The organism is Gilliamella sp. wkB308, from assembly GCF_001690185.1.
GTDB classification, from domain to species: domain Bacteria; phylum Pseudomonadota; class Gammaproteobacteria; order Enterobacterales; family Orbaceae; genus Gilliamella; species Gilliamella apicola_I.
The window spans coordinates 1-57,260 of the sequence record NZ_LZGN01000025.1 but is presented as its reverse complement, the minus strand read 5'-3'; the positions used below and the strand labels follow the sequence as shown (position 1 = coordinate 57,260).

At 35.0% G+C, this 57,260-nt stretch carries 49 protein-coding genes and 1 tRNA gene; 30 read left to right on the top strand and 20 right to left on the bottom strand.

Going from position 1 to position 57,260, the window contains the following annotated elements:
- From A9G10_RS04155 to A9G10_RS04145, 3 genes are all read left to right on the top strand, one after another.
- On the top strand, window positions 1-567 hold a 567-nt coding region (locus A9G10_RS04155; RefSeq protein ID WP_257006711.1), incomplete at its 5' end, for an EF-Tu/IF-2/RF-3 family GTPase.
- 383 nt (window positions 568-950) lie between these two features.
- Complete coding sequence (locus A9G10_RS04150; protein WP_065558004.1) at window positions 951-2,993, top strand: ATP-binding protein; 2,043 nt, start codon at window positions 951-953, stop codon at window positions 2,991-2,993.
- A gap of 1 nt (window position 2,994) precedes the next feature.
- The gene (locus tag A9G10_RS04145) at window positions 2,995-4,203 is read left to right on the top strand and encodes a modification methylase (RefSeq protein ID WP_065558005.1); all 1,209 of its coding nucleotides are present in this window, start codon (window positions 2,995-2,997) and stop codon (window positions 4,201-4,203) included.
- 5 nt (window positions 4,204-4,208) lie between these two features.
- Here A9G10_RS04145 and A9G10_RS04140 read toward each other — a convergent pair whose 3' ends face one another.
- Complete coding sequence (locus tag A9G10_RS04140; RefSeq protein ID WP_065558006.1) at window positions 4,209-4,886, bottom strand: JAB domain-containing protein; 678 nt, start codon at window positions 4,884-4,886, stop codon at window positions 4,209-4,211.
- 634 nt (window positions 4,887-5,520) lie between these two features.
- Between A9G10_RS04140 and hsdR the strand changes: the two genes are divergently transcribed.
- The 4 genes from hsdR to A9G10_RS04120 all read left to right on the top strand — a co-directional run bounded on the left by hsdR (window position 5,521) and on the right by A9G10_RS04120 (window position 12,947).
- Window positions 5,521-9,042: a type I restriction-modification system endonuclease gene (gene hsdR / locus A9G10_RS04135; protein ID WP_065558007.1), complete on the top strand. Its 3,522-nt coding sequence runs from the start codon at window positions 5,521-5,523 to the stop codon at window positions 9,040-9,042.
- A gap of 111 nt (window positions 9,043-9,153) precedes the next feature.
- Window positions 9,154-10,755, top strand: coding sequence for a class I SAM-dependent DNA methyltransferase (locus A9G10_RS04130; RefSeq protein ID WP_065558008.1), 1,602 nt, complete (start codon window positions 9,154-9,156; stop codon window positions 10,753-10,755).
- Window positions 10,755-12,086 (top strand): restriction endonuclease subunit S, encoded by a 1,332-nt coding sequence (locus A9G10_RS04125; RefSeq protein WP_065558009.1) that lies wholly within the window; start codon window positions 10,755-10,757, stop codon window positions 12,084-12,086. Before A9G10_RS04130 ends, A9G10_RS04125 begins: the two co-directional genes overlap by 1 nt.
- Before the next feature lie 3 nt (window positions 12,087-12,089).
- On the top strand, window positions 12,090-12,947 hold the full coding sequence (locus A9G10_RS04120) for a hypothetical protein (protein ID WP_065558010.1): 858 nt from the start codon (window positions 12,090-12,092) through the stop codon (window positions 12,945-12,947).
- On the opposite strand, the gene rtcR is transcribed toward A9G10_RS04120, so the two are convergent.
- Entirely contained in the window at window positions 12,934-14,547 is a 1,614-nt protein-coding gene (gene rtcR / locus A9G10_RS04115; RefSeq protein ID WP_065558011.1) for an RNA repair transcriptional activator RtcR, read from the bottom strand. The genes A9G10_RS04120 and rtcR overlap by 14 nt on opposite strands.
- 318 nt (window positions 14,548-14,865) lie before the next feature.
- Between rtcR and A9G10_RS04110 the strand changes: the two genes are divergently transcribed.
- The 5 genes from A9G10_RS04110 (at window position 14,866) to A9G10_RS04090 (ending at window position 19,733) form a co-directional block, all read left to right on the top strand.
- Window positions 14,866-14,938 (top strand) — tRNA-Pro (locus tag A9G10_RS04110).
- Between the two features lie 720 nt (window positions 14,939-15,658).
- The gene (locus tag A9G10_RS04105; protein WP_442903214.1) at window positions 15,659-16,801 is read left to right on the top strand and encodes a slipin family protein; all 1,143 of its coding nucleotides are present in this window, start codon (window positions 15,659-15,661) and stop codon (window positions 16,799-16,801) included.
- 58 nt (window positions 16,802-16,859) lie between these two features.
- Window positions 16,860-18,080 (top strand): RtcB family protein, encoded by a 1,221-nt coding sequence (locus A9G10_RS04100; protein WP_065558012.1) that lies wholly within the window; start codon window positions 16,860-16,862, stop codon window positions 18,078-18,080.
- 44 nt (window positions 18,081-18,124) lie between these two features.
- Window positions 18,125-18,583, top strand: a complete 459-nt coding sequence (locus A9G10_RS04095) for a hypothetical protein (RefSeq protein WP_065558013.1) — start codon at window positions 18,125-18,127, stop codon at window positions 18,581-18,583.
- Window positions 18,584-18,725: 142 nt separating this feature from the next.
- Window positions 18,726-19,733 carry a hypothetical protein gene (locus A9G10_RS04090; RefSeq protein ID WP_065558014.1) on the top strand — a complete coding sequence of 336 codons (1,008 nt, stop codon included), beginning with the start codon at window positions 18,726-18,728 and terminating at the stop codon, window positions 19,731-19,733.
- Between the two features lie 148 nt (window positions 19,734-19,881).
- On the opposite strand, the gene A9G10_RS04085 is transcribed toward A9G10_RS04090, so the two are convergent.
- The 6 genes from A9G10_RS04085 to A9G10_RS04060 all read right to left on the bottom strand — a co-directional run bounded on the left by A9G10_RS04085 (window position 19,882) and on the right by A9G10_RS04060 (window position 24,759).
- Window positions 19,882-21,663 (bottom strand): DUF2326 domain-containing protein, encoded by a 1,782-nt coding sequence (locus A9G10_RS04085; protein ID WP_065558015.1) that lies wholly within the window; start codon window positions 21,661-21,663, stop codon window positions 19,882-19,884.
- Window positions 21,650-21,898 (bottom strand): ABC-three component system middle component 8, encoded by a 249-nt coding sequence (locus A9G10_RS04080; RefSeq protein ID WP_065558016.1) that lies wholly within the window; start codon window positions 21,896-21,898, stop codon window positions 21,650-21,652. The genes A9G10_RS04085 and A9G10_RS04080 overlap by 14 nt, the downstream gene beginning before the upstream one ends.
- Window positions 21,882-22,856 (bottom strand): ABC-three component system protein, encoded by a 975-nt coding sequence (locus A9G10_RS04075; protein ID WP_065558017.1) that lies wholly within the window; start codon window positions 22,854-22,856, stop codon window positions 21,882-21,884. Before A9G10_RS04075 ends, A9G10_RS04080 begins: the two co-directional genes overlap by 17 nt.
- Before the next feature lie 109 nt (window positions 22,857-22,965).
- The gene (locus tag A9G10_RS04070; RefSeq protein ID WP_065558018.1) at window positions 22,966-23,685 is read right to left on the bottom strand and encodes a JAB domain-containing protein; all 720 of its coding nucleotides are present in this window, start codon (window positions 23,683-23,685) and stop codon (window positions 22,966-22,968) included.
- Window positions 23,686-23,975: 290 nt separating this feature from the next.
- On the bottom strand, window positions 23,976-24,419 hold the full coding sequence (locus A9G10_RS04065; RefSeq protein ID WP_065558019.1) for a hypothetical protein: 444 nt from the start codon (window positions 24,417-24,419) through the stop codon (window positions 23,976-23,978).
- Window positions 24,406-24,759, bottom strand: coding sequence for a hypothetical protein (locus A9G10_RS04060; RefSeq protein ID WP_065558020.1), 354 nt, complete (start codon window positions 24,757-24,759; stop codon window positions 24,406-24,408). Before A9G10_RS04060 ends, A9G10_RS04065 begins: the two co-directional genes overlap by 14 nt.
- 186 nt (window positions 24,760-24,945) lie before the next feature.
- Here A9G10_RS04060 and A9G10_RS04055 point away from each other — a divergent pair, with 186 nt between their 5' ends.
- Window positions 24,946-25,701, top strand: coding sequence for a nucleotidyltransferase domain-containing protein (locus tag A9G10_RS04055; RefSeq protein WP_065558021.1), 756 nt, complete (start codon window positions 24,946-24,948; stop codon window positions 25,699-25,701).
- Window positions 25,702-25,716: 15 nt separating this feature from the next.
- Window positions 25,717-26,778, top strand: a complete 1,062-nt coding sequence (locus tag A9G10_RS04050) for a nucleotidyltransferase domain-containing protein (RefSeq protein WP_065558022.1) — start codon at window positions 25,717-25,719, stop codon at window positions 26,776-26,778.
- Window positions 26,779-27,100: 322 nt separating this feature from the next.
- On the opposite strand, the gene A9G10_RS04045 is transcribed toward A9G10_RS04050, so the two are convergent.
- The 4 genes from A9G10_RS04045 to treR form a co-directional block, all read right to left on the bottom strand.
- Window positions 27,101-27,652, bottom strand: a complete 552-nt coding sequence (locus A9G10_RS04045; RefSeq protein ID WP_065558023.1) for a hypothetical protein — start codon at window positions 27,650-27,652, stop codon at window positions 27,101-27,103.
- Window positions 27,653-28,219: 567 nt separating this feature from the next.
- Entirely contained in the window at window positions 28,220-29,893 is a 1,674-nt protein-coding gene (gene treC, locus A9G10_RS04040; RefSeq protein WP_065558024.1) for an alpha,alpha-phosphotrehalase, read from the bottom strand.
- 75 nt (window positions 29,894-29,968) lie between these two features.
- A complete protein-coding gene (gene treB / locus A9G10_RS04035; protein ID WP_065558025.1) occupies window positions 29,969-31,396 on the bottom strand; it encodes a PTS trehalose transporter subunit IIBC in 1,428 nt (475 codons plus the stop codon).
- Between the two features lie 173 nt (window positions 31,397-31,569).
- Window positions 31,570-32,538 carry a trehalose operon repressor TreR gene (gene treR / locus A9G10_RS04030; RefSeq protein WP_065558026.1) on the bottom strand — a complete coding sequence of 323 codons (969 nt, stop codon included), beginning with the start codon at window positions 32,536-32,538 and terminating at the stop codon, window positions 31,570-31,572.
- Window positions 32,539-32,744: 206 nt separating this feature from the next.
- On the opposite strand from treR, the gene A9G10_RS04025 reads away from it, so the two are divergent.
- A complete protein-coding gene (locus tag A9G10_RS04025) occupies window positions 32,745-33,293 on the top strand; it encodes a hypothetical protein (protein ID WP_065558027.1) in 549 nt (182 codons plus the stop codon).
- Window positions 33,294-33,469: 176 nt separating this feature from the next.
- On the opposite strand, the gene A9G10_RS04020 is transcribed toward A9G10_RS04025, so the two are convergent.
- From A9G10_RS04020 to A9G10_RS04010, 3 genes are all read right to left on the bottom strand, one after another.
- Entirely contained in the window at window positions 33,470-34,561 is a 1,092-nt protein-coding gene (locus tag A9G10_RS04020; protein WP_081298967.1) for a 5-methylcytosine restriction system specificity protein McrC, read from the bottom strand.
- A gap of 5 nt (window positions 34,562-34,566) precedes the next feature.
- Entirely contained in the window at window positions 34,567-36,987 is a 2,421-nt protein-coding gene (locus tag A9G10_RS04015) for an McrB family protein (protein ID WP_143425950.1), read from the bottom strand.
- Window positions 36,988-37,185: 198 nt separating this feature from the next.
- Window positions 37,186-37,521 carry a winged helix-turn-helix transcriptional regulator gene (locus tag A9G10_RS04010; RefSeq protein WP_065558029.1) on the bottom strand — a complete coding sequence of 112 codons (336 nt, stop codon included), beginning with the start codon at window positions 37,519-37,521 and terminating at the stop codon, window positions 37,186-37,188.
- 187 nt (window positions 37,522-37,708) lie between these two features.
- On the opposite strand from A9G10_RS04010, the gene A9G10_RS04005 reads away from it, so the two are divergent.
- Complete coding sequence (locus A9G10_RS04005; protein WP_065558030.1) at window positions 37,709-38,344, top strand: NAD(P)-dependent oxidoreductase; 636 nt, start codon at window positions 37,709-37,711, stop codon at window positions 38,342-38,344.
- A gap of 107 nt (window positions 38,345-38,451) precedes the next feature.
- Here A9G10_RS04005 and flhA read toward each other — a convergent pair whose 3' ends face one another.
- The 5 genes from flhA to flgA all read right to left on the bottom strand — a co-directional run bounded on the left by flhA (window position 38,452) and on the right by flgA (window position 43,319).
- Window positions 38,452-40,539, bottom strand: a complete 2,088-nt coding sequence (flhA, locus tag A9G10_RS04000) for a flagellar biosynthesis protein FlhA (RefSeq protein WP_065558031.1) — start codon at window positions 40,537-40,539, stop codon at window positions 38,452-38,454.
- Window positions 40,540-40,547: 8 nt separating this feature from the next.
- Complete coding sequence (flhB, locus tag A9G10_RS03995; protein ID WP_065558032.1) at window positions 40,548-41,687, bottom strand: flagellar biosynthesis protein FlhB; 1,140 nt, start codon at window positions 41,685-41,687, stop codon at window positions 40,548-40,550.
- Between the two features lie 142 nt (window positions 41,688-41,829).
- Window positions 41,830-42,264: a flagella synthesis protein FlgN gene (locus tag A9G10_RS03990; RefSeq protein ID WP_065558033.1), complete on the bottom strand. Its 435-nt coding sequence runs from the start codon at window positions 42,262-42,264 to the stop codon at window positions 41,830-41,832.
- A 26-nt stretch (window positions 42,265-42,290) separates the two neighbouring features.
- Window positions 42,291-42,587 carry a flagellar biosynthesis anti-sigma factor FlgM gene (gene flgM / locus A9G10_RS03985; RefSeq protein WP_065558034.1) on the bottom strand — a complete coding sequence of 99 codons (297 nt, stop codon included), beginning with the start codon at window positions 42,585-42,587 and terminating at the stop codon, window positions 42,291-42,293.
- Window positions 42,588-42,659: 72 nt separating this feature from the next.
- Window positions 42,660-43,319: a flagellar basal body P-ring formation chaperone FlgA gene (gene flgA, locus A9G10_RS03980; RefSeq protein WP_081298968.1), complete on the bottom strand. Its 660-nt coding sequence runs from the start codon at window positions 43,317-43,319 to the stop codon at window positions 42,660-42,662.
- Window positions 43,320-43,472: 153 nt separating this feature from the next.
- Here flgA and flgB point away from each other — a divergent pair, with 153 nt between their 5' ends.
- The 14 genes from flgB to A9G10_RS03905 form a co-directional block, all read left to right on the top strand.
- Window positions 43,473-43,883 (top strand): flagellar basal body rod protein FlgB, encoded by a 411-nt coding sequence (gene flgB / locus A9G10_RS03975; RefSeq protein WP_065558036.1) that lies wholly within the window; start codon window positions 43,473-43,475, stop codon window positions 43,881-43,883.
- 5 nt (window positions 43,884-43,888) lie between these two features.
- On the top strand, window positions 43,889-44,293 hold the full coding sequence (gene flgC, locus A9G10_RS03970; RefSeq protein ID WP_065558037.1) for a flagellar basal body rod protein FlgC: 405 nt from the start codon (window positions 43,889-43,891) through the stop codon (window positions 44,291-44,293).
- Window positions 44,294-44,306: 13 nt separating this feature from the next.
- On the top strand, window positions 44,307-45,026 hold the full coding sequence (locus A9G10_RS03965) for a flagellar hook assembly protein FlgD (protein ID WP_065558038.1): 720 nt from the start codon (window positions 44,307-44,309) through the stop codon (window positions 45,024-45,026).
- 17 nt (window positions 45,027-45,043) lie between these two features.
- The gene (flgE, locus tag A9G10_RS03960; RefSeq protein ID WP_065558039.1) at window positions 45,044-46,255 is read left to right on the top strand and encodes a flagellar hook protein FlgE; all 1,212 of its coding nucleotides are present in this window, start codon (window positions 45,044-45,046) and stop codon (window positions 46,253-46,255) included.
- Window positions 46,256-46,269: 14 nt separating this feature from the next.
- A complete protein-coding gene (locus tag A9G10_RS03955; protein ID WP_065558040.1) occupies window positions 46,270-47,025 on the top strand; it encodes a flagellar basal body rod protein FlgF in 756 nt (251 codons plus the stop codon).
- Window positions 47,026-47,040: 15 nt separating this feature from the next.
- Window positions 47,041-47,823: a flagellar basal-body rod protein FlgG gene (gene flgG, locus A9G10_RS03950; protein ID WP_065558041.1), complete on the top strand. Its 783-nt coding sequence runs from the start codon at window positions 47,041-47,043 to the stop codon at window positions 47,821-47,823.
- Window positions 47,824-47,832: 9 nt separating this feature from the next.
- Window positions 47,833-48,525: a flagellar basal body L-ring protein FlgH gene (locus A9G10_RS03945; RefSeq protein WP_065558042.1), complete on the top strand. Its 693-nt coding sequence runs from the start codon at window positions 47,833-47,835 to the stop codon at window positions 48,523-48,525.
- An 11-nt stretch (window positions 48,526-48,536) separates the two neighbouring features.
- Entirely contained in the window at window positions 48,537-49,646 is a 1,110-nt protein-coding gene (locus A9G10_RS03940) for a flagellar basal body P-ring protein FlgI (RefSeq protein WP_065558043.1), read from the top strand.
- Between the two features lie 16 nt (window positions 49,647-49,662).
- Complete coding sequence (gene flgJ, locus A9G10_RS03935; RefSeq protein ID WP_065558044.1) at window positions 49,663-50,706, top strand: flagellar assembly peptidoglycan hydrolase FlgJ; 1,044 nt, start codon at window positions 49,663-49,665, stop codon at window positions 50,704-50,706.
- Window positions 50,707-51,384: 678 nt separating this feature from the next.
- Entirely contained in the window at window positions 51,385-53,955 is a 2,571-nt protein-coding gene (locus tag A9G10_RS03925; RefSeq protein ID WP_065558046.1) for a T6SS effector phospholipase Tle3 domain-containing protein, read from the top strand.
- Window positions 53,952-54,707 (top strand): T6SS immunity protein Tli3 family protein, encoded by a 756-nt coding sequence (locus A9G10_RS03920; protein WP_065558047.1) that lies wholly within the window; start codon window positions 53,952-53,954, stop codon window positions 54,705-54,707. The genes A9G10_RS03925 and A9G10_RS03920 overlap by 4 nt, the downstream gene beginning before the upstream one ends.
- A complete protein-coding gene (locus A9G10_RS03915; protein ID WP_065558373.1) occupies window positions 54,704-55,573 on the top strand; it encodes a T6SS immunity protein Tli3 family protein in 870 nt (289 codons plus the stop codon). Before A9G10_RS03920 ends, A9G10_RS03915 begins: the two co-directional genes overlap by 4 nt.
- Window positions 55,574-55,824: 251 nt before the next feature.
- Entirely contained in the window at window positions 55,825-56,694 is an 870-nt protein-coding gene (locus tag A9G10_RS03910; protein ID WP_065558048.1) for a T6SS immunity protein Tli3 family protein, read from the top strand.
- A 251-nt stretch (window positions 56,695-56,945) separates the two neighbouring features.
- Window positions 56,946-57,260: T6SS immunity protein Tli3 family protein (locus tag A9G10_RS03905; RefSeq protein WP_218837328.1), on the top strand; the 315-nt coding region annotated here is incomplete at its 3' end.

Below are 57,260 nucleotides of genomic sequence, written 5' to 3'. Positions count from 1 at the left end.
ATCGACAAACCATTCCTATTACCAATTGAAGACGTGTTCTCAATTTCAGGTCGTGGTACAGTGGTAACAGGTCGTGTAGAAAGCGGTATTATCAAAGTTGGTGAAGATGTTGAAATCGTTGGTATCAAACCAACAGCAAAAACAACTTGTACTGGTGTTGAAATGTTCCGTAAATTACTAGACGAAGGTCGTGCTGGTGAAAACGTAGGTGTATTACTTCGTGGTACTAAACGTGAAGAAATCGAACGCGGTCAAGTATTAGCAAAACCAGGTTCAATCACGCCACATACAGATTTCGAATCAGAAGTGTATATCTTAAGTAAAGATGAAGGTGGTCGTCACACTCCATTCTTCAAAGGTTACCGTCCACAGTTCTACTTCCGTACAACTGACGTGACTGGTACAATCGAATTACCGGAAGGCGTAGAAATGGTAATGCCAGGCGATAACATCAAAATGTCAGTATCATTAATTCACCCAATCGCGATGGCAGAAGGTTTACGTTTTGCGATTCGTGAAGGTGGTCGTACTGTTGGTGCAGGTGTTGTTGCTAAGGTTATTAAATAATTTAAAACCTTCTATCGCATCACCGATGCAAACAAGTAAGAAAGGCGTACATTGTGCGCCTTTTTTATTGTGCTTTTTAAGCAACGTTAAAACAAATCTTGGTTTTAAATCAATTATATTCTTTTTATCCTTTCAATTAACCTAAAAACACATAGATTGATAGTTTACTTAAAAATTCATATATTCCCTCCAAATTCTTCGATTAACCATAATCAGTGCCGTATTTACTCATTTATATATTGATTGACATTAACAAATTATATTTAAAATAAAGATAAAAAAACATATTAAATACAGACTATTACTTTATTTTCAGAAAGATTTTATATATCATTTAAATTATCTTTACTAGATCTTTTCGCATAAAATAATGAGGAAAATGTATGAAACCAATTGGAATGAAAGTAGATGGTAATATAATTAGTGAACTTTCAGATAAAATACCTACCCATATAGTTGCTTTAAATGAACTTATCAAAAATGCCTATGATGCCTTTGCAACTGAAGTTATTATCACCCTTGATACAATTAATAAAAAACTGGTTATTAAAGATAATGGCTTAGGAATGGATGATAGAGGTATTAAGAAGCTTTTCCATATTTCCAATAGCGACAAAAAGTTTGGAAAACTTATCCGTAATAAGGAAAGCAAATTAAAAAGATATACACAGGGTTCCAAAGGATTAGGTTTTTTATCTGTTTTTAAATTTGGCGCTAATGTTATATGGGTAACAAATAAAAATAAAAAAAAGATAACATTTTCAGTCAATAAAGATGAATTAATTTCACTAAAAAATCTAGCTACCTATCGTGTAGAAACAAAGGAAGAAATATCTACTGAAATAGGTACGACTATTACAATTGATCTCTATCAAGACGATAATGATGATTTAGAGAAATATTTTTCACAAGACAAAAATATTAAAAAATTAGTTAATGCCTTTTATGATGATCAATTTAAAATAGTTTTAAAGACAAATCATGGTCAATATGAAAATGAAAGTCATGCTAATTTTGTAGATATAGATAAAGAAGATCAGCTTTTTTATATTACATATTCATCCGAAAAATCAAAAATTGAGTTTTTTTATAAAGGTGGAAAATATGATGAAATAAAGTATGACATTAATACTAATGATTACAAATTAGATATAGAGTTAATTGCATATTCTTTCAAATCAGGCGGTACGAAAAAAGTTTCACAATTATATTATCGAGAACATGATGATGCACTAATTCCATTAATTTATGTCAATAATAATTTATTTCATAATTATACTTTATTCGACCCAAGTATATTCAGAAAAAAGAGATCTGGGAATGTATTACCACAACTAATTGGTCATATTAAAATCATAAGTTCTCATCCTTTAATGGAGTTTAATTCTGATAGAACTAATTTTGTACAAAACAAATTAACATCTAACATCAAGGAAAAGTTAAAGGAATTAAACCAAAAGATTCAGGAGGATGGCTCTTTTTTTAGGAATAAAATTAAAGAAAAATTTGGAAATGTCGAAACTGGAGCTGCATATCCTTATGATATAAACAAATCTACATCAACAAATGGTAAAGAAAGAAATCTTTTACCTCAACCTGCTCAAATAACTTTACGACAAAAACTAAAAAGAATAACTATCCCTTCAGGACAAATAAATCTTTTAAAAGAAATTACGTTTGCTTGTAATAGTAGCGGGGAGCAGATAGATCTTGTTCAAGATATACAAATAGAAATTGATGGAGAAAAAGCTACCAAATTTATTTTACAAAGTCAGGATTCACCATGTGAAAAATCAATTAAATATATTTACAATGATTCAATAACTGGAAAGGTAGTTGAAAACTTAAAACTAATATTTGAATTACCGGAAGCTATGATCACAGCTAACAGTAAAAAAAGCTTATTTAATCTTCCTTTAACTAAAGACTATTCAATCAAGATTCCATATGTTTCGAAATTAATAGTTCAACTTGAAAAAATTTATAAACAAAAAGGAGAATATAATGAAACCATTGCTTGCGCATTGAGAAGTATCTTTGAGTTATGTAGTGATTATTTAAAAAATAAAGATCCTAATATTTTCCCAATTTCCTTAACTATAAATGAATTAGAATCTAGAGTTAAATATATTATTGAATTCATAGCATTAAATAATAAACTGAAGACTGAATTGAGTAAAACTATAGCTATAGATTATAAGTCTTTCAATAAGTTATTAGATAAAGAAGAATTTTTAAATATGGTGAAAAAAGCTCATTTAGGAGCTCATAAATCAATGCTTTATTTATCAGATTCAGAAATAAATGATATAGCAAAAAAAGCTGGGTTATTTGCTGTTCTTTCTGATGCCTTGTTATATAATGTTTCTGATAATATTATTTCTGAATGTAAAAAACCAGAACCACTAAACAGTAAAGGGAAATAAAATGTTAGGTGATATATCATTCCGTAATTATAAAAAAAATGATATACATGGTTTAGCGCTTTATCCTGCAACTATGATAGCGCCAGTTCAAAATCTTATTCTTCAAGAACTTTTAAAATCGGAAAATATTGAATCTGTTTTTGATCCTTTTTTTGGCTCAGGTACAGCACTTTACGAAGCATTGGAATTATGTCCTGATATTGAACTAGTTGGTTGTGATATCAATCCTCTAGCCCATTTAATAACAAAAGTGAAATTACAAGGAATAACAAAAAGTATAAAAATTGATATAGAAAAATTAAAAAATTATTTAAATAATGTTGAAATAGATGATTTTTCATTTCCGAATATGAATAAATGGTTTCGTTCAGATATTATTATTAGTCTAAAAAAAATTCGCCAATCTATTATTTTGATAAAAAGTAAAAGGAATAGACTCTATTTTTGGTCAATTTTAAGTACATTTATTCGCAAATATAGTAATACACGTAGTTCAACATATAAATTACACGTTAAAGACATTGAATGTATTCAACGTATGAAGAATAATTTAATAGATGATTTTCTTACTAGCGTTGAACAAAATATTTCAAAATTCACTATTTCATCGTCTAATTTGAAGTTATATAAAAACGATTCTTTAAAACAATTGGCTAAATTCAAAAAAAATTCAATAGATTTATCTATATCATCACCACCCTATGGGGATAATGCAACAACAGTACCCTATGGACAGTTTTCATCATTAGCACTCCATTGGATTGATAAAAAAGATTTGGCTTTTGATGGTTGGGAATTAGATAATTATTCAGCAATAGATCGAAAGAGTTTAGGTGGATTTTATAAAGGTCCAATTGAAAACGAGACAGGGAATTTATTATTACAACCGTATTTAGACGATATATCACTTTCAAAACAAAAAAAAGTAATTAGCTTTTTTAAAGATTATTTCTTATTTCTTGATGAACTATGCAGAGTTACCAAAAAATATATTGTGTTGACTTTGGGAAATCGTACTGTTGATGGAGTTAATATCAACCTAACATCAATCACTCAAGAATACTTAGAACATAAAAATTTCAGAAATATCTATGAATGCAACCGAGAGATTCCTAATAAACGAATACCAAAATTAACATCGAAAGTGAACAATAATTCTGTTTTTTCGATGAGTAAAGAGTTTGTTATTATTCATAGAAAAACTATCTAAGAGGGTTATTTTTTCACAACCCTCTCCACCGCCTTCACCGTTATCCCCAGAATTTTAGCAATATCCTCAACCGAAACACCTTTTTTCAACAATGCATTAATCAGTATTTTCTTTTCAGACTCTGCTTTTTCTCGACGTGCTTTTTCTATTTTTGTTTTATCCCTTTCAACCGCCAACTTCTCTTTAGCAATCAACTTTTCTTCCTTACGAATACGTTCAACCACTTGATAAGTTGGGACGTATTTTAGGCTTTGTTCTAACTCGTCCATAAGTTTAGTACTGCGGAAGCTGATATAGGATTTTGGGGTGATGATTAGGTGGTCGATTAGGTCGATATTTAAAATTCGTCCGACTTGGATTAGGCGATCGGTGATATCTTTATCTGCTTCGGACGGCGTCAGTGATCCTGACGGGTGGTTATGTACTAATATCACGCGTGAGGCGTTTTTCATTACCGCAACACGAAATACATTCATCGGTTCAACGTCGACCGATTTATAACTGCCAAGTGCAATCAGTTCGATATACAGGATATAACCAGCTTGATTCATCCCAATCATCCAAAGATGCTCTTTTTCTTGGTCGATTTGGTTATCACGCAATAACACACGTTGCATAATGCTGTAGACATCGTCTGTGCCTTCAATATAGCGTTTGTCATGCTTGGTTAGTTTTATATCCATTTTATCACCTTGTAAAATCAATTAAAAAATAATATAGCATATTTTTCTTAGACTTAGCAGTAGTTAATTAATCTTGGTCATACCTGTGATGATTATTTTATGCTTGCCTGATAGGTTCATCGTAAACTGCAATAAAAATCATTTAGCATTTTAGTTTGGATTCTAATTTTACTAATTTTTATTAGGAAACACCTAAAATAACAGCAGATAATTCAATATCAACAATCCAATCTAATGAGTTCAACAGTTTAAAATAGTTGGGCGTTTTTTTGACTAGTTCGGACAAATGATTATTGCTTCAAAGCAAGCTTACTTGATATTTTTTGTATCCCACCAATAAAATAATGACAGCATAATAATATTGCCGGGTAGATTATAAAATTGAGGGTTATCATTGATGTGATACCTAACATCCCCATAATAAAATCTAGATTAAAAATCGATTTATAATCATCTCCCATAATTAATATGAAGAAAATTGGTGACATTAAGGTAATGATAAAACCAATTGGCACTCCGCTTAAATAGCCTACCGAAGAAATGCTTTGAAAATAAAAAAATAGCTATAAAATTATACAAAATTTGAGATAATAAAAAAGGATAAAGGATATAACTTTAATGGAGATAGTGCTTAATGATAATAATTAAAGAGCAATCAAATTTTGGTTTTCTAGTTGAACACGATCCACTGTTTGTCGAATTAGCATGTACAGCCGAGCGAGCATTTAGCAGTGATCCTAATACCACATTAATAAAATTACGGCAATTAGCTGAAGCAATGGCACAACATATTGCTGCCAAGGCTGGTATTGAATTTAATGAACGCACTTCTCAGTCTGATTTGTTGTATAAGATTAGTAATGAACTCAAATTAGAACCCATTATCCGAAATCTTTTTCATACATTACGTATTGAAGGAAATAAAGCTACTCATCAATTTAAAACCAAGCACAAAGAAGCAAAAGATGGACTTTTAGTTGCTTACAAATTAGCAATATGGTTTCACCAATCTTTTAGTCAAGCTGGTGTGCTATTTAAACCAGGACCTTTTAAACCACTTGTTGACCCCAGCGAGCATTTGCGCAGTTTACAGTCAGAAATCAGTAAACTTAAAATAGAACTAGAACAAGCCAATATTGAACTCAATTCAAGTCAACAATTTAATGAATTACTCGCTAAAGAAAAGACTGAATTTGAAACCTTAGCTTTAAAAATGGATGAAGAGGCGCGATCCCTATCTCAACAGGCCCAAGAAAATGAGGCAATGTTACTCAAACAACAGAAAGAATATGAAATAAAGATTAAGGATTTACAACAAGCACTTGCTCTACAAGACGTAAAAGCTCAAAAAGTATCTCGTAATACAATAAGTAAGAAAGCTAAGAAAGCAAGTCAACAAATAGAATTAAGCGAAGAACTCACACGAATTTTAATTGATATGCAGCTTATTGAAGCGGGTTGGCAAGCTGACACCGAACAGTTAAATTATAAAAAGGGTACTCGCCCAGAAAAAAATAAATATTTAGCCATTGCCGAATGGCCGACAGAACATAAAGGCGAAAAAGGATGGGCTGATTATGTTTTATTTGCGGGATTAACACCAATTGCAGTTGTTGAAGCTAAGAAAAAGAATAAAAATGTTTCCGGAAAAATCGGTCAAGCTGAACGTTATAGTAAAGGCTTCCAAGTATTACCACCATTGATTGGTGCATGGGAACTTGAAAAAAGAACGATTGCTTGGCCTGATGAATCAGATTGCCACTACAAAATTCCTTTTGTTTATTCTTGTAATGGTCGTCCATACATTAAGCAATTAGCTGAACAGTCAGGAACATGGTTTCGTGATGTTCGTGATGGCGCCAATTTAAAGCGTCCTTTATTATCCTTTCATTCACCACAAGGACTCTTAGATCTACTTAATCGTAGTCGAGAAAACGCTGAACAACAACTAAAACAAGAACCATTTGCCTATTTGCAATTAAGGGATTATCAAGAGAAAGCAATTGTTGCGACAGAAAATACCCTTTCCAAAGGGATACGAACAGTTTTAATTGCGATGGCAACAGGAACAGGTAAAACTCGAACAATTATAGGTTTGATGTACCGCTTTTTAAAAACTGAACGATTTAAACGAATTCTATTTTTAGTTGATCGTACCGCTTTAGGAGAACAGGCAATAGATTCTTTTAATGAAGCCACGTTAGAACAAAATCTCACTTTATCTAAAATCTATAACTTAGCCGAGCTTGGTTCTATGGTGACTGAAGCTGAAACACGAATACAAGTGGCAACCGTGCAAGCAATGGTCAAACGCATTTTTAAGAGCGATAATCCACCCTTAATCGATCAGTTTGATTGCATCATAATTGACGAGGCGCATCGTGGTTATACATTAGATCAAGAAATGACAGAAGGTGAGATGGCAATACGTGACGCCACGCAATATTTATCAAGTTATCGTCGAGTATTAGATTATTTTGATGCGGTAAAAATTGCGCTAACGGCAACACCCGCAAAACATACTAGCGATATTTTTGGTAAGCCTGTTTATATTTATTCATATCGAGAAGCTGTTGCCGATGACTGGTTAATTGATCATGAACCGCCAATACGTTATCAAACTTTATTAACACAAAATGGTATTACGTTTACCAAAGGTGAAAAAGTAAGCTCCATCAATACGCAAACCGGTGAAATTGAAACTGCTGAATTAGAAGATGAGCTTAATTTTGAAGTAGATGCATTTAATCGTCGGGTAATAAATGAAAACTTTAACCGAGTAATTTGCGAACAATTGGTAAATGAACTCGATCCGTTTGGTGAAGAAAAAACATTAATTTTCTGTGCTACCGATCTGCATGCAGATATGGTTAAACGCTTATTAGATGATGCATTTAAGAATCTCTATAATGGTGAATATAATCAAGCTGCTGTCGCTAAGATTACCGGGCAGAGTGATAAAGTTGATCAATTAATCAAACAATATAAAAATGAACGCTATCCAAATATAGCTATCACTGTTGATTTATTAACAACCGGTATTGATGTGCCAAAAATTTGTAATTTAGTCTTTATGCGCCGAGTCAAATCCCGTATCTTATATGAACAAATGATTGGTCGTGCAACAAGACGATGTGATAACATAGGTAAAACGGTATTTCGAATATATGATCCGGTTGATATTTATGTCGCATTAAAAGACGTCAACACTATGCAACCGTTAGTTAAAGATCCTAATATCACCCTTGAGCAATTAATTGATGAACTAAGTGATCCTAAATTATTAACTAAAGCATTACAAACATCAGGTGATATGGCAGGTGAAACTTATGCTGATGTAATTTTAAATCAATTAAATCAAAAATTAATGCGAATCTTGCGTAAGGCTGAGCAAAAAGCGGAAAATAAGCCTGAATTAAGACAAAAGTTAGATGAATTACAAACTTTATGGGATGTTGAACCGAAAAAACTACATAATTATTTACATAAAATTGGTCCTGAATCTGCTGCGAATTTTATCAAACAACATCATGGGTTAATTAATCAATTAAATGAAGTCAATCGATTGCTAGGTAGTGAACGTTTACCACTCATTTCTCAACATGAAGATCATCTTCGTGAACGCTCGCAAAGTTATGGTTCTCACCAAAGACCCGAGGATTATTTAGACAGTTTTAATCATTTCATTCATAATCAATTAAATGAAAGTGCTGCGTTGTCTGTGGTTGTTAACCGCCCACGTGATTTAACCCGTGCGCAATTGAAAGAAGTTAAACTGTTATTGGATGGTGCAGGTTATTCCGAAGCTAATTTACGCACTGCCTTACGCAATCAAACTAATCAAGATATTGCAGCGAGTATTATTGGTTATATCCGACGTGCTGCTTTGGGCGAACCATTAATTCCTTTTGAACAACGCGTTAATCAAGCCATGCAACGAATCTACCAAAATCATAATTGGACACCGGCTCAACGCAATTGGTTAGATCGTTTAGCCAAACAAATTATCTTTGAGATCGTTATTGATAAAGAATTTATTAATCATCGCTTTACTGATAGTGGTGGCGCTAAGCAGCTTGATAAAATATTGGGCAATCAACTTGATACGGTATTAGATGAATTAAGCGAGGCTATTTGGCCAGCACTTACCGCATAATATAGCAAAGTCACTTGAAGTTACTAAAATATACATTTACTCTAATTCATAATGGCGATGAAAATACTAGTCTCGCCTATTAAGTATACGAGTATAAACTTGGGATAAAAAATGACTAATAACAATATAGTACAAAAACTATGGAATTTATGTGATGTATTGCGTGATGATGGTATTAACTATTCAGATTATGTAACTGAATTAGTACTTTTATTATTTATTAAAATGGTACACGAAAATACCGAAGCAGGGATTTTGCAAAAACATCCTTTACCTGTTGGTTGTCGTTGGACTAATCTCAATGATAAATCAGGTATTACCCTATTAAATGATTATAAAGCCATGTTATTAGCCTTATCAACAGGTAAGCGTCAAGAAATCGATCCTAAAAATCCAGAACAATACATTGAAGTGACAGTACATAATGACCCATTAATAAGCGCCATTTATGCCGATGCACAAACTCGATTACGAGAACCGCGCCACTTAGCAAAACTGATCAAAACATTAGATCAAATTGATTGGTTTAGTATTCAAAAGGATGGGTTGGGCGATCTTTATGAAGGATTATTAGAAAAAAATGCCAATGAAACAAAATCCGGTGCCGGTCAGTATTTTACGCCAAGACCACTAATTAATTGCATGGTGCGATGTATTAAACCACAAATAAAAAACATCATCCAAGATCCTGCTGCCGGAACGGCAGGATTTCTTGTCGCAGCAGATCAGTATTTACGGCAACAAACCAACGATTATTATGATCTTGATGCTAAAGAAGCTGATTTTCAAAAAAACGAAGCGTTTATTGGTGTTGAATTAGTGCCAAATACTCGTCGACTTGCCTTAATGAATTGTCTATTACACGGTATAGAGGGCGGTAATGACGGTGCAATTTTATTAGGTAATTCACTTGGTCAAGTTGGGCAAGACCTAAAACCTGCGGATATTATTCTCGCTAATCCACCATTTGGTACCAGTAAAGGTGGCGATGCCAGTATTACTCGTAAAGACTTAACTTATGAAACCACCAACAAGCAATTAGCTTTTTTACAACATATTTACCGTAATTTAAAACCCGGTGGTCGAGCTGCCGTGGTATTGCCTGATAATGTATTGTTTGAAGCGGGTAAAGGGACTGATATTCGTCGCGATTTAATGAATAAATGTAATTTACATACAATACTACGCTTACCGACCGGGATATTTTATGCCCAAGGTGTAAAAACCAATGTGCTATTTTTCACTAAGGGCTCAGTAACAGACAAACTGCAACAAGAAAACTGTACACAAAATGTTTGGGTTTATGATTTGCGTACTAATATGCCAAACTTTGGTAAACGTACACCATTTACTGAGCAATATTTGCAACCATTTGAAACTGTTTATGGTATCAATCCGGACGGCACCAGTCCAAGACAGGAAGGTGAATGGTCATTCAATCCAGATGATATCGAAGCAGACTCGTCAGCCAGTCAAGAAAACTTAGACGTTAATGTTCAACTAGCGCAATCAAGATGGCGCTGTTTTAGCCGCGATTGGATTGCTGACACAAAACAGGATTCACTCGATATCAGTTGGTTAAAAGATAAAAATAGTGTGGATGCAACCAAACTTCCAGAACCCGCCATACTTGCCAAGCAAGCTAAAGATGAGTTAATAGTTGCTTTGGATAAGTTGGAGAGTTTGTTGAGTGCTTTGGGAGAAACTGAATAATGAGCGATATTCTTCTTGTACCTGAAGGTTGGATTGTTACTAAATTTACTGATGTCTTGGATATACAAGGTGGTACTCAACCACCCAAATCTAATTTTCTAGATCAAGTAAAAGAAGGCTATATACGCCTTCTTCAAATTCGAGATTTTGGCGACAAACCTGTCCCAACATTTATACCAATAACATCTAAATTAAAATTATGTGATAAAGATGATGTATTAATAGGACGTTACGGGGCATCTTTAGGACGTATCTGTACTGGAATGAAAGGTGCTTATAATGTTGCTTTAGCTAAAGTATTATTTGGTAAATATTTAGATAGAAGATTTTTGAAAGCATACTTAGAATCAGAACTATTTCAAGGATCCTTAAGATTATTATCTCGTTCAGCTCAAAATGGATTTAATAAAGATGATCTAAATTCATTTGTATTTTTACTACCACCGTTCAATGAACAAAAAATCATAGCTGAAAAACTTGACTTATTACTAGCCCAAGTACAAGAAACAAAATCACGCCTTGAACAAATTCCCGAACTTCTAAAACAGTTTCGGCAGTCAGTGTTATCGGATGCCGTGAGTGGTAAGTTAACGGGAGAATGGCGAGAAAGTAAAAATCTAAATGATTGGAAAAATGGAAAACTTAAAGATTTTATTAAAAAACCTTCATATGGAACATCTACAAAATCTAAAAAAGTTGGTTCTGTTCCTGTTTTGAGAATGGGAAATCTTAAAAATGGGAATTTAGACTGGACTGATTTAGTTTATACATCTGATCAAACAGAGATAGATAAGTATGAATTAATAGCCGGAGATGTATTATTTAATAGAACAAATAGTCCAGAGTTAGTAGGTAAAACTTCTATTTATAGAGGTGAAAGAAAAGCTATTTATGCAGGTTATTTAATTAAAATTCAATGCTTAGATGATTTAATCCCTGAATATCTTAATTACAATTTGAATAGTCCAGAAGCAAAGCAATATTGTTATGAAGTCAAATCAGATGGAGTGAGTCAATCTAATATTAATGCTCAAAAACTTGGCGAATATCCAATTCAAATTCCTTCACTAGAAGAACAAAACGAAATCGTCCGTCGTGTAGAACAATTATTTGCCTATGCTGATAAAATTGAACAACAGGTTAATATAGCTTTAGAAAAAGTGAATCATTTACCGCAATCAATTTTAGCCAAAGCGTTTCGTGGTGAATTAACCGCCCAATGGCGCACTAAAAATCCTGATTTAATTACGGGTGAAAATTCAGCTGCATCCTTACTTGAAAAAATTCAAGTTGAACGCGAACAAAACAATAAAAACAAAAAGAAAAAATAATCAATGCGTCAAGAACAAATTGATTTGCTAGAAATAATCACCAATAAGCAAAATAGTAACCCTGAAATCAACGCATTGTTTAAAGGGTTATTATATTCACCTTGGCAATGCTCGAATAAATTAATCGATAAATATGTTAGTAAATCATTAGCTAAAATAGTAAAACGATATAAACAGTCTGTGTTACATTTTGTTTTTAATACAACTAAATTTAATTACTACCAAACTTATATTTGTGGAATTTATTTAGTGCTTAATGATAGCAACACAGGTGAAGAAGCAAATTTCTTAGCGCAATTAAATTTGTACAAAGAAATAATTTCGGAAGATCTCGAAAAAGCTAACCTTAACTTTGATGAATTATCATCACAAGGGCAAGATACATTAGTCGGTTTGTATATTTATGCGACCATCGCAGTATATGAGGTGGCGGGAATTATACAACCTATCGATAATTCAAAACATTTTCATCTCAAAATTAAAGAATGTTATTTAGATGCTTATTTAATAAAACAGTTTAGAACTTTTTGCAATCAACTTAGTCGTATATCAGATTATTCAACTCTCTATCATTTAACCACGAATTTCGGACTACCTCAATTACAGAAAAATAGTGAACCACTGAAAAATATTACTAACCATTTAATCGATAAAACCTTATCCATTCATATCAAATATCTTGATACGCCGCTTTCTTATTCATTCCAACAACTTTTTAATCGAGCCCAACTGTTAACTTTTTTATATTGCTATTTAGTTCATCATTGTTCAACACCAAATAAAATCGTATTAAAACAAGTCAAAATTCATAATATAGAAAAAAAGTTCTCTGATGCTATTCATTCAGTTATACCTGTTTAATCTCATCCCAACTCAGCCCAAACTTCGCCAAATATTTTTTCAGCCTGTCGGCATCATTACTCTTCTGTTTTTTGGTTCTCGAAACAGCAAAAAGCTTTCGACCAGCTTCTGATAGACTGGCACTTTTTTGACATATCTCGATAACTTTTTCTAATTGGTGGCGATCAAATTCATCTATTTCTTGTGGAATTAATGAATTATTTGGCTGATCGCCTTGCCAGTTTTGTTTTAAACGTTTAATCTCTTGTTCGACTTGCTCAATTGTAATATTACCTTGTGGTGCCAGCGTTGCCATACGCGTAATAGATGCGGTGAGTTCACGAAAGTTTCCTTTCCATAATGCTTCATTCGAAATTGCAAACTGTAAATAGGCACTGCGCGACTCACGATTAAAACGTGGCATCAAGCCATATTCTTTGGCGTAACGCGCCAGTTCATAATCAATATTCGGTTCGATATCCTCTTTACGCTCGGCTAGCCTTGGCAATGTATAAGTCCACAGATTAATACGGGCATACAGATCTTCGCGAAACTCACCTTGACTGATTGCCTGTTTAAGGTCTTTATTGGTGCCGGCAATCAGCTGAAAATCACTCTTAATTGGTTTATCACTACCAAATGGATAAAATTGCTTTTCTTCAATCGCTTTTAATAGCATTGCTTGCTCGTCTAACCCAAGCTCCCCGATCTCATCTAAAAACAGCAATCCTCCATCGGCACTTTTTAACAATCCAGTCCGCGCCAGATTTGCCCCCGTAAACGCGCCTTTGACATGACCAAATAAGGTAGATATAGCACTATCGCCACGTAAGGTGGCGCAGTTAATCTCAACAAATTGACCACTGATTTGATGGTTACTTTGTTTAAGTAAATAGATCTGTTTCGCTAAAAATGATTTTCCTGCACCAGTTGGCCCACATAATAACATAGGGGCATAAGAACGGCTGGCCACTTGTTCGATTTCAGCAATTAACTGGTTAAACAGTTGATTGCGTGTGGGGATTCCCGATTTTAAAAGCTCGGTAGCTTCACTGGCATATTGCTGAAAGCGGTTAAGAATTTGATCATAACGATTAAGATTCAAATCAATGGTGTTAGCTTTTCCTTTAGGACTATTGGCAATCAGTTCCGCCTCATTATTATAAATTCTTTCTTCAACTTTATTTGATTTTACTGGTGGTGACGTTTGCAATAACTTAGCTGGGTAGTAACGTGATTCAGCTAATAAGAACCAACAAATTTGCGCTACATGGGTTCCGGTTGTGATATGCAAATAGTAATCTTCTTTATCTGGATCAAAAGAATATCGTTTAGCAATATCAAATAAACAAGTATAAACCTGCTCAAAATCCCATGGATCAGCAATATTAATGACAATAGGTTTAATTTCGGTATTAGGGGATAGAATTTTTATATCATTAACAATATCACAAAGTAGCTGCTCATCATTGGCAAAATAAAGCAGTTCCAAACGAGAAATAGCTAAATCAGCTTGTCTGCACAAATCAATCGTTGGCCGCCAACGCGCCCAGCGTTTTTTACCTCTACCTCGGTTATCCAGCACATTACCCAAAAAACCAAATATCACATTCTTTTTCATGATTAAATTTATAATATTATATAAATAGCTAGATTAAATTATAAGACTTATAATCATTAAAATCTATTTGAATATCATATATATTATATGATATTTATTTTTTATGTTTATAAATCAAATAGTTAAAAAATATTTTTATTACTTTTTATTTTTTGGCACGCTTTTCGCAATATTAAATATACCTAAGCAAGCAAATGCTGTTTTTATCACAGCAAGGTACATCGCGAATCCTTTACGGGTTTATCTACGGGATAAAAGGACGGAAGATTATCAACATGTATTCCTTATTGTGTGATTAGGTGACTGTAGAAAAGTCAATTTTGAATAGTTCATCTGGTAGAACAATCGACTAGGGATCGATATGTAGTGGGTTCGAATCCCACTTCAAAAACCGTAAAACAAAAGTAGAAAAACAAACACAGTCAGTGATCGGCGTTAGATAAGCTAAGTGACAAAGCACCGTAACAAGCTTATCCGCAAAAAAAACCGGTTAACTTGTCAGGTCACCACGACTTTCAAGGTAAACAAACTGGATAATAGGCATAATGTTAAATACCAATAAGTGGCGCACTATTTTTCTTATTGCTTTTAACCTTCACCCTACTATTTCGTTACTTAGCCCGTTTCAATTGTGCAAACTCGGTTGCTGATTGTGCTAAAAAGGAAATGTAAAATGATAAAAACTATTAAAGTCAAAAAATATGAAATTGCAATTTTATTCAAAAACAATGAGATTGAAAAAGTATTAACTGCGGGGGTACACCGAATTTTTGATCCATTTAATATCTCCAGTTATCAATTGATTAATTTAGCTGAGACAAAAATTGCAGCCAACATAGCAGAACAGTTAATCAACTTCTATCCAAATATTATTAACCAACACAGTTATTTAGTGGATGTGGCTGAAAACGAAATTGCCTTACGTTATGAAGAGCAAAAATTGGTAGAAGTCATTTTACCAGCAAACAAAGCATTATATTGGAAAAGCTACAAAGCACATGCGATTAAAAAAGTGGCATTACAAGACGGTTATGCACTGCCAACCGATATCGCACAAGAATTGATTGAAGCTAAAAATAGCAATAACGCCATTGTGAATATCGAAAAACTAGTGCTACATCACTTTATTCATGAACAAATTGGGACTTTATTTGTTGATAACCAGCTAATACAGATTATTGCGCCAGAATCGATCGTCGGTTATTGCCAATTTAAACATACGATTGTACTGGGTAAATTTAACTTAAGGGACAACCGCATTGATGATCGTATCGCTGATGCCATAGAACAACGTACACCACAACAACTATCACAATACTGTATCGCAATGGAAGTCGGTGCAAATCAGGCTGGTTTGCGTTATGAAAACGATCTATTGGTTGAAATTTTATCCCCGGGTACTAAACGCCTATATTGGCAAAATAGCCATAAACAGCATATGGTGACAGTGGATTTAAACCAAAGGTATACCTTAAGTGATGAAATGGTACAGCAATTACTACAACCAAAGTTACGCCAAAAAGAAGTACTCGGTGATAACAGCGTATTAATTGCACAAGTGCCGGCTTATCATGTCGGGGTATTAAAAGTGAACGGTAAAATTGAGCAGTTATTAAAAGCTAGCATTACCGCTTATTGGCTTTTTAACCGGGAAATCTCGGTTGATATGGTGGATACTCGCCTGCAAGCCTTAGAAGTGGCAGGACAAGAGATTTTAACCAAAGATAAAGTCAATTTGCGGGTAAACTTAGTGGCTAACTGGCACTATACTGACGTATTAACCGCGTTTGAAAAAACTGCGCAGCCGGTTGATTTATTGTATCGTGAATTACAATTTGGATTACGCGAAGCGATTGGTATGCGTACGTTGGATGAGTTACTTGAGAACAAAAATATTATTGATGAAGTGGTAACCCAACATATCAAAATGCGTTTAGATGGCTATGGTTTACAAACTGTTTCACTAGGGGTAAAAGACATTATTTTACCAGGCGATATGAAAGCGATTCTATCACAAGTGGTCGAGGCGGAAAAAGTGGCGCAAGCCAATGTGATTCGTCGCCGCGAGGAAACATCAGCAACCCGTTCATTATTGAACACCGCCAAAGTAATGGAAAATAACCCAGTAGCCTTGCGGTTAAAAGAGATGGAAACTTTAGAACGCATTGCTGAACGTATCGATAAAATCTCGGTAGTAGGCGGACTTGACCAAGTGTTACATGGCTTGGTAAATATCCAACCTAAAAGTGCGTGATAAAAAGAAAATATTAAGCCGCCATGTACAATCGCAGGGCGGTGTAAGGAATAAAAAAATGACACAATATAATCTATTACAGACAGAAAACGCCAAGCCAATCAAAATGTGGACTAAAGGGGTACCGGTAGAACCCGAGGCTAAAGAACAACTAACTAAAACGGCAAAACTACCATTTATTTTTAAACATATCGCCGTGATGCCCGATGTGCATGTAGGCAAAGGCTCAACCATTGGCAGTGTAATTCCAACATTCGGCGCGATTATTCCTGCCGCAGTTGGGGTAGATATTGGCTGCGGTATGATTGCGGTACAAACCTCGTTGATGGCGGCTGATTTGCCAGATAATTTATTACCATTACGTACTGAAATTGAAAAAGCGGTGCCGCATGGAATTACCCCAAAACACCGAGGACGGGATTATGGTAGCTGGCATGACGCCCCTGCTATTGTCGAACAGTACTGGCAACAGCTAGCGCCAGGTTTTAATAAGCTGACGGAAAAATACCCGCGCTTTTTAAAAACCAATAACTACCGTCATTTAGGCACATTAGGTACCGGCAACCACTTTATCGAAATCTGTTTAGATGAGGCCGATCGTGTTTGGATTATGTTGCACAGTGGTTCACGTGGCGTGGGTAATGCCATTGGCAGTTTTTTTATTGAAATGGCTAAAAAAGACATGGAAGTGCATATCCAAAACTTACCGGATAAAGATTTAGCCTATTTGGAAGAAGGTACAGAGCACTTTCACGATTATGTCGAGGCTGTGCATTGGGCGCAAGAGTTTGCAAGGCTAAATCGAGAGGCAATGATGCATAATGTGATTTTGGCAATGCGGAAAATTATCACTAAACCATTTACTACCCATATGTCGGCAGTAAATTGTCACCATAACTATGTTCAAAAAGAACAACATTTTGGTGAAGAAATTTTTATCACACGTAAAGGCGCAGTATCCGCACGTAAAGGAGAATTAGGCATTATTCCCGGCTCAATGGGGGCTAAAAGCTATATTGTGCGAGGACTGGGAAATAAAGAAAGTTTTTGCTCGTGTTCGCATGGTGCCGGCCGCGTGATGAGCCGAACAGCGGCCAAAAAGCAATTTACCATTGAGGATCAAATCAAGGCCACGGCCCATGTCGAATGTCGTAAAGATGCCAACGTGATTGATGAAATCCCAATGGCATACAAAGATATTGATGCAGTGATGACCGCGCAAAATGAATTGGTTGAGATAGTGCATCAATTAAGGCAAGTGGTGTGTGTGAAGGGGTAAAAATTATCGAGGAGCGCTCTTCGATGTTAACGGAGATATAAAATATGGTGAATCTTGATTATATTAATGGTTATCTAAAAGCAATGGCTTGTTTAAATGCGGAACCTAATCACTATTGTGATTATACAGTTAAGTTACTTGATCATAAAGGCCATTTTACGGATACATTGGCCCATCATTTTCAATCAATTGCCGATGAGCACGGAAAATTTTTAGATGCTCAGTTATGGCATATAAAACCAAAACAGATCACCGTTGATGAATTTATACAGCAAATTAATAAATGGTTTTTTAAGCAAAGCTATTCACCAACCTTGCATAGAGAAAACGGAATGAGGGGAGTTTCAGGTTTTATCGATATATTGTCCCACCTAGAATTAAATAAATGTTATCTATATGAAATTGAAACAATGCCACCAATGTGGTATGCGATACAATGGTGTGATTTACTGTTGGTTTATCAAAATAACTATTATTTAATATATTTTTGTTTAGATGATTAATTTTTGGTGATTGAAATGTGTAATTTATTATGGAAAAAATCTATGCTTTTCACTTTCATTAAAAATTATTTTTAGTGTTTATCAAGATAATTTCATTATTCAGTTTTGCATATAGATAAAAGATAACAAAAAAGGAGTGGTAATGAAAAAACCATTATATAAATTAAAGAATTATATTTTAAAATATCCCGTTCTATTTTGGGTAGTAGCTCTAACTTACATTGTGAGCGTAATTATTCTTACTATGAATAAAAGAGAAGCAGTTACTTTCTATTTTATTATTTCTTATGTTGTTTTGGGGGTGGGGTATACAATTTATTATAAATTTTATACCAGTAAAGAGCAGAAGAAATTTACAAAGGATTGGCTTAAAATTGTATTTACATTACCAAAAAAGAAAATCAACAAAAAAAAACAAAAAAAACACTCCGAAAAAGTATTACATCTAATATTATTTTTATCTGGCTGGGGAGCTATATTTGGTTGTTTAGCTTTTCTTACATTCTTGTTTAAATGTTACTGGTTAATTAGTTTTCTTCTTTTTATATTACAATTTCTTTCAGCTATAACGATAATGATAACTTATATAATTAAAAGAGAATTTAATGAGTTAGAAAAAATTATAGGTGCTGCTTTATTAGCTCTTATCTATATAGTGCTTGATTTCATGGGGGAAAATCAAGGGAGAACATTTGTCACTGATATGATATCTGTTTATCCAGAACAACTATCAACTATAACAAAAGGATTATATTGGCTTAACTTTATTTTAATCGGAAGTAGTTTATTACAGATTTTTGCTATAATTGGGTTTGAGTTAGCAAAGAACCAAAAGCTTTCAAATAGATTACCAAGTATAACTTACTTTGTTGTTTTAATAAGCGCTGTATTACCCTGCTTATTAATTATTTTCAATATAAATAATATTACTAATACCTTAATTTCTGAAACATATAAAGCAGATACAATAAATTATTTTAAATGCAATAATAAGATTATAAAAAACGTGCCTAATGATACTGCTCGTTATTTGAAGGTTGATGAACTAGAATTTCGGGCGTTTTATTTTGAAAAAGATAAAAGTGATATTCGAATGACAACTTATCTTTGTAATGGCTCAGATTATACTAACGTAGACATTCATAAATAATATATTGATCATAAATACTGAAATATTAATAATTAATTTTCAGTATTTATGATTGTAATTTATCGGCAGTATCCCCTATGTGTAAAAAATAGTTTTATCTTTTAAATGATAGTCACATATCCATGATTTTATTTTTTTATTAATTTAATTACCAAGATGGTAATTTAAATAATCGTCCTTTTATCCCTTCATCATGTAATACCAATGCAATTTCATTTTTATCGAAGAAAATATCGGTATCAAGAGGAATATCTGAATCAATTACAGTAATAATTTGTTGAATACCTAAATTAGAATATTGTCTTATAACGTTAAGAAGATTTATCTTTTTTCTGTCGTCTAACGATTCAAATATTCCATCGTGATAAACAAAACGAGGAAAGTTATCTTTAAGATGAGCACGTAATATAGCTAAATCAAAAGCTACACATAGTAATTTTTTATAAGTATGACCATCATCAGCACTTGTTGAACGACCCGCTTCATCTAAAATATCAGCACTAAAGTCAAAATGGCCTTTTCGATTAATTTTGACATTAAGTAATGCCATTCTTGAAATAACATCTTCAACAATGCGACTAAAATACAACCTAATTTCTGAAAATAAACTTGTTTCTTGTGTATTTTGTATCTCTAAATCATTTTCCATATCAATTCTGACTTTTTGAGATTGCTCATCTAATAATCTAATTTCAGTCCTAAGCTCCTGCAATTTGTGAATAAATTCTTTTTGTCTTTCTAAAAAAGCAATATCAGTTTTTAAGGTAATTAAATCATTAGATATTTGTTTATATTTATTAAAAATATCTGTTTCACCTAAAAAAGATAAAGTCTGTGTTCTTTCTTCACCTAATTGCAATAAAGTTTGATTAATATTTGTTAGCTCTTTTTTTATTGATGATAGTTCTTCTTTTAAATATGTATGTCGTTCTTCTGTAATAGCGCGGTTAAACTGAATAAGTTGATTAAAATCTTTTTTTAATTGTTCTGGGAAAAGAATACCGGCTTCTTTGTACAAGCTTTCAGCCTCATCAGGATCAAATAATATTTGTTGTTTTTGTAAAGATAATTCTATCTTTTTTCGATTAAAATCCAATGAGTAGCGATTTTTATTCAATGTAGCTATTTGCAAATCTAATTCATCAATGAGTTTTTTGGTTTTTGCTTGATCCACTGAGTGAAAATCGAACTTATCCAACAGTCTTTGTCGCTCATTAACATCCTGCTGTTTTAATAATAAAAGCCCATCAATCCGACTAATATCTTCAATTGAACCACCTAACTCTTGTTTTACTATCGTTTCTCTATCTTGTGCATCTTTAAGTTTAGCTTCCAGTTCATAATGCTTTACAATTAAATCAGAATTAAAACCAAGAATATGAGCAAGAAAAGGTTTCCAATCTTTATGTTTAGAGGCAAACTTTCTTAATTGAAAAACATCACGGTAATCATCTTGAGAACGTAATAAATAACCTAAAATTTTGCGATATTGCCATGGTTTAATCAAATAAAAATTTAATATACTGTCTAAAATCTCTTTCGCTTTATCAAATGACACATTTTCATGATCCCAATGTGCTAATTGCGTAAAATCTTGGTGTGAATCGGTGTGTTTCTTTATACTGATACGTGTTGCATCTGTAACACAGCGACGAATAGTGAGGTAAGAACCATCTTCTAGTTCCAACTCTAAAAAAAACACAAATTGCTTAAATATTTGTTTATGCTTAAATAAAAAAAATTCTGATTTTTTTTTAGATAAAAAACAAAAATCAAGTAATTTGCCTAACGTCGATTTACCTAAATTATGGGTATCTTTTTTCTTATTTTCAGGCAAGCGAATTTCAGCTTGAATTACGTTCAAACCTGATGAAAAAATAATAGTTTCAAATAAATCTGGTTTATTTGAATATAATTTAGATAGTTTCATTTATCCCCACATATTCGATTGAGTCAGTTTTTGCATGATACTCAACTAACCCTAATAAAAAAAGAAGATTAAGTGCAGGTAGAAATAAAAATTGACCACCTTCAACCGACTTTTTAGCATATTCTAATAAACCATCATATTTTTCTAGTCTCTTTTTCTTAATATAATAAAGTAATAAAAAAGACATGTTAATAATGGTCTTATCCGGGTGAGTATGTTTATTGGGTCTTAGCATCTTCATTCTCACCTATATCACAACTCCAATACATAAAAAACAACATGACATTCACTAATCGTTTATGTTTAGCTTGCCTCAAAATTGGCTCTCTATCAACTAATAACTTTGATAAGTAATTCATTATGTGATCAAAAGTCTGATAATCTTTTCTTTTTGCAATAATATTTAAACAAAACTCTTCTGCTGCAAGCTCATAACGTTCACGTAGTGCAGTATTTTCAGCTAAAGATAGAAAAGATTCAATTTCATTAACGTCTTTTAAGTAACGCCGCTTAAGCTCATTAGCATAAGCCTCAGTCATATTATTTAGCTGATTTTTTCTAGCGTAAGTGGTTCGCTCAATATTGATATTGGTCAAACTTCTATCAAGAGTTCGCGCTTGATTTGCAAATGCCTGGATAACTTCTGCTAAATCGTCAGGACTAACAATTAACGGACTATCGATAGGATCTAGATCAGCGATTCTCATTATTTCAGGATATCGTTTAAGATAAAGTTCTATCTGATTAATATCTATGATCTTTACTGATGCTATATCGACTTCAATATAGTCTGAAATCGTTTTACATATTTCACTCTCTGCATTACCAGTTAAACGACGATTAGTAAACAAGACATAATTATCCAGCTCACCTTTATCTTTTAACTTTTTGATACGAAGCAGTTCAGCACCAATTACGGTATTGGGGTTAGTTTTCTTTTCTTTATTATAAAAATCAGATTCAGAGCAATTACGATTATAGCCATTAGTATGTTTGGCTTGAATAATTGTTGTTCCAACCCAAGGTGAACTTCTACTGGGAAATAATTCGGCAGTACCAATAAATTTAGCGTCTCTCCCACCATCAGGACCCTTAGCAAATCCTTGTGTAGAAATACCCATTATATGCTGGCAAATAATAACAACTAATCTTTCAAATTGTTCATCACTCATATCTTCATAAGCATATTTCATGATATATGTATTCCTTACTACTAAAAGTGCCAAACATTATAACTGTGTTTATATACATAACAATAATAAGTTTATTATTTTACGAGCAAGTTCGCATTTTTGATACTTATTACTTTTGAGCTTTTACCGTTTTCTTTCTAAGAATCTTCTGAACTTCTTTAGTATCAATTTCCATGATGATTGCAATTTGTTCAACCGATACTTCTTTTCGAGCTAAAGCTTGAACCAATCGTTCTTTTTGTTCTCTTTCTTTTTTCTCCGCCAATTTTGCTATTTTCGCCTTTTCTTCAGCCACTTTAACTTTGTCATTTGCTACCGCCAACTTCTCTTTAGCAATCAATTTTTCTTCCTTACGGATGCGTTCAACCACTTGATAAGTCGGGACGTATTTTAGGCTTTGTTCTAACTCGTCCATAAGTTTAGTACTGCGGAAGCTGATATAGGATTTAGGGGTGATAATTAGGTGGTCGATTAGGTCGATATTCAAAATACGGCCGACTTGGATTAGGCGATCAGTGATATCTTTATCGGCATCCGACGGCGTCAGCGATCCTGACGGGTGATTATGAACTAATATCACGCGTGAGGCGTTTTTCATTACCGCAACACGAAATACATTCATCGGTTCAACATCGACCGATTTATAACTGCCAAGCGCAATCAGTTCGATATACAGGATATAACCAGCTTGATTCATGCCAATCATCCAAAGATGTTCTTTTTCTTGGTCGATTTGGTTATCACGCAATAACACACGTTGCATAATGCTGTAGACATCGTCTGTGCCTTCAATATATCGTTTGTCATGCTTGGTTAGTTTTGTATCCATTTTATCACCTTGTAAAATCAATTAAAAAATAATATAGCATATTTTTCTTAGACTTAGCAGTAGTTAATTAATCTTGGTCATACCTGTGATGATTATTTTATGCTTGCCTGATAGGTTCATCATAAACTGCAATAAAAATCATTTAGCATTTTAGTTTGGATTCTAATTTTACTAATTTTTATTATAAAACGCCTAAAATAACAGCAGATAATTCAATATCAACAATCCAATCTAATAAGTCCAACAGTTTAAAATAGTTGGGCGTTTTTTTGACTAGTTCGGACAATTAATTATTGCTTCAAAGCAAGCTTACTTGATATTTTTTGTATCCCACCAATAAAATAATGACAGCATAATAATATTGCCGGATATATTATAAAATTGAGGGTTATCATTGATGTGATACCTAACATCCCCATAATAAAATCTAGATTAAAAGCAAATTTATTAGTATCTTCCATTACTAACATTTGGACAATAGGCGGCATTGCGGGAATTATAATACCAATTAGCACGCCGAAAATCACTAAAACCATCGGTCGTTTTATTTTATTTAAAAGAAAGATTGAAATCAGAATAAAACAGAAATAACACAAACCATAACATATCAAATAATATAATTCTGGTGGTAAACGATGATGTTTTCTTATAATTATTGAATAACACCATTGGTAACTTAGATAGGCACCGATAAAATTAAATAAAACGATAATGACTAAATTAATTATTTTCACTAGCTTGTCCTTTTTTATCTTCAATCTTTTTTACCGCTTTTTCCAAAGAGGCAGGTAACAAATAAAGTTCTTGTAGACCATATTCATCTAAAACAGATGAAACGGCACGCGCACAATAAAAACCAATAAAAGTCGCATAATTACCATTAATAATTCTTTTTTCAATATTCAGCGCTTGCTCTCGTGTTAATGTGATTTCACGTTGAGAAACATAATCACCATCTTTCGCATGGTATTTGATAAATTGTTCTATTGAAAAAGGGATGTCTCCATCATCATAAAAAGCTTCTGCTTGTCCTCGATATTGTCGCATGTAATCGCCATTAGGATCAAAAATCATGCATTGATAGCTAGTAGGGATTTTATATTAAATGTACAAATTTAATAAAAAAATGCTAAAGCTTATTTTTTGTTAATTTTTTCAGATTTGAAGGTTCTAATCATAAATTTTCATTTCTAAATAATTTGTTATCAATGATAATGAGTAAAATGCTTAAATTGTGTCAAAAGTTAAGGAATAATAAAAATGGAACAGCGAATAAAACAAAAACTTACCGAATTAGAACAACAATACCGTATCCATATTCTTTATGCCTGCGAATCGGGCAGTCGAGCGTGGGGGTTTCCTTCGCCAAATAGCGATTATGATGTACGTTTTATTTATGTTCATCCATTAGATAGATATTTAGCCATTGATAATCCTGAATCACATTTTACTTTTCCCATAGACGACGAACTGGATTTACAAGGTTGGGATTTGAAAAAGACCCTACAGTTAATCCGAAAATCCAATACTACGCCGTTTGAGTGGTTGCAATCTCCAATTATTTATCAGCAAAATCAATCAATTGCTCAGCAATTATGGCAATTGTGTGCAGACTTTTTTAATACACGTGGTAACATCTATCACTATTTAGGTATTGCTAAAAGCTCGCTGCAAACTATCGATGGCAAAGAGATTGGTGTTAAAAAATTGTTTTATGTGTTAAGACCTTTATTGTGTGCTAAATGGTGTTTAGAAAAACGGCAAATCGCTCCTATGGCAATAATGCCATTATTAACACTATTACCGGATAATTTAAGACAGCAAATAAATGATATTATTAGATTAAAAGCAACTATGGTGGAATCAGCATCGATAACTATTGCGCCAGAAATCTTATCGTTCATTGAACAATCCATGATTGATATCAGTGCAGAAGTTGAGTCTATCACTGAACAGCATTTTAAGGCAGATAAATTAGATCGCTTTTTTATACAAACGTTAATGAGCTTAAAATAAGGAAAGGAACACGACATGACAATTGATGATTTAAAAGCACAAAATCTCATTTTGTTTGAAGTGATTAGTGGTAGTCGTTCGTTCGGATTAGCTACCGAAACATCGGATACAGATATCAAAGGGGTGTTTTATTTACCTAAAGATAAATTTTATGGACTCGAGTATATTCCGCAAATTAGTAATGAAACCAATGATATCGTCTATTATGAATTAGGTCGTTTTGTAGAGCTTTTACTTAAAAATAACCCGAATATTTTAGAAGTATTGGCTTCTGCACCCGACTGTATTTTATATCAGCATCCAATTATGCAGCAGTTAACCCTTGATCTATTTTTATCCCAACAAACTAAACAAACCTTTGCTCACTATGCCATGTCACAAATTAAAAAAGCCAAGGGATTGAATAAAAAGATTAATAATCCAGTCGAGGTGAAGCGTAAAACGGTCCTTGATTTTTGTTATATTATTCAAGGTCAGCATGCTTATCCCCTCACCAATTGGTTAAATGAAAAGCGTTTTGATCAACACTTATGTGGTTTGGTGAATGTTCCACATAGTCGAGATTTATATGCCCTTTTTTATGATGCATCAGGGGATTGTGGTTATCATGGTATTATTCAACAGGATGATTCGACCGAGCTGTGCTTGTCTTCAATAAAAGTCGACACCCCAGTAATTGCTTACTTAAGTTTTAATCGTGATGGTTTTTCATCGCATTGTCGTGATTATAAGGCTTACTGGCAATGGGTTGCTAAACGTAATGAACAGCGTTATCGCAGTAATATTGAAAATGGTAATGATTTTGATGCTAAAAATATGATGCATACCATTCGCTTATTACAAGTTGCTCATGAAATTATGACCAAAGGCACCATTACCAATAAACGCACTAATCGAAACGAACTGCTCGCAATTAAAAATGGTCAATTAAGCTATGACGAAATTATGAATATGGCCAAATCATTATTTGATGACATTGAAACCGCAACACTAACCACAACCTTACCTGAAATGCCCGATTCAGATGAAATTATTGCTCGGTTAGTTAAAATGCGGGAGTGGTTATATAATCGATAGTAAGTAATAAAAAAAACAATCAGCTAACGAGTAAATTACGATAATTCTTCTTAATCTCTAAACAATAAAATTATAGATGTTTATTTTTAACAAACACGACTCTTTCAAACAGCATATTTATCACCCAAGCCATTCAATCCGAGAGGTTTATTTTGAATCATTCACTCTTTTTTGATACAGAAATAATAATAGATACCACTATAAAAAATTATGGAATATATACAATTGAGGAAAGAGAAATCAATTACCAAAATGTTTCAAATTATAAAAATGAAATATCCAAATCATTAAGGTTATATAGAAATAAATCCCTAAATTTTTACTAAACAGGAATATGTAAATTTTTGACTTCATAGCGAACACCTGACAAATTTAAATTACTAAAAAAGTAATCAATTTGGTCATGTGTGTATACCCCACTTATCACGCTTTTTTTTAGTTTTACTTTTTTATTTTTAAAAGTTATAAATAATATATATATAGGATGCCATTTCCCTATCCATCTTATCCTTTTCCATAGTATCCCTTTAGGTGGATACTTGAAATATTCGACCTTAATGATTTTAACTTCAAGATCTTGGCAAATTGGAATATAAATTTTTGGTCTAATTTTTCGTAAAATAATAATGCTTTTCTTTGTGATATGGAAAGTTGGAGTCATGCATAGCCATGCTAAAATAGTAGCAGGAAAAAACCACACACCGTGAATTGAAAATAATAATTCATCAACACCTATAAATAAATTTATAACAGCTAGAAAAATAAAAACTAATAACAAAAGAGACCAAAATAAAACACCAAAAGTCAGTGCTGTTGATATAATATCCATAAAAGATTTTTTTAATGGTTTATTTTGTTTTCTTTTTGTATTCATTTTTACTATGTTTTTTAACGATGATAAATCTATTATTTTCAATGGAATTATAATTTATTATTTTATAATAATTATTTTTAAATACCAAATTCTAAAAATCAAAATTATCCCAATGAATATGATTGAAAAATATTTTTTTAGTATAAAACGAATGTATTATTACTCTATTTCTAGACAGCTTTACTAATTAGGTCATTTATCATAATTTCTATAATACTTTATCTTAAGATAACCCAATATTGATATTCATCACTAATGCTAATTAATTACTGTTCAAGTGAGTATAGTTGACGTTCTGATAACCCGTTTTTTATAACAGGAAAGTTAGATTTACACATATTACCAATTATTTAACGTGATTTAGAATGTCTATTGATTAACTAACATAAAGGAATTGATGACCCATATGAACTATCCACAACTTTCGATGAACAACTTATTATGGCGTTTCAATCAAAAAACCAACACAAGTGTTGGCATTTTCTTACTACCTTATTCGCTCAACAATTTTTTAATTCAATAGAACAAAATGATTTAGTGTATATCCTTGTAACCTGATACAACCGTTTAACTATTTATATGCAACCAATACATAGCCTCATAAGGTTGTAACACCATTTCTGGCTTTAATATAGTTTGGTTTTCATAATTACCTAGCAATCTTTGCCAATGACGATTTTCAAACCCATTAGGTAATTGCCATTTAACCGTATTTTCGGTCAGATTGGCTATCACGAGTAACGTTTGATTATTCCAATGTCTGGCATAGCACCAACAATTAGCAACATCAGGCGTTAGATCTTGATAGTCACCGAAAATAAAGATCGGATACATTTTGCGTAATTTGATTAAGGTTTGATAGCAATAGAAGATTGAATTGGGATCGTCAAGCGCTGCCTTAACATTGATTTTTGAATAATTATTTGCCACCTCAATCCAAGGTTTACCTTGGCTAAATCCGGCATTGGCAGTATGATCCCATTGCATTGGCGTTCGGCTATTGTCGCGTGACTTACTGGCAAGAATCGCTAACATGTCAGACTCTGACATACCTTCGGCAATTTTTTCTTGGTAGATGTTAAGACTTTCCACATCTTTATATTGCGAAATATGAGTAAAATGGGGATTTGTCATCCCGATCTCTTCACCTTGATAAAGGTACGGTGTGCCTTGTAGTCCATAAAGAATCATCGCCAGCATTTTAGCTGATTCGCTGTGATATTGATCTTCATTACCTAAACGTGACACAATACGAGGTTGATCGTGATTACACCAGAAAATTGCATTCCACGCCTTACCGTGCATACCCTTTTGCCAATAGCCAAGTATTTTTTTGAGTTCAAGTAAATCGGGCTTAGCCAGCGTCCATTTTTCCCCATTTGGATAATCAATTTTTAAATGATGAAAATTAAACGTCATTGTCAACTCTTTACCATCCAATGCGGCATATTTTTGACAGTTTTCTAATGTAGTGGATGACATTTCGCCCACTGTTTTTAAACCATTAGGTAGGAAAACATCTCGGCTTATCTCTTGCAAAAATTCGTGTATTTTGGGGCCGTCTGTATAATATTTTCGACCGTCCCCTTGGACATCATCCGGAAAGTCTTGCTGTTTAGAGACCAAATTAATCACATCCAGCCTTAATGCATCGACGCCTTTATCCGCCCAAAATTGACACACATTTTTAATCTCTTGGCGTACGGTTGGATTTTCCCAATTGAGATCGGCTTGCTGTTTTGCGAACAGGTGTAAATAGTATTGTCCTGATTGCTCATGCCACTGCCAAGCGTTACCGCCAAATTTTGACCGCCAATTGTTGGGTTCTGAGCCGTCAGCTTTGGCATCTTTCCAAATATAAAACGATCGAAAAGGACTGGTTTTATCTAAGGCAGATTTAAACCATGGATGCTCTGTTGAAGTATGGTTAAATACCATATCCATCATAATACGGATATCACGTTCATGCGCTTGCTTAACCAATAATTCAAAGTCGTCCATCGTGCCATAAGCCGGATCAATATCATAATAATCCGATACATCATAACCATTATCAACTTGCGGAGAGGGATAAATTGGCGTTAACCAAATCGCACTAATGCCCAGATTTTTAAGATAATCCAATCGGCTTATAATGCCTAATAAATCTCCCGTTGAACCAGTACCACTGGCTTGAAAACTTTTGGGATAGATTTGATAAATAGTACCATTTTGCCACCAAGGGATTTCGTTCGTATTCATTGTTTGCTCTTAATTATTCATCTGTCATAAATTAACCGTTCCATAATTGAACGGTTAACGGTTATTGAATCGTGTTTAGCGAATATCTAACGTACCTTTTTTCAATTTTATTTTATAAACAACTGATGTTAAAACAATAGGTACGACAATTGCCACAATCATAGCTAATGCATAAATTCCCCAATAAATCGGTTTAATGGATAAAATACCAGGTAATCCACCCACACCTATACCATTAGATAATACACCATGTAAACCACAGATTAACCCAGCACTCGCCGCTCCAATCATGGCGCAGAACATTGGGAATTTATAGCGTAAGTTGATACCGTACATAGCTGGCTCAGTTACACCTAGGTAACCTGATATCGCAGCCGGTATGGAAACTTCACGCTCATTATGTTTTTTACTGATTAGAATGATGCCAACAACGGCTGAAGCTTGAGCAATATTGGATAAGGCAATAATTGGCCAAATCGGTGTACCACCCATACTATGTGTCATCTGCATATCGATAGCTAATGTAGTATGATGAATTCCTGTAATAACCAAAGGTGCATAGAAGAATCCAAAAATAGCCGAACCAATGAAGGCATAATCACCCGTCATTAGGTATTTAACCACATAAGCAATACCATTGCCCAACATTCGTCCGATTGGTCCTAAAAGAAAATGTGCAAGGACGACGGCTAATAGTATTGATACAATTGGTACAATCACTAAAGTTAGGTAATTAGGGACAATTCTACGTAATCGAGTTTCAATCCATCCTAACGCTAAACCGGCAAAAATAGATGGAATCACTTGTGCTTGATAGCCGACTTTTTGAATCGTAAACCAACCAAAATCCCACACTTCGGGAATCTTTTTCCCTAGATCATAAGCAGTCATCAGTTGTGGGGAAACCAATGTTATCCCTAAAACAATCCCTAACACAGGGGAACCGCCCATTTTTTTGACTGTAGACCAGCATATGGCTACTGGTAGAAAGTTGAAAATCGCTTCACAAGGTAACCAAAGAAAACTATGAATAGGTACCAACCAAGTATAAGTGTCAGTAAGTGGTTTATCATTTATAGTTGGCATGTCACCAATCACGTTACGTAAGCCGAGTAATAATCCCCCCGCAATCAGTGCGGGTAATAATGGCACAAAAATTTCAGCTAAATTTGAAATTAAGCGTTCAAACCATGACATATTTTTTTTAGCTGAGGCTTTTGTTTGCTCTTTAGTCGCTTCATCAATATTTAATCGATCAATCAATAATTTGTAATAACTATCAACATCCGTTCCAATAATAACTTGAAACTGCCCAGCATTATTAAAACACCCTTTTACAAAAGGTAATCCCTCTATGGCTTTTATATTGGCTAATTTGGGATCAGACAGTGCAAATCTTAATCGTGTTAAACAGTGAGTAACACTCGCAATATTTTCTTTTCCACCCACACAATCAATTAATGCGGTTATCGATTCTGAGGCGATATTAGGATCTTTAGCCATCTCCAAGTCTCCCTATCATAGATATTTAGCTGAATTAGCTATTAATACATTGGCTATGTTTGAATTAGGATTTAGCATAGATTGAAAAAGACAAACAATAAATGGGAACGTTCCCTATTTGTGATTGATCTCACATAAATAATAAAAACTATAATAATTTTAAATTGTTATCGCTATTTATTAACAGCCAGTTGGCAAGGGATAGTCACCGTTTTGAGTTCAACTTCATCGGTTAACATTCGGAGTAATTCATGAGCGGTATAAGTTCCAGCTTTATCAAAACCTAACTCCACAGATAACGTTTGTGGAAAAAGAAAACGGAGCAATTCACTCTGTCCGATACTCGCAACAATGGTATTATTAAGTTGCTTTTCATGAAGATATTTATGCAAACCTAACGCAAGCGTTTCAGTCGCACAAACAATAGCAGAAGGTGATGATTTAATGACTGTTTGAGCAAGATGATAGCCTGACAGGTAACTTAAGTTTCCTAAACAAGCATTAGGGGTGATTTGATGAAGCTGACAAAAATCCAGATAAGCTTGATAACGTAGCGCACCGGTAGTTTGGTCTTGTTGTTCAATACCAATAAAAGCAATATTACGCTGTTTTTGTTGATGATATAAATGCTCAAGTAAGTGAGTTACTGCACCGATATCATCGTAACAAACACACATATGATTAGGGAATGAACGAGCAATAACCACACTCTTATTTTGCCAGAAAGACAATACTCCCTTATCCAATCCTGTAAAGGCAAAAACCACGACACCGTCAGCCTGCTTATCTTTCAACATGGCTAAATGTTCTTCAACCTTTTCAACATTAAATTGGCTTTCCATAATAATCGGATCATAGCCATGTTGATAAAATATTGGCAGCATACTACTGACAGCTTGATTTTCAGACATCGACTCAAGACGAGTAACAATAATACCAATCACTTTATTACCATAACCTCGCATTGCTCTTGCAGATTTAGACGGCGTAAATTGATATTGTTCAATAATGGCATTGACTTTATTACGTGTTGCTTCTTTCACCATTGGGTCATGGTTAATTACTCTTGAAACCGTTGATTTGCTTACTCCGCTAAGTTTGGCAATATCCTTAATGGTTAAGTGGCTCGATGACTTGCTCATAATAATTTTGCTGAATAAAGATCAATAAAATTATAGTAATATAGTTTCAACAAAATTGCGATACGGTAGCTGTTTGGATGATATTAAAAATCATGAAATATTGGTATACCTAAATTAATGTCTAATGGTAGAATCAGGTTAAAATTTAACAGGTCATTAGTAGTACTGTTTAACTCAATATCTCACTTTACGACAAGCGATTAAACATGAAAAAATTATATTTACTGTTAGGTTATATCTTATTTTTTGTCAGTTTATCCGGACACGCATCAAGTAATGTCACCAAAATAGCTACCGTTAAAGAACAATTTAAAACTGCTCTATTATGTCAATCAAAGCCTTTTGCCATCGAAGATAAAAAAATCATTGCTGAACTTGAAAAACAAAAAATTACCATAAAAAACAAACAACAAGATAATATCACTGGAATCGAATACCATTTTAAGCAACCTATCAAAATCAAGAATGTATGGGTGAATATGATTCGTTATGAAAGCGATAATTTTGTCACATCTTTTTATGCTAAAGCCAAAGGGGATATGCACAAGTTCGCTAAATTGATTGGTGCTAACACTATATTGCGTAGCTGTGAAGAACCCATTCCTTTGAATGATACAGACATATACCGAAAAGATATTACCCCTATTACGGACAATAAACTTTACCCTGATACTATAATTATTGGTCAGGATAATGACTCAAAACCGAATGATTTTTATTTTATTTGTTCTAAAGTTGAGGCTAATGAGCCTTAATTTTTTGCTTAATGAATATTATCCTATTAATTTATTTATATTATGTTATGCACTTGTCTTAAACACTGAGCAACATTGGTAATGTGTGAATTTCATATTAGGTGGTACTTGGTTATAAACTTTTCGATTGAATGCATCAATTCATTCTAATGGTGTCGAATCTTGATGCAGATTGCTTATGTACTTTGAGCCAATAAAGATAGCAAACACTCTTTAATTCTCATGTTTGCTTGACTTAAATCAATCGTACAAAAAAATAGCTGATGATTTTGAATGGTAGTATATTCATTAATCGATTGATTTGTTGTTGGATATAACAGCATACCTGATGCAGAATAGGATAATCGGTCATCACTTCTTTCTTGACTTCTTACATAAGCATAAAGTTGGTACAAATGATCTGTCTTAAAAGAAAATTTGTTATGATTAAAAATTGAGGTACATTTAGTATCCACAATTAAGCGAGAATGAGTTTTGTTATTTTCTATAATTAAATCGGTGATCATTTCTGGCATAAACTGTCCAATGTTGTCCGTCGATTGGGTACATTGCCATTTAAACCTTTTTCCCGACTCGATTTGCCATTCATTTGGATCGAGATTAACCCGATAAAAACCAATTACCGCTTTCTCAAATAATGCTCTTAACCACTGATCAGTTTTCTCCAACGTATTAAGTGTTTCTTTACCGAATAATTCTGTTGGAATAGATAAACTATGAACCAATTTAGCCACCGAAACTAATAGATTATCATGAGGATTTGATCGATTGAACTGATCGATAACAGGGTTGTAATAGTTAGATTTACCGATTTTTAACTCTTTAAAACGATTGGTTATTTGTTTGCATTGCTTAATCAATTTATCATTATTTAATTGCCTTAATAAAACATGAGCAGCACCATGAATATATTGATTTTTGGGTGTATTATTTGTTAATCCATCATATCGACAATGGATTTTACCTTTTTCAAGTAATAATTTACGTGCGGTTATTAAATAATCAATTTTCCCTCTAACACGTGTTAAAACTTGCTTTTTAGGTTGATAACTGTTAGATAATGAATAACGCAATCCTTTGTGTACTGCCTTGCAATAAATCTCAGCAGCCAGCTCAACAATTTTTTCAGGATTTTCTTCAAAATTTATTCGCTGCTGTTTATCAAGCTCTTTATAATAATCTGATGCATACAATAAAAGTAACCATATGTTTTTAATAGGTATTTTATTTAATGTGGTATTTTGTCTTGTTGTCGATTCAGTATTCATTGAAATTATTTATATGCAATCTTAATAAGTTTCATTGCTTTGTTAAGTTTATCTTTTTCATCAAACCAATACTCTTCCAATAAAGGTTTAATTTCTGTATCAATAATATTTTGATACCAAACTAAACCTTCACTTTTCGGTATAGCTCTATGATGAGTTAAATAACTATGACCAATAGCAAAAGCACTTCCTAACATTCTATCTTGAGCAATGAATTCATTTAATTCATTCATTCTTTCTCTTATTTCTTCTAAAAGCTTACTATTGAGCCCTGTTTTTTTAATCATATAGCGTAACCATTTTTCTGAAAAATTAGGATCTAAAGTAAAAAACGCAAAACGTCGACGTAATGCAAAATCGACTAATGCTAAAGATCGATCCGCTATATTCATCGTACCAATGACATATAAGTTATCGGGAATATATATTCCGTTTTCTTGTTCACGGCGATAGGTCAATTCTAATGCTTCACTCGGTATTCGCTTATCAGCTTCAAGCAGCGTTAGCATTTCACCAAAAATCTGTGCCGGATTACCTCGATTAATTTCTTCAATAACCATAACATATTTAGATTGAGGATCATTTCTGGCTTGATGAATTATCTCCAAAAATGGACCATCGATCAGCGCTAACTTACCTTCACTGGTAGGGCGAAAACCACGAATAAAATCTTCATAAGATAGATTAGGATGAAATTGAATTGCTCGAATATTATTTGAATCTTTATAACCAATAATAATATTAGCTAACCTTTTAGCTAACCAAGTTTTACCTGTACCAGGCGGGCCTTGTAAAATGATATTTTTCTTTTTTGTTATACTGGATATCATTTGTTGCAATTGCTGTTTATCGATAAAACAGTCTTCTTGAATTAAATTTTTTAATGTATAAGGATGCCTAACAAATAATGGATCATCAATTAATGGTGCATCAATATCTGGTTCATTTTCCATGATTTCTCCTCTTTTTCCATCAATATTATGATTAAGTAACCGATATTTACCATTCCCCAAAAACTGAAAAAATTTTTTATCTTTCATTCGTTGTAAAGTGTAAGTTAACAAGTTACTTGTAACTCTATTATTTGGAAATTCCTCCTCAAGTTGTTGTCCGTATTTATCCAGCAACTCTTTACAATTAAAAACATTACTTCCGTTATCTTGGCAAAGCTCTTGGATGAATTGTAATAATATAATTTGCCATTGATTATTAGATGCTAAATTTTCATTAATTAATGTGCGATTTTCATATTTACGTAGTGCAGTGAAATAAAGCTCAGGAAAAGAGTGAATAGGAAAGTAATCTTCGTTAAATCTCATTGCTAAATCATCGAGCAATTTTAGGTAAACATTACCATTAAAATGCTCTTTAGATAATCGATCATCTTTTATCAACTCCAATTCATCAGTAAGATAAGTTTTTGAAGCCTTATCCAATACGACATAGGCGTGAGGACGAATCCAAAATAAACCACTTGTTAATTGCCATGGAAAATATGACTGCGACATGATCAAGTCAAATTTTTGTTCAAACTCATCTCGATAGTTTTCATCAGCATTAGAAAACTTCAGTGCAGTAGCATAAAATTCCCACAAATTATCAATCTCTTGTTGTTGATTTTCAGAGTTGGTAAAAAACCAAGACAATTGATTATTAAGTAATGGTATGCCCTCAAAAGAGTTAGGGACGGATTCTTCAATATTAAGAAATTCAGCCCACTTTTTTGCAATTTCTATTCTTGTCGTTTCTTTAATATGTCGATTAAATGTTCCTAATGCAGTAAATGGACAAATATCCTGTAAACCTTTATCGAGTAAATAAGAAAGCTTAAACTCGGTGGCCAGCTGATTGACAAATTCCATTAATATTGAACGTTTGCTTTTGTCTAGATAAATTAATAAATTATCTGCAATAGCTTCATAAAAACGTACCCAACTGAACAATTGGGTACGATTGGCAACATCACCATAACGTGATCGCCAATAAGGCGCATTCCGAAAATAGTCAATATCCTGTGGTTCATTATAGAAAGTAAAATTGATTAATTGTTTTGATAACCATTCATCATCTTTAACACTCCAAATAGTGGCTATATTGGTATAGAAAAACCATTTTTTATTTAGATTCCCTTTTTGCCAATTAACTTTTAATAACTTTCCATCACCATAATTTTTTGTCACAATGCCGGTTGCTTTAATCTCCATGACCGAAACAGCTTGACCTTTATTATCAAAAGGTAAATTCTTTTTTAAGTTATAAGTGGATTTAATCGCAACTCGATCACCAACTGAAATGGTACGTACGGTATTTAAGTATTTATTATCGTAACCATTTTCCCAAATACCTAATCTAACAAAACGTTCTGTTTGGTCTTCACCACCATTAAACTTAGCGCTTAAAAACCAATATGTTTTTATTGCTTCCAATATTTTTCCTTTCAAAAGTAGATAATCTATTGTAAAGATAAATTTTAGAAACGAAGTTTAACTTAAAACAAGATAAAAAAGTGAACAAATCTAATTAAATATGTGATACAGGTCAAATTTTCAAAAAAAATACTTAAATAACCATTAATATCATTAAATATAATTGACAAAAAATAGCTTTTTATTCATGTTAAAAACCTATTTCTTAACACACTGCCTTAACTTATAAGCACTTCCCCACTCTAACATGGCGTCATGCACTTGTTTTAAACTTTGTCCAACATCGGTTAAAGTATATTCCACTTTCGGTGGTACTTGGGCATAGACTTTGCGATGAATTAATCCGTTTTTTTCCATGGCACGTAGGTGCTGGGTTAACACTTTTTGCGATATTCCGTCTAAGGATTTTTTTAATTCTCCAAAGCGTTTTGTACCTGTTAATAAATCACGAACAATTAAGACTTTCCATTTATCGCCCATTAACATAAGCGTAGTTTCGACTGGACAAGGGGGTAAATTTTCATTGAGAGACATATTAAAAATCCTTTAAATTCAATTATAGTATTAATTTGGTAACTATATTACTGTTTAGTACCTACTTTACAATAGATACTTAGAATATTAATCTAAAAACATTCATTACTTAAAGATTTTTCTTAACATAACCTAAAACCAGAATCCAACAATATTATTAAATTGAAAAGAATAAAGGAGTAAAAAGATGAAAATAGCTGTTATTGGTGCAAGTGGTAAATCTGGCAGTCTGATAGTTAAAGAAGCAATTGCACGTGGGCATGATGTGACGGCAATTGTCCGTAATCCAAATTCTCATGTTAATCCTAATGCAAAAATCTTAGTTAAAGATCTGTTTGATCTGACTTATGAAGATTTGAAACCTTTTGATGTTATTGTCGATGCATTTGCAACATGGAGCCTTGAATCACTTCCTCAACATCAAACTAGTTTAAAACATTTAACCGATATTTTAAGCGGTAAACCTAACCGTTTATTAGTTGTTGGTGGTGCAGGTAGTTTATATGTCAATCCTGAACATACTGTTCGTTTAGTTGATACACCGGAATTTCCAGAAGAGTTTAAACCATTAGCTAATAATATGGCTAAAGCGCTCGATGAATTAAAAAAATGTCAGGATGTGAACTGGACTTACTTAAGCCCAGCTATTGAGTTCATTGCCGATGGCGCAAGAACAGGTCACTACAAAGCAGGCGGTGAACAGGTCTTATTCAACACTCAAGGAAAAAGCCAAATTAGCTATGCTGATTATGCCATAGCCATGGTTGATGAAGCAGAAAATGCCAAACACATTAAACAACGTTTTACAGTAGTGACAGAATAAGATAAAAATCTATTTTATATAGTGAACAGCTAATGCCTGTTCACTATATGATAGCGCTTTTTATTGCTGAATTTTCAATTTAAGCGTGATTAATCAAATTACTGGTACTATTCTACACCAATTTGACAAGTCATTTTGATTTCTCGATTATCCGTGATTTCTAAGTTTGACAATACCACAAGCTGTGGAAAATGGGGTCTTAAAAATTGTGAAAGCATCGGTCTTAATGTGTGGTTAACCAAAAGTACAGGCGGTGCACCAATGGCATCTTGCTGATTTAAAGCCTGCTTAACTTGTTGAATAATATGATCCGCTAATCCCGGCTCAACATTACTGGTATTTTGGAGTGCTTGTAACAACAATCGCTCCAAATTCACATTTAAACCAATGACATTAATTGCTCCATTGCCCGGAAACCATTGTTGTGTTATCACTCTTCCTAATGCTATTCGCACTAAGCTAAGTAATTGATAAGCATCGTTTTGATTTGGTGCATGTTCACTTATGGTTTCGATAATTGTGCGCATATCACGTATTGACACTTTTTCGGCAATTAAATTTTGGAGTATTTTATGAAAAGTCGTTAACGTAATAACGCCCGGTATAAAATCCTCCACCAATTTTGGAATATCTTGTTTAACATGATCCAGTAACTCTTGTGTTTCCACTCGTCCTAATAAATCACTGGCGAACTGTTGTAACAAATGATTAAAATGCGTCGCAATCATGGTGCTGGTATCAACAACGGTATAACCTAAGATTTGAGCATTTTCTTTATTGCTAGCATCTATCCATACCGCAGGCAAACCAAAAGCAGGCTCGGTAGTGGCTATTCCGTCAATGGTTTCTGCCACATTACCCGGATTAATCGCTAACCATTTGTTATTTACGATTTCACCTTTCCCTATTTCCCCCCCTTTTATAAACAACTTATATTGATAAGGGGCAAGAGATAAATTATCTCGAATATGAACTTGAGGTGGCAAAAAACCAAACGTTTGAGCAAACTTTTTCCGTAAACTGCGTATCCGACCCAATAATTCACCATTCTGAGTCTGATCTACCATAGGAATTAACCCATACCCCACTTCCATTGCTAAAATATCTTCAATACTGACATCCGACCAAGATGCTTCAATATTACTGGGTGTCGTCGCTTGCGTATCAACTTGCTTAGTGCTGGCAGTCGTATCATTTTTTTTCTGCTTGTTAATCCACCAAGAAAGCAAAATTAATATTGCAGTAAACAGTAAAAACACCAGATTTGGCATACCCGGAATCAAACCCAATAATCCAATGACAACCGCAGTCAAGATTAATACTTGTGGATTTTTAAACAACTGGTTTAGCATCTGTTCACTGATGTTTTCTTGTGATGTGACTCTTGTCACGATCACGCCAGCAGCCGTTGAAATAATTAAAGAAGGGATTTGAGCAACCAGACCATCACCAATAGTTAATAATACATACGTTTGCCCCGCATCCGCTAGTGCCATACCATGTTGTACGACCCCAACTAACAGCCCGCCGATAATGGTAATTGCCATTATCAATAAGCCAGCAATGGCATCACCCCGAACAAATTTACTTGCCCCGTCCATTGAACCATAAAAATCGGCTTCTTGGGTGACTTCGGCTCGGCGTGCTTTGGCTTCGTCTTCACCAATTAATCCAGCATTAAGATCCGCATCAATAGCCATTTGCTTACCGGGCATACCATCTAACGCAAAGCGAGCCCCGACTTCGGCTATTCGCCCGGCCCCTTTGGTGATAACCATAAAATTAATAATCACCAAAATGATAAAAACTACAATACCTATCGCAAAATTACCACCTACCAGAAAATGACCAAAGGCTTCAATCACCCGACCTGCGGCATTACTGCCAGTATGGCCTTTTAACAGAACAACCCGCGTTGAGGCAACATTTAATGACAAGCGTAATAAAGTCGCAAACAGTAACACAGTTGGAAAAGCCGCAAAATCAAGTACACGCTTAGTAAACAATGCCACAATCAAAATAATGATTGATAACGCAATATTGAAGGTAAAAAACAGGTCTAACATAAATGCAGGTAAAGGTAATACCATCATTGAAAGAATCAATAAAATCAGCAGTGGACCTGCTAAAATCTGATAATGCCCTTTTTTAAGCCCATTGGTTGATAAAAACGAAACTATTTTATTTTTAATCATGTGATTAATTACCGCCTTGGTTGATTTTCTGCTAATGATTCAGGTACTGGCAAATTGTTAGGTGTCATCGGTTTATCACCGCCATATTTATGCCACCGTTTTAATTGATAAACCCAAGCAAGAATTTGCGCAACAGCTGTATATAATTCGGTTGGAATGGTCTCGCCAATTTCGCCATAACGATACAAAGCCCTAGCTAGTGGTGGCGCTTCTAATTGTGGAATATGATGTTGATTGCCAATCTCCTTAATTCTTAAAGCAACCAAATTCGTTCCTTTTGCCAATACCTTAGGGGCGATCATGGTTTTTTCATCATAATGTAAAGCAACCGCATAATGCGTCGGGTTGGTTACAATGACATTTGCTTTAGCGACATCTTTCATCATGCGACGCCTTGCCATGGCTTGCTGCATCTGCCGAATACGGCCTTTTATTTGAGGATTTCCCTCTTGCTCTTTAAACTCATCTTTAATTTCCTGTTTTGACATCATCAGTTTTTTTAAATTACTCCAAATCTGATAAAAGATATCAAAGCCAACCATAGGAATAAGTGACAACACCATAAATAACCCACAAATTAAAATAAGATCTATCGCTTTAGTTAATGCGCTATTTAGGTACATTTTGGGAAGAGAAAGCAGGTTTGGAAACAAGTCTAATAATAACAATGAAGCAGCTAGGGTAATTAATATGACTTTTAGCATACTTTTAAATAATTCCGCTAAAATTCGTCGACTAAACATCCGACCAAAACCAGAAATCGGATTCAACTTTTTAAAATTGGGTTTAATTGATTGCCAACTAAATAACAAACCACCCACACAAAGCGGCGCCACAATAGCAAAGATAACCAATGCAAAAAACAGAGGAACAATAGCCCAAAAGCCTGCGGTCATCAACTCAATCAAATTTGTCAGAATACGAGATTCATCATTTACACGAAAAGAGACTTGCATCGCTGTTTTTATCATGATGATTAACTTTTGGACTAATGTAGAACCCATTAACCAAAATAGCATAATGCCCACCAACAAAATAATGACGGAAGTCAATTCTCGTGAACGGGGTATCTGTCCCTTCTCTTTAGCTTTTTTAAGTTTGCTATCGGTGGGGCGTTCGCTTTTATCTACATCACTTTCATTAGCCATGATGGGGGTTAATAGTATCTAACTGTCTAAATAGAAATAAAATAGTCACAGTATGAACTTAACACACTAAAGTTATTGGCTTGATTAAACGACAAATTAAGGTGTATTTAACGCGTTTGCAGTGAACACACCGCAATCATCATTAAACTTTTGCTCGTTTTGATGAGATTGTTTCGGTTTGTTGATAACCATTATTGGTATAAACAACCGGATTATGAATACTTTTTAAATGATCGATAGTTTGCTGAGTACGATGCATACGATTTTGAATAATCAAACCATTATCACGATTGATATTCGCTAATAACCGCGTAGTAGTTGTAATGGATTGCCATTGCTCTGCCAGTTCTGGATTTTCACTATAGGGGGAAGATAAATTGAGTTGTTTACTGGTATTAATTCGTTTTTCATCTAATAATTTTAATTCGATAAGTAATTGACTCTTTTTATTAATGATTTCATTAAGTTGATTGATAGAACTGTTTTCAATAAGCACTTGTTGCTCGGTCTGCAAAATGTCTGAAAGTGTTTGTAACATGACGGTTATTTTATTTAAGATGTCATTTAATTCTAACATTTTTATTTCCTTTCAAACTTTACTTACTATTCAATATTTTCAATCATCTGTTTGATAAGTTCATCAGCTATTTTTGTGGTGTTTATCACTAATTTACCTTCAGTAATAGCCTGTTTTATACTTTCAACTTTTTCCATGTCAATATCATTATGCGTAGACTGTAAAAGCGATAAAGTATTTTGACTTAATGTCACATTAGCACTGCTGGTCAGGCTATTTTTTGTCTGCTCAGATGATCGTGGGCTTTTTGGTTGCTCATTGATAACATCACGATTAAGTAATCCTGCTATTGTCGTTACCGATTTAGTCGCGTCTATACTCATAAAATACCTTTGATCAAAAATTTAATGATTTGTTTAGTCTAATTATCGGCAAAAATAAAAAAATCATTAATTTTATTTATCGAAAATTGTCACACCCGCTTGCGTAACAATACCTTCAACAATATTGCCAGAATTAAGTTTTACACTAATATGATCATCTAAGGCACCGTTATTAAGAGATTTACCTTTTGTCGCAATCACATACCCCTCTCCATTAATCAACACTTTCACCATTTGACCGGCCTTAATGTGCCAATTTTGTTGTAGCATTGAAGTTCGAATTGGCTCATCAAGATCGATGTTACGTAAAGCAATATGATTAATAATGTGCTGCTTATTTAAAATTACCGAATTGGCTAGAAGATCAAGTCGTCCCAACTTTGACCGTATCAATGCATCAGTAATGATAGTTCCTGCACTGATAGGTTTATCTGCGACAAAATAACGTCCCTCAGCACTGACTTTTATTTGCAAATACTGAGTTTTATTACCACATTTAACGCCAATGGTCATCGTACCCCACTGTTTTTTATTATTCAGTAGCGTAATTTTGGGCTCATCACACATTAACTGCGGTTTAGGCGAAATATAAGATATTGAAATATTATCGACAGGAACCGTTATATGTTTTGAAACTAAATCATTCACCGCTCTTTCAAATGAATCAGCCATCGCCATATTGGTCACCAATAATAGTGAAATAAGCTGTATTAATCTAAAAACCTTAATCATATTTGCTTGTTTTAAAATTATTTGTAAGCCGATTTTACTGTATGAACAATTTTATTGAATGTTGAAATAAAGACAATTTTTGTTGTTATTTATACGATGAATTTTTTTTGATTCACATAAAATTTTAAATATCAAACAAAGTGAGACGATTTTATGCTGAATAAATTAGACACCTTTATTAATTTTCATCAACAAGCATTAAATGTACGTGAAAAAAGACAAACTATCTTAGCATCAAATATTGCTAATAGTGATACACCGAATTATCAGGCTCGTGATATTGATTTTAATGCCGAATTAAAAAAAGCACTAACTCATCAGAATAATCGCCATCACCTACAACTTAATGTAACGTCGAATCAACATATACAGATCAATGCACCTGCTATGACAAATGTAAATATGCTTTATCGTATTCCTTATCAAGCATCCGCTGACGGTAATACAGTCGAAATGGATCAAGAACGCACAGCATTTATGGATAACAGTATCCACTATCAAAGCAATTTAACTTTTTTAGGTGAACAATTTAAAAATGTAATATCTGTATTACAGCAAGGATAATCAGTATGAGTTTTTCAATTTTTGCAATTTCTGGCTCGGCCTTAATGGCACAAACTCAGCGAATGAATGTCAGCGCCAGTAATTTAGCTAATGCTGACAGCATCACCAGCACCTCAGGAAAAGCATACCAAGCAAAACAAGTTATTTTTCAGGTGGATAATAACGGTGAACAAAATAGTATTGCTGGCGTTAAAGTCGCCCAAGTGATTGAAGACCCGGCACCCATGAACTTAGTTTATGAGCCACATCATCCATTAGCCGATGAGAAAGGTTACATCCAAAAACCCAATGTCGATGTTGTTGCCGAAATGGTCAACACCATATCTGCATCACGCAGCTATCAAGCCAATGTCGAAGTCATTAATACCGCCAAAAGCCTAATGTTAAAAACACTGACATTAGGTCAATAGTAAGGAGTGATAGATGGGTGTAACAAATGTGTCTGTATCCGAATCGGTAGGTGTAAACGGCATTCAAACCAAACAAAAAAGTACAACTGATGGAAATTCGAGTAAAGAATTACAAGATAACTTTTTAACGCTACTGATTGCCCAGATGAAGAATCAAGATCCAACCAACCCAATGGATAATAGTCAATTAACCTCGCAACTTGCTCAAATTAACACGTTAGCGGGGATTGAAAGATTAAATACTACGCTTGGTATGGTATCTGGGCAAATTGACGATAGCTTATCGGTCAATGCCAGCAACATGATTGGTAAAGGGGTAATGGTACCTGGCAATAAAATTTTAGTGGCGACCTCTGAGCTTGAAGGTAGTGATAACGAAACCGAAACCATTACCACACCATTTGGTTTTGAGCTAATGCGCGATGCGGATTCAGTCATCATTACGATTTTAGATGAAAATGGTAATGTCGTACGTGAAGTCGATTTAGGTTCGATTCCTGCTGGAGTTAGCTCCTTCACTTGGGACGGTCAGCTAAACGATGGCACCACCGCCCCAGATGGCAGTTATACCTTTTCGGTCAATGCCAGTTACGATGGACAAAAAGTATCTTCAACGTCACTTGGCTATTCGGTTGTCTATGGTGTGATAAACAGTAAAGTTAATAATAAAGTATTACTCGATTTAGGAATACTTGGTTCAATTAGTATTGACGAAGTACGTCAAATTCTTTAAAAGGGGATAAAATTCAAATGGGATTTTCTCAAGCAATTAGCGGCATGAATGCTGCATCAAAACAATTAGACGTCATTGGTAATAATATTGCCAATTCTGCAACCGTTGGCTTTAAAAGTGCGAGTATCTCATTTGCCGACATGTATGCCGGATCAAAAGTTGGTATGGGTGTGAAAGTTGCAGCCGTCATGCAAAATTTTGGTGACGGAACAACAACCGCCACTAACAATAGTTTAGATGTTGCTATTTCAGGCAATGGTTTTTTTCGCTTAGTGGATAGTAGTGGACAAATTTATTACAGCCGTAATGGTCAATTTCAATTAGATGCGGAGCGCAATATTATCTCGGCGGATGGTTTGCAACTCACTGGCTACTTAGCCACAGGAACACCGCCACAAATTGCACAAGGTGCAGCACCGGGACCGCTTAAAATTTCACAAGAAATGTTAAATGCTGCCGCCACGACAAAAGCATCATTACAAACTAACTTAAACTCAAATAGTACAGTACCTGAAAAACAGCCCATCAATGCACTTGATGCCGATACGTTCAACTACTCAACAACGCTGACAACTTACGATTCGCTCGGTAATCAACGTAATGTACAACTGTTTTATGTCAAAACAGCCGACAATCAATGGGATGTGCATTATCTTGACAGCAGCGATCCGAATGCAACATTACAAAAAATGGGGCAAATGGAATTTGATTCATCCGGTAAATTAATCAGTGATCCAGAAATGACCGTAAATATTAACGGTATTAATGGCTCGGCTGACAACACGTTTACACTATCACTGGCTAATAGCTCTCAACAAAATATGGGCAAAGAAGTAGGCAGTATCAAAACCCCTGTCGTTGATGGTTATGCACCGGGTGACTTAGTCGGGTACAACATCAATAATGACGGATCGATTTACGGTATCTATTCTAACCAACAAACCATGTTGTTAGGTCAAATTGCGATGGCGGATTTTGCCAATGTAAACGGACTAGAGTCAGCAGGCAATAACAATTGGCGTTCAACACTCCAATCAGGCGCTGAAGTATTAGGTATTGCAAACTCAGGTACGATGGGCGCATTAACCAGCGGTGCAGTGGAATCATCCAATGTGGATATGAGTCAAGAATTAGTCAACATGATTGTTGCCCAGCGCAATTATCAATCTAATTCGCAAACCATAAAAACGCAGGATCAGATACTCAACACATTGGTTAACTTGCGTTAATTGAGGAATAAATTATGGATCGCGTTATTTATACCGCCATGTCGGCAGCAAGTCAGACACTTCATCGGCAATCGATAACCAGTAATAACCTAGCCAATGTTTCAACATCGGGGTTTCGTGCCCAATTAGCCGCAATGAAAGCGGTGCCTATTGTTGGCAGCACTATGCCAACCCGAACAATGGTCACGGCAACCACTCCCACATTTGATGCCAGTATGGGGGCATTTAATTATACTGGTCGAGAATTAGATGTTGCTTTAGCCGAAGATAACTGGTTAGCAGTACAACTTGCCGATGGTAGTGAGGCTTATACCCGTAATGGTGCGATCCAAATTGATGAAGAAGGTACATTGCGTGTGCAAGGATATCCTTTAATGGGTGATGGCGGTGTACTAACCGTTCCGCAACAATCAAAAGTCAGTATCAGTTCAGACGGGACTTTATCAGCTTTAGGCGCAGGTGATAAACCGACCACCATAGCCCAAGTGGGTAAAATTAAAAAAGTCCAACTTAAACCCAACGAAATAATTCGGGGTGATAATGGCTTGTTTCAATTGACTGAACAAACACGCAATGCCCGTGGCGCCGTATTACCCGATAATCCCAATGCCAAATTGATGTCGGGCGTATTAGAAGGCAGTAATGTTAATCCCGTTGTCGCAATGGTTGATTTAATCAGCCACTCTCGCCATTTTGAAATGCAAATGAAAGGGATCACAACCGCTGATGAAAATGCCCAAAAAGCGAATCAAATATTATCACTGACTTAATTAGGAGTATCACCAATGATTAAATCACTCTGGATTGCCAAAACCGGTTTAACCGCACAACAAATGAATATGGATATTATTTCCAACAATTTAGCCAATGTCAGTACCAGTGGTTTTAAACGGCAAAGAGCGGTATTTGAAGATCTACTCTATCAAACTGTTCGCCAACCGGGTGCACAATCCTCAGAACAAACTACCTTACCGTCAGGCTTGCAAATCGGTACAGGGGTAAGACCGGTTGCTACCGAACGAATTCACAGCCAAGGTAATTTAGAATTAACCGACAACAGCAGTGATATTGCTATTAATGGACAAGGCTTTTTCCAAGTGCTATTACCCGACGGCACTCAAGCTTATACTCGTAGTGGCGCATTTCAAGTTAACCAAAATGGACAACTCGTCACCGCCAACGGTTATGAAATTCAACCGACCATTAATATTCCCGCAAATGCGATTAAAATGACGGTCGCGCGTGATGGTATTGTCAATGCCACCCTTGCTAATCAATCCTCGCAAGTGCAAGTAGGTCAACTGACATTACACACCTTTATTAATGATGCGGGGCTTGAAAGCATGGGAGAAAATCTTTACTTAGAAACCGAAAGTTCTGGTGCGCCAACTGAAAACACCCCCGGGCTAAATGGTGCAGGATTGCTATACCAAGGTTATACCGAAACATCGAATGTCAATGTTGCCGAAGAGCTGGTAAATATGATTCAAGTACAACGTGCTTATGAAATTAACAGTAAAGCGATTTCAGCATCCGATCAGATGCTACAACGATTAAATCAGTTATAAATTAATACCATGATAAACGTGATAAAATCCCTGTATATCGTGATCGCTACGCTGTGCTTAGTGAATTGCGCACAATTACCAAAAAAGCCATTAGTCAAAGGCGAAACAAGCATCGTTCCGCAAATGCCAGAAATTGTTAACACCAGCGGCTCTATCTATCAAGCAGCACAACCAAGTAATTTTGGTTATCAACCCATGTTTGAAGATCGCCGTCCACGCAATATTGGTGATGTGCTAACTATCGTGTTACAAGAAAACGTCAGCGCTAGCAAAAGCTCATCAATCAATGCCGGACGTAACAGTTCATTGAATTTAGGGGTAAAAGCTGTGCCCACTTTTTTAGATGGACTGGTTGGACGGGGAAAAGTCGAAACAGACATGTCTGGCGGTAATGATTTTAAAGGTTCTGGAGGAGCAAACGCTAAAAATACCTTTAGTGGTACTATTACTGTCACCGTACAAGATGTCATGATAAACGGCAATTTAAAAGTCATTGGTGAAAAACAAATTGCGATTAATCAAGGAACCGAATTTATACGATTTTCAGGTGTAGTTAACCCTCGAACAATTAGCGGCAATAATACCGTTATCTCAACACAAGTAGCCGATGCCCGTATTGAATACGTCGGAAATGGCTACATCGATGAAGCACAAACAATGGGTTGGCTACAGCGTTTATTTCTCAATCTTTCACCGTTTTAACGAGTTTTAGCATGATAAAAAAAATACCTACTCTTATCTGTTTTATCTTAATGATGATTTTAGCGATACCTTATAGTTACGCTGAACGCATCCGTGATCTAGTCACCATACAAGGGGTACGTGATAATGCATTAGTGGGTTATGGCATTGTGGTAGGACTTGATGGAACGGGCGACCAAACCTCACAAACACCGTTTACGATTCAAAGTATCACCAATATGTTGTCTCAATTAGGTATTACTGTTCCAACAGGCAGCAATATGCAACTTAAAAATGTTGCTGCGGTTATGGTTACGGCAAAATTACCTTCTTATGCACGTGTAGGACAACAAATAGATGTCGTGGTATCTTCACTTGGTAATGCCAAAAGTCTACGAGGGGGCACATTAATTATGACGCCGTTAAAAGGCGCAGATAACCAAGTTTATGCCATTGCTCAAGGTAATCTATTTTTGGGTGGCATGGGCGCAAGTAGTGGCGGAAGTAGCGTAAGTGTCAATCAATTAGCTGGTGCGACAATCCCAAATGGTGCAACGATTGAACGTGAATTAGCCATGCGATTAGATGAACAAGACATTATTCACTTACATCTGAATCAATTCGATTTTACTCGTGCCTTAAAAATCTCCGAAGCGATTAATAAATTACAAAAAAACAGTGCTGTGGCACTGGACGGTACGACGGTGACAGTCAAAATGCCTGTTACCAGTCAAGAACGGGTTAAATTATTATCACGAATACAAAATCTTGAAATTGGTGCTACGCCGATCTCAGCCAAAGTTGTCATTAATACTCGTACTGGGGTTGTGGTCATGAATCAAAAAGTCCAGCTGGATAACTGCGCTGTCGCGCATGGTAACTTATCGGTTGTCGTCAATAACAAACTCAAAGTTAACCAACCCAATACACCTTTAGCGGGTGGGGAAACAGCGGTCACACCTGAAACACAAATTGCGGTTGAAGAGCAAGGTGGTGCATTGCAAAAAGTCACTGCAGGGGTGAATTTAAATAGTGTGATTAAATCGCTCAACTTATTGGGTGCCAATCCGACCGAATTAATGTCAATCCTTGAAGCACTTAAAAAAGCCGGTTGCTTACATGCTTCGTTAGAAACCATTTAGATATAAAAAATAGAATATGAATAATCTGATTAATCAATCTGTTCACCGTTTTGCCTATGATGTAAATGGATTAAATCAATTAAAGCGCGATGTGGCAAAAGGGACTAATCAAAGTATTAAACAAGTTGCCGAACAATTTGAAACGCTATTTATTAATATGATGATGCAATCAATGCGTAAAGCAGTGCCGGACAGTGGATTATTCAATCAACCTGCAACCCAACTCTTTACATCGATGTTTGATCAGCAAATTGCTCAGCAAGCAGCGGGTAAAGGGTTGGGGCTTGCTAATATCATCACCAAGCAACTCACGCATGGCAAACCTTTGTCATCAAATATATCGTCATCGGGCACTATTCCTATTCAACCTCAAAAATCGTCGCAACAACCTAACCTTAAACTTGCACAATCTTTATTTAGCAACGCATCAGCGACAGTCACGCCCGAAGCATTAGGACAAATGCTTTATCATAGCCATAAAATCGATAATGCATCAAAAATAAATGCATCTGAACTCACATCGTTAAAACCTGCCGATAAGGCAAATCAAGATCATGTAACCGCATTTGTCAAAGAATGGATTGTTCCTGCTCAACAAGCTTCAAAAAGTTCAGGTATACCTTACGAAGTTATCATTGCACAAGCCGCATTAGAAACCGGTTGGGGACAAAAACTGATTAAAACCGCAGATAACCAATCAAGCCATAACTACTTTGGTATCAAAGCCACGCCAACATGGCAAGGTAATGCGACTCGATTAACAACACAAGAATTTATCAATGACCGAATGATAAAAATTCAAGATAATTTCAAAGTCTATACCAGTAAACAACATGCATTAACCGACTATATTAATCTATTAACCCAAAGCCCTCGCTACCAAGCGGTGGTCAAAGCACCCGATGCAAGAACCGCCGCCAAAGCATTACAAGCAGCAAAATACGCAACCGATCCCAACTACAGTGACAAACTCATACAAATTATTGCCCGTATAGAACAAATTGCTCAAACACACCCCACCACCCATGTAACAAGTTTTAAACGAATTATGTTTAATTGATTGACTAAAAAAACCAATCTAACGGATAACGTTTTACCATTAGCAACCTTTTTTAAAACACAATATGGGTTGTTTATAAATGCAATAACCGCATAGTCATAAATGCCTTATATTGTTAGTGATCGCCTTGATTGCTAACAAGCTACTCACCTTGTTTAAACACTTATCTCGATAATTTTAATCAAAAAAAAAGTTGCATTGTTGAAAAAAAAGACGTATTTTAACTAGACTAATTTTTATACTGATAGTTATCTAATTCGGTAAAAAATTATCACTATCGAACACCAAAGGAATGCACAATGAACACAAGGAAATCGACAATAAACAAGCAAAATTTTTTAATCAACGTTTTGTCGCTTAATCACAATTTGTTCACCATTGTTAATTTTAAGCAATTGTCGATTTTATTCATGTCTGTCATTAACCATAACAGGTTACCCCTAAAACTAACCACCTTTCGCGTTTTATCAATCAATCATGTTAAAACAACCCTTTTTAAAAATTGGTTGAAAAAACTCAATAAAAATACCAATAGTCTTAAACAATCCACTCAATGGCATTACGTATTTTATCAATGGTATAGAACATCAGCTCATGGATTAAATAGTGAAAAAATCAAAATTAACAATAACAAAAATAAATCAATTATAGTAAAAAGATTACCCAAGGAGTTAATTTATGACGGATAAAAATAGCTATGATGATGTCATTGCCTGTGTTGAAGGCGTAATAGGAGTACCGGAAAAATCGACTGATGTCATGAAAACCCACGTCGTTGATGTACCTGCACCATTGCCATGTATTGTTATTTTAATTCACGGCGTTAACGATGTAGGCGAAGCATTTCCTAATTTAGATAAAGGCATTTGTGCGGGGTTAAACAAACGTTTAGGACGTAACGATTTAAAACCCAATAAATGGAAGTGGACGCAAACCGACCATGAAAATTTTTCGCCCAGAATGCAAATGTTTACAGAATGGACAGAACCCAAGATAATTAAGGTGCCATTAAAACCGTGTGAGGAAAAACATAAAGGTAACTCGCCAATTATCCCTTTTTACTGGGGGTATCGACCGGTTGATATTGATAGTTATTACACTGAACAAAAAGCGTACGAAGAACGACTAAAAAAAGATAAAAAAGCCGAACTACCCTATGATGCTTATTGGGTTGAACGTGAAACCAAAGAACTAAAAGACATGTTTGGTTTTTCCAAATTAAGCAGTGATCAATTTGGTAACTGGATCGATCACCTTTTTACGCGTAATGGTGGACCGTTTTCTGACGCCACCACCTGCATACCCGATATGTACGGTCCCGGTTTAACGTCTATAACAAATTTCGTGGCTACATTAGGGTCACCAAAAGGGTCAAAAGCTTATGAAAATCCGCACCGAATTTATATGGTATTCGCTGCTTATCGATTAGCTAAATTAATAAAAGAGATTAGGGATGATGACAAATTAAAACATGCGCCAATTAATATTGTTGCCCACAGCCAAGGCACCATTATTACTATGTTAGCTAATCTAATGCTTAAAGACGAAAATTACTTACCGGCAGACTGCGTGATTATGGCTCACTCACCGTATGCGTTTGATGGCACATTTTTAGAAGGGCAATCAAAAGAACTGGGCATGGCGGTACAAACCAATAAAGCACGGGAACAAACCTTTATCAATTTTGTAGATGCTATCGAACAAGGACAGAATTTACGGGAAAAGATGTTTAAAGATCCTAAGGTATTAATCGAAAAATATGTGGCATCGCCCCCAATAAAACCCGATTTACTCAATCCTGCCACGCCTGATTACGATTTTACCAATCCGCTGTATTGGCGTGACAATTTCGGTAAAGTGTATAACTACTTTAGTCCTAATGATCAGGTCGTTTCGTTAAGAAGCATTCAAGGAATGGGTTGGCAAGGTATACCGAACTACGTTTTTAAACAGTGTGGGGACAAATTAAGGCAACGTGCCTTTGGGCATGGTTTTCCGGTGGGTGAAAATCCTGATAAGTTTATTTTTTTTAGACCCAGTGGAACATTCAAGATTGATTTGCCCACATATATTGATAGAAAAGCTTTGCACAACAGATATTTAGAAATTGTTAAAGGTAATAAAACTACAGTGAGAGTCTTTTTAACCCAAGATGAAATTTCGCTAATTAATCAACATAATCCGGTTAAAAATGGTCGTTACTATAACGGCTATTACGATATACTCAAAAGTAAACTCGTTATTCAATACAAAATAAATGACGAAGACTTAGAACGATTAAAACAAGATCAACAATCCGGGCTTTATTCGCCAACAGAAACAGGGGCAGATAGTGTTTTTGATGCTAACCTATACAGTAATGCTAGCTACGCAGTAGAGGAGCAGTTAAAAGTAAATGGCGAACAAGTACCTATCCCCATTACCTACACCGGCTGTGGAAAAAGCGCACAGACTGAGTTAGCCAAAGCAATTTATTATCATGATCAGTTTATCCAACAAGATAAATATAGACATTACGAAAATGATTATAAGAAATCGGAACATTATAAGCCTTACCCGAAATATACATTTGAATATCGGGGACCTAATCGCCCCAAAAAGCCATGGAGAGGATTGGCACCACATACCAATATTATCGATCTTCATTACCAATGGAAAAAAGATCGAGAAGCAGAGCACCCTGAATGGAAAAACGTTGCCCACTTCCGATTTACCGACGACCCTTATAAATTCGAAGTTTGGTGTTTTCCTGATGAAGACGAAATCAGACAAAGGATTTATGAAGACGTAAAAACCCAAGCATCTACACCCGTGGATAGCAGCCACCACTCTGGCATAACCCTACACGAACAGGTACCATCGCATATTATGGCGTATGACCTTGCCCTTGGCGAAGTCAGTATTGCAAGTAAAGCCAATCAGCGAACTTGGCATCGGCTAATTAATAATGCCGACTGGCGGTCGCGTCAAAATGAAGAGAAAGAAACAATAATCTACCAAATTTCGGGTATTTTACCTGATGGAATTAAGAAGAGTATGAATCTTTTAAAAGGCACTGTACCTAAGAGCGTAGTGAATGAATTTAGGTTTGTTGGTTCGTTAGAAGGGACTTACTCGCTAATGAAAGATACTTTCACCAGCTCACCAACTAAAATCCCTGATATTCTTAAAAAACACTACCCATATATGTTTGATGAAGATATACAATGGCCAATGCCTGAACCTATCACCAAAAGGAGAAATAAATGATTATTCTAGCAATATTGCTTACCTTAATTGGAGGAATAAGCTTTTCTTGGTTATCCATTAAGCGACATCATTTGGGCTGGCAAGTACTCAGCTATCTTATCTATATTTTTAGCATACTCGCTATTTCACCCATTACCGATTTGCAAGAGCAAAAATATGTTAGTCCTTCGCAAATTGTCTATCGGTTTGACGAAAACCGTTATCTGTTATTAACCGGCTACCGTTGTAATGGACAAGTCTATTTTATTGATGATAAAGAGCAAGTCTATTATCGTTTAGCGGCTCACTCACAACGAATTTATACCGAACCCTATCGTCACCCCGCTAAAAACTATATTTCTGTTCCTTTATCAGATCTGTCGGCTATTGATATTTCTATTGACGGTGGGCGTTCCTTTAGAAGCATTCATTTAGCGAATAGGTACTGGTTAGGCAATCATGATTCTCCCCAATACGATGTAGTTAATGACCAAGCCTTTATTTTAGCTAAAGATGGCAATGTACATGCCTCGGAACGCCCTTTTGGCACGAAAGCGCCACATATGTTATCTAAATGGGATCAACATAAAAAAATATTAGGTCGCAGTCAAATCATTCCCGACACCATTCCCCCGATTCCCGATGATTACACCGGATGGGACAAAATGCAGTGCGATTTTGATGCCGATGAAGTTAAATTACCCAATAATCTGTCTTTATTGACGGTCTTTCAACAATGGCTAGGCACTGCCAAATCAGGAACTTATCAATGAAACAGACATTCGTTAAATTATGTATTATGTTATTTGCTGTGCCAGTTGTACTGATTGGTATTTTATCAATCATTGCCCCTTTTCCAAGTTCAGAGCCAATGCCTCTGCGGCCACCTAAACCCGAACCGCGCGACGGGTATCAACTTTTTTATAGCATTGCCCGAAACGATGAAGTGCTGAAAAAATCATTCTATTATGTCAGCACCAAACGGCAGGTGATTTACCGCTATGATGCTGACCGCTACCTTGAACTGCAAGGCGAAAATTGCAGCGGGCATATTTGGTTTCATGACGATAAAAATAATATTCATACCTTAATTCAAAAACGGTTTTATACCGCCTATGACTTACCTAAATATCACTATTACAATCCCGGCAAGCAGTATATTGCCATTCCTACTCAAAATTTAACCGATTTTGCCGTTTCGGTTGATGGTGGGCGGCATTTTATTATTGCCGTGGTATCCCCCATGGCAGCGGTACCCGGTGATGAAGTCGATTTCTTTATTGGTGTGGATGATTCGCCTATTCAAGGAATTTATGACAAACCAGGAAACTACAATACTCCTATTACCATTTCGGGCAATACCGGCTATTTTGTGTTAAAAAATGGCGAGGTAATATTTGGTGCATCCTATGATTATCAGTATATTAATTATGGGCAAGGTTTAAGATATAACCAATTTTATTATCCTTCCGCCGCTTTTTCTGATGAACGGATTAGAGACGGCTCTAATTTTGGTGCTTATAAAAGACTTCTATATAATCAAGAATATAAAAATCGGGTTGAGTCAATGAAACATATCCAACCCAAACCTTACCAAGGGTGGGATAAAATTCGTTGCGAAGTCGGGGCGGAAAAATAGTCATGTTAAGTATTGCCCTTATGTCCCCCCTTACAGGGGGCTGGATTTTTGCTAACACCCTGTTTAAACCACGTCTTAAACTTGTGCAAGCAACACGTATTGGCTGTTGTTATTGGGCATATAAACAATTTTACCGGTGAATAAAGAATGCAGTGCGATTTTGATGCCGATGAAGTTAAATTACCCAATAATCTGTCTTTATTGACGGTCTTTCAACAATGGCTAGGTACTGCCAAATCAGGAACTTATCAATGAAACAGACATTCGTTAAATTATGTATTATGTTATTTGCTGTGCCAGTTGTACTGATTGGTATTTTATCAATCATTGCCCCTTTTCCAAGTTCAGAGCCGATGCCACTGCGGCCACCTAAACCCGAACCGCGCGACGGGTATCAACTTTTTTATAGCATTGCCCGAAACGATGAAGTGCTGGATAATTCATTCTATTATGTCAGCACCAAACGGCAGGTGATTTACCGCTATGATGCTGACCGCTACCTTGAACTGCAAGGCGAAAATTGCAGCGGGCATATTTGGTTTCATGACGATAAAAATAATATTCATACCTTAATTCAAAAACGGTTTTATACCGCCTATGACTTACCTAAATATCACTATTACAATCCCGGCAAGCAGTATATTGCCATTCCTACTCAAAATTTAACCGATTTTGCCGTTTCGGTTGATGGTGGGCGGCATTTTATTATTGCCGTGGTATCCCCCATGGCAGCGGTACCCGGTGATGAAGTCGATTTCTTTATTGGTGTGGATGATTCGCCTATTCAAGGAATTTATGACAAACCAGGAAACTACAATACTCCTATTACCATTTCGGGCAATACCGGCTATTTTGTGTTAAAAAATGGCGAGGTAATATTTGGTGCATCCTATGATTATCAGTATATTAATTATGGGCAAGGTTTAAGATATAACCAATTTTATTATCCTTCCGCCGCTTTTTCTGATGAACGGATTAGAGACGGCTCTAATTTTGGTGCTTATAAAAGACTTCTATATAATCAAGAATATAAAAATCGGGTTGAGTCAATGAAACATATCCAACCCAAACCTTACCAAGGGTGGGATAAAATTCGTTGCGAAGTCGGGGCGGAAAAATAGTCATGTTAAGTATTGCCCTTATGTCCCCCCTTACAGGGGGCTGGATTTTTGCTAACACCCTGTTTAAACCACGTCTTAAACTTGTGCAAGCAACACGTATTGGCTGTTGTTATTGGGCATATAAACAATTTTACCGGTGAATAAAGAATGCAGTGCGATTTTGATGCCGATGAAGTTAAATTACCCAATAATCTGTCTTTATTGACGGTCTTTCAACAATGGCTAGGTACTGCCAAATCAGGAACTTATCAATGAAACAGACATTCGTTAAATTATGTATTATGTTATTTGCTGTGCCAGTTGTACTGATTGGTATTTTATCAATCATTGCCCCTTTTCCAAGTTCAGAGCCGATGCCACTGCGGCCACCTAAACCCGAACCGCGCGACGGGTATCAACTTTTTTATAGCATTGCCCGAAACGATGAAGTGCTGGATAATTCATTCTATTATGTCAGCACCAAACGGCAGGTGATTTACCGCTATGATGCTGACCGCTACCTTGAACTGCAAGGCGAAAATTGCAGCGGGCATATTTGGTTTCATGACGATAAAAATAATATTCAT

Excerpts from the sequence above, each read along its gene's own strand:
- A9G10_RS04025 (WP_065558027.1), top strand. The coding sequence starts at position 32,745 with ATGAAAAAATTATATTTACTGTTAGGTTATATCTTATTTTTTGTCAGT.
- A9G10_RS04005 (WP_065558030.1), top strand. The coding sequence starts at position 37,709 with ATGAAAATAGCTGTTATTGGTGCAAGTGGTAAATCTGGCAGTCTGATA.
- A9G10_RS04130 (WP_065558008.1), top strand. The coding sequence starts at position 9,154 with ATGACTAATAACAATATAGTACAAAAACTATGGAATTTATGTGATGTA.
- flgA (WP_081298968.1), bottom strand. The coding sequence starts at position 43,319 with ATGATTAAGGTTTTTAGATTAATACAGCTTATTTCACTATTATTGGTG.
- A9G10_RS04055 (WP_065558021.1), top strand. The coding sequence starts at position 24,946 with ATGGAACAGCGAATAAAACAAAAACTTACCGAATTAGAACAACAATAC.
- A9G10_RS04050 (WP_065558022.1), top strand. The coding sequence starts at position 25,717 with ATGACAATTGATGATTTAAAAGCACAAAATCTCATTTTGTTTGAAGTG.
- A9G10_RS04010 (WP_065558029.1), bottom strand. The coding sequence starts at position 37,521 with ATGTCTCTCAATGAAAATTTACCCCCTTGTCCAGTCGAAACTACGCTT.
- A9G10_RS04085 (WP_065558015.1), bottom strand. The coding sequence starts at position 21,663 with ATGAAACTATCTAAATTATATTCAAATAAACCAGATTTATTTGAAACT.
- hsdR (WP_065558007.1), top strand. The coding sequence starts at position 5,521 with ATGATAATAATTAAAGAGCAATCAAATTTTGGTTTTCTAGTTGAACAC.
- A9G10_RS04020 (WP_081298967.1), bottom strand. The coding sequence starts at position 34,561 with ATGAATACTGAATCGACAACAAGACAAAATACCACATTAAATAAAATA.
- A9G10_RS04120 (WP_065558010.1), top strand. The coding sequence starts at position 12,090 with ATGCGTCAAGAACAAATTGATTTGCTAGAAATAATCACCAATAAGCAA.
- A9G10_RS03990 (WP_065558033.1), bottom strand. The coding sequence starts at position 42,264 with ATGTTAGAATTAAATGACATCTTAAATAAAATAACCGTCATGTTACAA.
- A9G10_RS04075 (WP_065558017.1), bottom strand. The coding sequence starts at position 22,856 with ATGAAATATGCTTATGAAGATATGAGTGATGAACAATTTGAAAGATTA.
- A9G10_RS03915 (WP_065558373.1), top strand. The coding sequence starts at position 54,704 with ATGAAACAGACATTCGTTAAATTATGTATTATGTTATTTGCTGTGCCA.
- A9G10_RS03925 (WP_065558046.1), top strand. The coding sequence starts at position 51,385 with ATGACGGATAAAAATAGCTATGATGATGTCATTGCCTGTGTTGAAGGC.
- A9G10_RS04125 (WP_065558009.1), top strand. The coding sequence starts at position 10,755 with ATGAGCGATATTCTTCTTGTACCTGAAGGTTGGATTGTTACTAAATTT.
- flgM (WP_065558034.1), bottom strand. The coding sequence starts at position 42,587 with ATGAGTATAGACGCGACTAAATCGGTAACGACAATAGCAGGATTACTT.
- A9G10_RS04090 (WP_065558014.1), top strand. The coding sequence starts at position 18,726 with ATGAAAAAACCATTATATAAATTAAAGAATTATATTTTAAAATATCCC.
- A9G10_RS04070 (WP_065558018.1), bottom strand. The coding sequence starts at position 23,685 with ATGGATACAAAACTAACCAAGCATGACAAACGATATATTGAAGGCACA.
- rtcR (WP_065558011.1), bottom strand. The coding sequence starts at position 14,547 with ATGAAAAAGAATGTGATATTTGGTTTTTTGGGTAATGTGCTGGATAAC.
- flgC (WP_065558037.1), top strand. The coding sequence starts at position 43,889 with ATGAGTTTTTCAATTTTTGCAATTTCTGGCTCGGCCTTAATGGCACAA.
- A9G10_RS03955 (WP_065558040.1), top strand. The coding sequence starts at position 46,270 with ATGGATCGCGTTATTTATACCGCCATGTCGGCAGCAAGTCAGACACTT.
- A9G10_RS04100 (WP_065558012.1), top strand. The coding sequence starts at position 16,860 with ATGACACAATATAATCTATTACAGACAGAAAACGCCAAGCCAATCAAA.
- A9G10_RS04045 (WP_065558023.1), bottom strand. The coding sequence starts at position 27,652 with ATGAATACAAAAAGAAAACAAAATAAACCATTAAAAAAATCTTTTATG.
- treR (WP_065558026.1), bottom strand. The coding sequence starts at position 32,538 with ATGAGCAAGTCATCGAGCCACTTAACCATTAAGGATATTGCCAAACTT.
- A9G10_RS03965 (WP_065558038.1), top strand. The coding sequence starts at position 44,307 with ATGGGTGTAACAAATGTGTCTGTATCCGAATCGGTAGGTGTAAACGGC.
- A9G10_RS04080 (WP_065558016.1), bottom strand. The coding sequence starts at position 21,898 with ATGCTAAGACCCAATAAACATACTCACCCGGATAAGACCATTATTAAC.
- treC (WP_065558024.1), bottom strand. The coding sequence starts at position 29,893 with ATGAATACGAACGAAATCCCTTGGTGGCAAAATGGTACTATTTATCAA.
- A9G10_RS04140 (WP_065558006.1), bottom strand. The coding sequence starts at position 4,886 with ATGGATATAAAACTAACCAAGCATGACAAACGCTATATTGAAGGCACA.
- flgE (WP_065558039.1), top strand. The coding sequence starts at position 45,044 with ATGGGATTTTCTCAAGCAATTAGCGGCATGAATGCTGCATCAAAACAA.
- flgB (WP_065558036.1), top strand. The coding sequence starts at position 43,473 with ATGCTGAATAAATTAGACACCTTTATTAATTTTCATCAACAAGCATTA.
- treB (WP_065558025.1), bottom strand. The coding sequence starts at position 31,396 with ATGGCTAAAGATCCTAATATCGCCTCAGAATCGATAACCGCATTAATT.
- A9G10_RS04145 (WP_065558005.1), top strand. The coding sequence starts at position 2,995 with ATGTTAGGTGATATATCATTCCGTAATTATAAAAAAAATGATATACAT.
- A9G10_RS03940 (WP_065558043.1), top strand. The coding sequence starts at position 48,537 with ATGATAAAAAAAATACCTACTCTTATCTGTTTTATCTTAATGATGATT.
- flgJ (WP_065558044.1), top strand. The coding sequence starts at position 49,663 with ATGAATAATCTGATTAATCAATCTGTTCACCGTTTTGCCTATGATGTA.
- A9G10_RS04150 (WP_065558004.1), top strand. The coding sequence starts at position 951 with ATGAAACCAATTGGAATGAAAGTAGATGGTAATATAATTAGTGAACTT.
- A9G10_RS03910 (WP_065558048.1), top strand. The coding sequence starts at position 55,825 with ATGAAACAGACATTCGTTAAATTATGTATTATGTTATTTGCTGTGCCA.
- flhB (WP_065558032.1), bottom strand. The coding sequence starts at position 41,687 with ATGGCTAATGAAAGTGATGTAGATAAAAGCGAACGCCCCACCGATAGC.
- A9G10_RS03920 (WP_065558047.1), top strand. The coding sequence starts at position 53,952 with ATGATTATTCTAGCAATATTGCTTACCTTAATTGGAGGAATAAGCTTT.
- A9G10_RS03945 (WP_065558042.1), top strand. The coding sequence starts at position 47,833 with ATGATAAACGTGATAAAATCCCTGTATATCGTGATCGCTACGCTGTGC.
- A9G10_RS04095 (WP_065558013.1), top strand. The coding sequence starts at position 18,125 with ATGGTGAATCTTGATTATATTAATGGTTATCTAAAAGCAATGGCTTGT.
- flgG (WP_065558041.1), top strand. The coding sequence starts at position 47,041 with ATGATTAAATCACTCTGGATTGCCAAAACCGGTTTAACCGCACAACAA.
- flhA (WP_065558031.1), bottom strand. The coding sequence starts at position 40,539 with ATGATTAAAAATAAAATAGTTTCGTTTTTATCAACCAATGGGCTTAAA.
- A9G10_RS04060 (WP_065558020.1), bottom strand. The coding sequence starts at position 24,759 with ATGATTTTTGATCCTAATGGCGATTACATGCGACAATATCGAGGACAA.